Annotated in this window: 63 protein-coding genes (2 of these 63 only partly in view); 33 read left to right on the top strand and 30 right to left on the bottom strand. The window is 68.7% G+C overall.

The window, feature by feature from the left end; genetic code table 11:
* Both BMW51_RS11535 and BMW51_RS11530 read right to left on the bottom strand, forming a co-directional pair.
* On the bottom strand, positions 1-446 hold the 5' portion of the coding sequence (locus tag BMW51_RS11535; protein ID WP_093006521.1) for a hypothetical protein. The gene continues 508 nt to the left of window position 1, outside the view; 446 of the gene's 954 nt are visible here — the first part of the coding sequence; it begins with the start codon at positions 444-446; its stop codon lies off the left edge, out of view.
* 124 nt (positions 447-570) lie between these two features.
* The gene (locus tag BMW51_RS11530; RefSeq protein WP_093006519.1) at positions 571-864 is read right to left on the bottom strand and encodes a 4a-hydroxytetrahydrobiopterin dehydratase; all 294 of its coding nucleotides are present in this window, start codon (positions 862-864) and stop codon (positions 571-573) included.
* Between the two features lie 53 nt (positions 865-917).
* On the opposite strand from BMW51_RS11530, the gene BMW51_RS11525 reads away from it, so the two are divergent.
* From BMW51_RS11525 to BMW51_RS11515, 3 genes are read left to right on the top strand one after another with little or no spacing between them, the layout of a single operon-like run.
* Entirely contained in the window at positions 918-1,328 is a 411-nt protein-coding gene (locus BMW51_RS11525; RefSeq protein ID WP_245708455.1) for a metallopeptidase family protein, read from the top strand.
* Entirely contained in the window at positions 1,325-1,906 is a 582-nt protein-coding gene (gene ccmA / locus BMW51_RS11520; RefSeq protein ID WP_093006515.1) for a heme ABC exporter ATP-binding protein CcmA, read from the top strand. The genes BMW51_RS11525 and ccmA overlap by 4 nt, the downstream gene beginning before the upstream one ends.
* A complete protein-coding gene (locus tag BMW51_RS11515) occupies positions 1,903-2,538 on the top strand; it encodes a heme exporter protein CcmB (protein WP_093006513.1) in 636 nt (211 codons plus the stop codon). Before ccmA ends, BMW51_RS11515 begins: the two co-directional genes overlap by 4 nt.
* Before the next feature lie 9 nt (positions 2,539-2,547).
* Here the strand turns inward: BMW51_RS11515 and BMW51_RS11510 are convergent, their stop codons facing one another.
* The 11 genes from BMW51_RS11510 to coxB all read right to left on the bottom strand — a co-directional run bounded on the left by BMW51_RS11510 (position 2,548) and on the right by coxB (position 12,713).
* Positions 2,548-3,417 carry an RsmD family RNA methyltransferase gene (locus tag BMW51_RS11510; RefSeq protein ID WP_093006511.1) on the bottom strand — a complete coding sequence of 290 codons (870 nt, stop codon included), beginning with the start codon at positions 3,415-3,417 and terminating at the stop codon, positions 2,548-2,550.
* Complete coding sequence (thrC, locus tag BMW51_RS11505; protein ID WP_093006509.1) at positions 3,414-4,805, bottom strand: threonine synthase; 1,392 nt, start codon at positions 4,803-4,805, stop codon at positions 3,414-3,416. Before thrC ends, BMW51_RS11510 begins: the two co-directional genes overlap by 4 nt.
* Positions 4,806-4,822: 17 nt before the next feature.
* On the bottom strand, positions 4,823-5,431 hold the full coding sequence (locus BMW51_RS11500) for an SURF1 family cytochrome oxidase biogenesis protein (protein ID WP_093006507.1): 609 nt from the start codon (positions 5,429-5,431) through the stop codon (positions 4,823-4,825).
* A gap of 100 nt (positions 5,432-5,531) precedes the next feature.
* On the bottom strand, positions 5,532-6,443 hold the full coding sequence (locus BMW51_RS11495; protein ID WP_093006505.1) for a cytochrome c oxidase subunit 3: 912 nt from the start codon (positions 6,441-6,443) through the stop codon (positions 5,532-5,534).
* Positions 6,444-6,477: 34 nt separating this feature from the next.
* Positions 6,478-7,029 carry a cytochrome c oxidase assembly protein gene (locus BMW51_RS11490; protein ID WP_093006503.1) on the bottom strand — a complete coding sequence of 184 codons (552 nt, stop codon included), beginning with the start codon at positions 7,027-7,029 and terminating at the stop codon, positions 6,478-6,480.
* On the bottom strand, positions 7,029-7,163 hold the full coding sequence (locus BMW51_RS16365; protein ID WP_281243248.1) for a hypothetical protein: 135 nt from the start codon (positions 7,161-7,163) through the stop codon (positions 7,029-7,031). The genes BMW51_RS11490 and BMW51_RS16365 overlap by 1 nt, the downstream gene beginning before the upstream one ends.
* Positions 7,163-8,056 (bottom strand): heme o synthase, encoded by an 894-nt coding sequence (locus BMW51_RS11485; RefSeq protein WP_093006501.1) that lies wholly within the window; start codon positions 8,054-8,056, stop codon positions 7,163-7,165. Before BMW51_RS11485 ends, BMW51_RS16365 begins: the two co-directional genes overlap by 1 nt.
* Positions 8,057-8,117: 61 nt before the next feature.
* The gene (locus tag BMW51_RS11480) at positions 8,118-9,089 is read right to left on the bottom strand and encodes an alpha/beta fold hydrolase (protein WP_093006499.1); all 972 of its coding nucleotides are present in this window, start codon (positions 9,087-9,089) and stop codon (positions 8,118-8,120) included.
* 60 nt (positions 9,090-9,149) lie between these two features.
* Positions 9,150-9,695, bottom strand: a complete 546-nt coding sequence (locus BMW51_RS11475) for a L,D-transpeptidase family protein (protein WP_093006497.1) — start codon at positions 9,693-9,695, stop codon at positions 9,150-9,152.
* 145 nt (positions 9,696-9,840) lie between these two features.
* Positions 9,841-11,508: a cytochrome c oxidase subunit I gene (gene ctaD / locus BMW51_RS11470; RefSeq protein WP_093006495.1), complete on the bottom strand. Its 1,668-nt coding sequence runs from the start codon at positions 11,506-11,508 to the stop codon at positions 9,841-9,843.
* A gap of 2 nt (positions 11,509-11,510) precedes the next feature.
* Positions 11,511-12,713: a cytochrome c oxidase subunit II gene (coxB, locus tag BMW51_RS11465; RefSeq protein WP_093006493.1), complete on the bottom strand. Its 1,203-nt coding sequence runs from the start codon at positions 12,711-12,713 to the stop codon at positions 11,511-11,513.
* Positions 12,714-12,928: 215 nt separating this feature from the next.
* Here coxB and pyrE point away from each other — a divergent pair, with 215 nt between their 5' ends.
* The 9 genes from pyrE (at position 12,929) to BMW51_RS11420 (ending at position 20,073) form a co-directional block, all read left to right on the top strand.
* A complete protein-coding gene (gene pyrE, locus BMW51_RS11460; protein WP_093006854.1) occupies positions 12,929-13,513 on the top strand; it encodes an orotate phosphoribosyltransferase in 585 nt (194 codons plus the stop codon).
* A gap of 1 nt (position 13,514) precedes the next feature.
* Positions 13,515-14,258: a pyridoxine 5'-phosphate synthase gene (locus tag BMW51_RS11455; protein WP_093006492.1), complete on the top strand. Its 744-nt coding sequence runs from the start codon at positions 13,515-13,517 to the stop codon at positions 14,256-14,258.
* Positions 14,259-14,268: 10 nt separating this feature from the next.
* The gene (acpS, locus tag BMW51_RS11450) at positions 14,269-14,673 is read left to right on the top strand and encodes a holo-ACP synthase (protein WP_093006490.1); all 405 of its coding nucleotides are present in this window, start codon (positions 14,269-14,271) and stop codon (positions 14,671-14,673) included.
* Positions 14,674-14,680: 7 nt separating this feature from the next.
* Positions 14,681-15,646: a signal peptidase I gene (lepB, locus tag BMW51_RS11445; protein WP_093006488.1), complete on the top strand. Its 966-nt coding sequence runs from the start codon at positions 14,681-14,683 to the stop codon at positions 15,644-15,646.
* Entirely contained in the window at positions 15,643-16,704 is a 1,062-nt protein-coding gene (locus tag BMW51_RS11440; RefSeq protein ID WP_093006486.1) for an AI-2E family transporter, read from the top strand. The genes lepB and BMW51_RS11440 overlap by 4 nt, the downstream gene beginning before the upstream one ends.
* Complete coding sequence (gene maiA / locus BMW51_RS11435) at positions 16,701-17,342, top strand: maleylacetoacetate isomerase (protein ID WP_093006484.1); 642 nt, start codon at positions 16,701-16,703, stop codon at positions 17,340-17,342. Before BMW51_RS11440 ends, maiA begins: the two co-directional genes overlap by 4 nt.
* A gap of 82 nt (positions 17,343-17,424) precedes the next feature.
* Positions 17,425-18,387, top strand: a complete 963-nt coding sequence (locus tag BMW51_RS11430; RefSeq protein ID WP_093006482.1) for a hypothetical protein — start codon at positions 17,425-17,427, stop codon at positions 18,385-18,387.
* Positions 18,360-18,881 (top strand): DUF2141 domain-containing protein, encoded by a 522-nt coding sequence (locus tag BMW51_RS11425; RefSeq protein WP_093006480.1) that lies wholly within the window; start codon positions 18,360-18,362, stop codon positions 18,879-18,881. The genes BMW51_RS11430 and BMW51_RS11425 overlap by 28 nt, the downstream gene beginning before the upstream one ends.
* Before the next feature lie 4 nt (positions 18,882-18,885).
* Complete coding sequence (locus BMW51_RS11420) at positions 18,886-20,073, top strand: glycosyltransferase (RefSeq protein ID WP_093006478.1); 1,188 nt, start codon at positions 18,886-18,888, stop codon at positions 20,071-20,073.
* Here BMW51_RS11420 and BMW51_RS11415 read toward each other — a convergent pair.
* The 5 genes from BMW51_RS11415 to crtY are packed head-to-tail and all read right to left on the bottom strand — an operon-like array spanning position 20,049 to position 25,052.
* On the bottom strand, positions 20,049-20,768 hold the full coding sequence (locus BMW51_RS11415) for a polysaccharide deacetylase family protein (RefSeq protein WP_093006852.1): 720 nt from the start codon (positions 20,766-20,768) through the stop codon (positions 20,049-20,051). The two genes, BMW51_RS11420 and BMW51_RS11415, sit on opposite strands and share 25 nt — an antisense overlap.
* A 52-nt stretch (positions 20,769-20,820) precedes the next feature.
* The gene (locus BMW51_RS11410) at positions 20,821-21,774 is read right to left on the bottom strand and encodes a phytoene/squalene synthase family protein (RefSeq protein WP_177171639.1); all 954 of its coding nucleotides are present in this window, start codon (positions 21,772-21,774) and stop codon (positions 20,821-20,823) included.
* Positions 21,771-22,352, bottom strand: coding sequence for an LOG family protein (locus BMW51_RS11405; RefSeq protein ID WP_093006476.1), 582 nt, complete (start codon positions 22,350-22,352; stop codon positions 21,771-21,773). The genes BMW51_RS11410 and BMW51_RS11405 overlap by 4 nt, the downstream gene beginning before the upstream one ends.
* A gap of 52 nt (positions 22,353-22,404) precedes the next feature.
* A complete protein-coding gene (locus tag BMW51_RS11400; protein WP_093006474.1) occupies positions 22,405-23,898 on the bottom strand; it encodes a phytoene desaturase in 1,494 nt (497 codons plus the stop codon).
* Positions 23,895-25,052, bottom strand: a complete 1,158-nt coding sequence (gene crtY / locus BMW51_RS11395; protein ID WP_093006472.1) for a lycopene beta-cyclase CrtY — start codon at positions 25,050-25,052, stop codon at positions 23,895-23,897. The genes BMW51_RS11400 and crtY overlap by 4 nt, the downstream gene beginning before the upstream one ends.
* A gap of 116 nt (positions 25,053-25,168) precedes the next feature.
* On the opposite strand from crtY, the gene pheS reads away from it, so the two are divergent.
* Together pheS and pheT are read left to right on the top strand one after the other, a co-directional pair.
* Positions 25,169-26,332, top strand: a complete 1,164-nt coding sequence (gene pheS, locus BMW51_RS11390) for a phenylalanine--tRNA ligase subunit alpha (protein WP_093006848.1) — start codon at positions 25,169-25,171, stop codon at positions 26,330-26,332.
* Between the two features lie 54 nt (positions 26,333-26,386).
* A complete protein-coding gene (gene pheT / locus BMW51_RS11385) occupies positions 26,387-28,783 on the top strand; it encodes a phenylalanine--tRNA ligase subunit beta (RefSeq protein ID WP_093006470.1) in 2,397 nt (798 codons plus the stop codon).
* 85 nt (positions 28,784-28,868) lie between these two features.
* Here pheT and dnaN read toward each other — a convergent pair whose 3' ends face one another.
* Both dnaN and BMW51_RS11375 read right to left on the bottom strand, forming a co-directional pair.
* Positions 28,869-29,969, bottom strand: coding sequence for a DNA polymerase III subunit beta (gene dnaN, locus BMW51_RS11380; protein ID WP_093006468.1), 1,101 nt, complete (start codon positions 29,967-29,969; stop codon positions 28,869-28,871).
* Between the two features lie 170 nt (positions 29,970-30,139).
* A complete protein-coding gene (locus BMW51_RS11375) occupies positions 30,140-30,745 on the bottom strand; it encodes an outer membrane protein (RefSeq protein WP_093006466.1) in 606 nt (201 codons plus the stop codon).
* 136 nt (positions 30,746-30,881) lie between these two features.
* On the opposite strand from BMW51_RS11375, the gene BMW51_RS11370 reads away from it, so the two are divergent.
* From BMW51_RS11370 to BMW51_RS11360, 3 genes are all read left to right on the top strand, one after another.
* Positions 30,882-31,529 carry a histidine phosphatase family protein gene (locus tag BMW51_RS11370; protein ID WP_093006464.1) on the top strand — a complete coding sequence of 216 codons (648 nt, stop codon included), beginning with the start codon at positions 30,882-30,884 and terminating at the stop codon, positions 31,527-31,529.
* On the top strand, positions 31,526-31,999 hold the full coding sequence (locus tag BMW51_RS11365) for an invasion associated locus B family protein (RefSeq protein WP_245708454.1): 474 nt from the start codon (positions 31,526-31,528) through the stop codon (positions 31,997-31,999). Before BMW51_RS11370 ends, BMW51_RS11365 begins: the two co-directional genes overlap by 4 nt.
* A 160-nt stretch (positions 32,000-32,159) precedes the next feature.
* On the top strand, positions 32,160-32,414 hold the full coding sequence (locus BMW51_RS11360) for a hypothetical protein (protein WP_093006462.1): 255 nt from the start codon (positions 32,160-32,162) through the stop codon (positions 32,412-32,414).
* Between the two features lie 10 nt (positions 32,415-32,424).
* Here the strand turns inward: BMW51_RS11360 and BMW51_RS11355 are convergent, their stop codons facing one another.
* Positions 32,425-33,411: an NAD(P)H-dependent glycerol-3-phosphate dehydrogenase gene (locus tag BMW51_RS11355; RefSeq protein ID WP_245708452.1), complete on the bottom strand. Its 987-nt coding sequence runs from the start codon at positions 33,409-33,411 to the stop codon at positions 32,425-32,427.
* The gene (gene tsaD, locus BMW51_RS11350) at positions 33,408-34,433 is read right to left on the bottom strand and encodes a tRNA (adenosine(37)-N6)-threonylcarbamoyltransferase complex transferase subunit TsaD (protein WP_093006460.1); all 1,026 of its coding nucleotides are present in this window, start codon (positions 34,431-34,433) and stop codon (positions 33,408-33,410) included. Before tsaD ends, BMW51_RS11355 begins: the two co-directional genes overlap by 4 nt.
* A gap of 83 nt (positions 34,434-34,516) precedes the next feature.
* On the opposite strand from tsaD, the gene hemC reads away from it, so the two are divergent.
* The 4 genes from hemC to BMW51_RS11330 all read left to right on the top strand — a co-directional run bounded on the left by hemC (position 34,517) and on the right by BMW51_RS11330 (position 37,818).
* Entirely contained in the window at positions 34,517-35,416 is a 900-nt protein-coding gene (gene hemC, locus BMW51_RS11345) for a hydroxymethylbilane synthase (RefSeq protein ID WP_093006458.1), read from the top strand.
* Positions 35,413-36,111 (top strand): uroporphyrinogen-III synthase, encoded by a 699-nt coding sequence (locus BMW51_RS11340; RefSeq protein WP_093006456.1) that lies wholly within the window; start codon positions 35,413-35,415, stop codon positions 36,109-36,111. The genes hemC and BMW51_RS11340 overlap by 4 nt, the downstream gene beginning before the upstream one ends.
* A complete protein-coding gene (locus tag BMW51_RS11335) occupies positions 36,104-37,000 on the top strand; it encodes a hypothetical protein (protein ID WP_143051853.1) in 897 nt (298 codons plus the stop codon). The genes BMW51_RS11340 and BMW51_RS11335 overlap by 8 nt, the downstream gene beginning before the upstream one ends.
* 74 nt (positions 37,001-37,074) lie before the next feature.
* Positions 37,075-37,818 (top strand): hypothetical protein, encoded by a 744-nt coding sequence (locus BMW51_RS11330; protein WP_093006452.1) that lies wholly within the window; start codon positions 37,075-37,077, stop codon positions 37,816-37,818.
* A 24-nt stretch (positions 37,819-37,842) separates the two neighbouring features.
* Here BMW51_RS11330 and BMW51_RS11325 read toward each other — a convergent pair whose 3' ends face one another.
* Both BMW51_RS11325 and BMW51_RS11320 read right to left on the bottom strand, forming a co-directional pair.
* On the bottom strand, positions 37,843-38,634 hold the full coding sequence (locus BMW51_RS11325) for a DUF72 domain-containing protein (protein WP_093006450.1): 792 nt from the start codon (positions 38,632-38,634) through the stop codon (positions 37,843-37,845).
* A gap of 81 nt (positions 38,635-38,715) precedes the next feature.
* A complete protein-coding gene (locus BMW51_RS11320) occupies positions 38,716-38,994 on the bottom strand; it encodes a hypothetical protein (protein WP_093006448.1) in 279 nt (92 codons plus the stop codon).
* An 84-nt stretch (positions 38,995-39,078) separates the two neighbouring features.
* On the opposite strand from BMW51_RS11320, the gene BMW51_RS11315 reads away from it, so the two are divergent.
* Positions 39,079-39,978 (top strand): aldose 1-epimerase family protein, encoded by a 900-nt coding sequence (locus tag BMW51_RS11315; protein ID WP_093006446.1) that lies wholly within the window; start codon positions 39,079-39,081, stop codon positions 39,976-39,978.
* Positions 39,979-40,053: 75 nt separating this feature from the next.
* On the opposite strand, the gene rpoZ is transcribed toward BMW51_RS11315, so the two are convergent.
* A complete protein-coding gene (rpoZ, locus tag BMW51_RS11310; RefSeq protein WP_093006444.1) occupies positions 40,054-40,398 on the bottom strand; it encodes a DNA-directed RNA polymerase subunit omega in 345 nt (114 codons plus the stop codon).
* 104 nt (positions 40,399-40,502) lie between these two features.
* Between rpoZ and BMW51_RS11305 the strand changes: the two genes are divergently transcribed.
* Positions 40,503-41,660, top strand: coding sequence for a phospholipase D-like domain-containing protein (locus BMW51_RS11305; RefSeq protein WP_093006842.1), 1,158 nt, complete (start codon positions 40,503-40,505; stop codon positions 41,658-41,660).
* A gap of 37 nt (positions 41,661-41,697) precedes the next feature.
* Here the strand turns inward: BMW51_RS11305 and BMW51_RS11300 are convergent, their stop codons facing one another.
* Positions 41,698-42,306, bottom strand: a complete 609-nt coding sequence (locus BMW51_RS11300; protein ID WP_093006442.1) for a class I SAM-dependent methyltransferase — start codon at positions 42,304-42,306, stop codon at positions 41,698-41,700.
* Between the two features lie 132 nt (positions 42,307-42,438).
* On the opposite strand from BMW51_RS11300, the gene BMW51_RS11295 reads away from it, so the two are divergent.
* Entirely contained in the window at positions 42,439-42,798 is a 360-nt protein-coding gene (locus BMW51_RS11295; protein WP_093006440.1) for an antibiotic biosynthesis monooxygenase family protein, read from the top strand.
* Positions 42,795-44,111: an MFS transporter gene (locus BMW51_RS11290; RefSeq protein WP_093006438.1), complete on the top strand. Its 1,317-nt coding sequence runs from the start codon at positions 42,795-42,797 to the stop codon at positions 44,109-44,111. Before BMW51_RS11295 ends, BMW51_RS11290 begins: the two co-directional genes overlap by 4 nt.
* A gap of 32 nt (positions 44,112-44,143) precedes the next feature.
* Here BMW51_RS11290 and BMW51_RS11285 read toward each other — a convergent pair whose 3' ends face one another.
* Entirely contained in the window at positions 44,144-46,435 is a 2,292-nt protein-coding gene (locus tag BMW51_RS11285) for a CDC48 family AAA ATPase (RefSeq protein ID WP_093006436.1), read from the bottom strand.
* A gap of 275 nt (positions 46,436-46,710) precedes the next feature.
* Here BMW51_RS11285 and BMW51_RS11280 point away from each other — a divergent pair, with 275 nt between their 5' ends.
* Complete coding sequence (locus BMW51_RS11280; RefSeq protein WP_093006434.1) at positions 46,711-47,595, top strand: LysR substrate-binding domain-containing protein; 885 nt, start codon at positions 46,711-46,713, stop codon at positions 47,593-47,595.
* 42 nt (positions 47,596-47,637) lie between these two features.
* Here BMW51_RS11280 and BMW51_RS11275 read toward each other — a convergent pair whose 3' ends face one another.
* Positions 47,638-48,096 (bottom strand): peptidylprolyl isomerase, encoded by a 459-nt coding sequence (locus tag BMW51_RS11275; RefSeq protein WP_093006432.1) that lies wholly within the window; start codon positions 48,094-48,096, stop codon positions 47,638-47,640.
* Between the two features lie 154 nt (positions 48,097-48,250).
* Here BMW51_RS11275 and mgtE point away from each other — a divergent pair, with 154 nt between their 5' ends.
* The 4 genes from mgtE (at position 48,251) to BMW51_RS11255 (ending at position 50,970) form a co-directional block, all read left to right on the top strand.
* Positions 48,251-49,708: a magnesium transporter gene (gene mgtE, locus BMW51_RS11270; RefSeq protein ID WP_093006840.1), complete on the top strand. Its 1,458-nt coding sequence runs from the start codon at positions 48,251-48,253 to the stop codon at positions 49,706-49,708.
* Positions 49,709-49,724: 16 nt separating this feature from the next.
* Positions 49,725-50,141, top strand: coding sequence for a DUF1489 domain-containing protein (locus BMW51_RS11265; RefSeq protein ID WP_093006430.1), 417 nt, complete (start codon positions 49,725-49,727; stop codon positions 50,139-50,141).
* Between the two features lie 100 nt (positions 50,142-50,241).
* Positions 50,242-50,544 carry a hypothetical protein gene (locus BMW51_RS11260; protein WP_093006429.1) on the top strand — a complete coding sequence of 101 codons (303 nt, stop codon included), beginning with the start codon at positions 50,242-50,244 and terminating at the stop codon, positions 50,542-50,544.
* A gap of 195 nt (positions 50,545-50,739) precedes the next feature.
* Positions 50,740-50,970 (top strand): hypothetical protein, encoded by a 231-nt coding sequence (locus BMW51_RS11255; RefSeq protein ID WP_093006427.1) that lies wholly within the window; start codon positions 50,740-50,742, stop codon positions 50,968-50,970.
* A 3-nt stretch (positions 50,971-50,973) separates the two neighbouring features.
* Here BMW51_RS11255 and BMW51_RS11250 read toward each other — a convergent pair whose 3' ends face one another.
* Together BMW51_RS11250 and BMW51_RS11245 are read right to left on the bottom strand one after the other, a co-directional pair.
* Positions 50,974-51,516: a YceD family protein gene (locus BMW51_RS11250; protein WP_093006425.1), complete on the bottom strand. Its 543-nt coding sequence runs from the start codon at positions 51,514-51,516 to the stop codon at positions 50,974-50,976.
* Positions 51,513-52,022 carry a ubiquinol-cytochrome C chaperone family protein gene (locus BMW51_RS11245; RefSeq protein ID WP_177171638.1) on the bottom strand — a complete coding sequence of 170 codons (510 nt, stop codon included), beginning with the start codon at positions 52,020-52,022 and terminating at the stop codon, positions 51,513-51,515. Before BMW51_RS11245 ends, BMW51_RS11250 begins: the two co-directional genes overlap by 4 nt.
* 175 nt (positions 52,023-52,197) lie before the next feature.
* Between BMW51_RS11245 and BMW51_RS11240 the strand changes: the two genes are divergently transcribed.
* The 3 genes from BMW51_RS11240 to BMW51_RS11230 all read left to right on the top strand — a co-directional run.
* Positions 52,198-52,677: an outer membrane protein assembly factor BamE gene (locus BMW51_RS11240; protein WP_093006423.1), complete on the top strand. Its 480-nt coding sequence runs from the start codon at positions 52,198-52,200 to the stop codon at positions 52,675-52,677.
* 160 nt (positions 52,678-52,837) lie between these two features.
* Complete coding sequence (locus tag BMW51_RS11235; RefSeq protein ID WP_093006421.1) at positions 52,838-53,380, top strand: RcnB family protein; 543 nt, start codon at positions 52,838-52,840, stop codon at positions 53,378-53,380.
* 291 nt (positions 53,381-53,671) lie between these two features.
* Positions 53,672-54,078, top strand: partial view of a glycosyl transferase family protein gene (locus BMW51_RS11230; protein WP_093006419.1) — the beginning only. 970 nt of this gene lie beyond the right edge of the window; 407 of the gene's 1,377 nt are visible here — the first part of the coding sequence; its start codon is at positions 53,672-53,674; its stop codon lies off the right edge, out of view.

Raw genomic sequence — 54,078 nt, 5'->3', positions numbered from 1 at the left:
AGCCGCTTCGGTGCGGCGCAGTCGAGCCCGGATGCACCCGGATTGAGTGCGAGCTTGGGGGCGAGCTCGAAAGGCACGCTCAAGCCGTTGCCGCTCGGCGTGATAACGCGCGTTGTTTCATCAAGCCGCAGGTCGCCGGGGGCGACCGGCACGCCCAGCGCCGCCGCGGTCCCGATCCGGGACAGGGTCAGCCGCAGCTCGCCGCGAACCTTGCCGACCGCGAGCCGCTGCTGCCGCGCGTAATCGGAATAAGCGAAGTCGAGGTAATCGCATTTCACCTCGTTCAGCAGCGTCGCGACCGGTACCAGTGCGACCGGGCGCGCCGCGGTGATCGGCATGGTCCGTTCGCGCGCATCGGCGACGAAACCGCCGTAAATCAGCGGAGTGGCGACACCGACGAGTGCCGCGGTGCGCCACGCGGCGCGCATCCAAGAGGAGCCGATCATCCTGTACCCCCCGCCGTCCCGCGCGATGCCCCGTGCGGCGCGCGAGCGTTGACGATTCGTTAATGATCGTCGGTGTGGCGGTGGCTTACGTCAAGCGCGCAGCGGTTGTGCGCGCGCGGGCGGGTCAGCCGCCCAGAATGTCGTCGATCGCACCCGCCAGCTCGACGTCGCGCGACGACAGCCCGCCCGCGTCGTGGGTCGTCAGCAGGATTTCGACCCGGTTGTAGACGTTCTTCCATTCGGGGTGATGATCGGCGCGCTCGGCGAGCAGTGCTACCTGCGTCATGAAGCCGAACGCCTCGGCAAAATCGGTGAACACGATCGTCCGCGTGATCGCGTCGCGCGATTCCTCGAAATCCCATTCGGGCAGCGCGTCCAGCGCGTCGGCCCGCTCCGCCTCGCTCAGTTGCTCGATCATATCCACGCTCCCATTCTTGCCGCACCTTGCCCGTGGGGACTATGGCGGGCGCGATGGAGCGGCAAGAGGTTCTGGGCGCGGCACCGTCCGCCGACGTAATCGAGGCGCATGCACGTGCCACGATCGCGCGATTGCCGGAGGCGTTTCGAACGCACTTGCGCGACGTCGTTCTGCTGGTCGAGGAGGAAGCCGACCCGGAGATGCTGGCAAGCGTCGGGCTCGACCACCCGCTCGACCTGACCGGCGTCTACGTCGGGCGGCCGGTTGGAGAGAAATCGTCGTTCGAGAGCGGCGCGCTGCCCGATCGCATCCACCTGTATCGTCAGGCGATCCTGGCGGAATGGTGCGAGACCGGGGTGCGGCTCGACGACCTCGTCGCGCACGTCACGGTGCACGAGATTGGGCATCATTTCGGCCTGTCGGACGACGACATGCACGCGCTGGAAGACGCGGTGTCGGATTGAGCGACGCGCTGATCGTCGCCGATCTGGCGGTGGCGCGCGGCGGGCGGACGTTGTTCGAGAACGTCCGCTTCATCGCGCGCCCGGGCGACGTGATCGTCGTCACGGGGCCGAACGGCGTCGGCAAGTCGAGCCTGTTGCGCGTGTTCGCCGGTCTGGGACGGATCGAGCGCGGCAGCGTGGAGCGGCCGGGCGGCGGCGTGGCGCTGATGGATGAGGCACACGCGCTCGATCGCGGTGCGACGGTGCAGGCGGCGCTGCGTTTCTGGGCGCGGCTCGACGGCGGGCCCGATCCGACGACGCGCGTTGCCGCGGCACTCGAAGACGTGGCGCTCGGCGACCTCGCCGATGTGCCGGTGCGGCTCCTGTCGGCGGGGCAGCGGCGTCGTGCCGCGCTCGCGCGTGTGGTGGCGAGCGGCGCGAGATTGTGGCTGCTCGACGAGCCGGCGAACGCGCTCGACGCCGCGGCGCTCGACCGGCTGGCGGCGCTGGTCGCGCGGCACCGCGGGCAAGGTGGGATCGTGGTTGCGGCGACGCACCAGCCGCTCGCGTGGGATGACGTGCAGCAGGTGCGACTGTGACCGGGCTGATCTGGCGCGACGTGCGATCGGGCTACGCGGGCGGTGGCGCGACGCTGGTGGTCGCGTTCTTCCTGCTCGTCGCGATCCTGTTCCCGTTCGCGATCGGTCCCGACACGGCGTTGCTGGCACGTGTCGGCGGGGGAGTGATCTGGGCCGCCGCGCTGCTCGCCGCGCTGATGCCGGTCGAGCGGTTGGTCGCGCCCGATCTGGAGGCGGGCGTGCTCGATCAGCTGGCGGTGCGCGGGGGCTCGATGGCGGCGGTCGCGGCGGCGAAGACGCTCGCGCACTGGCTCGCCTTCGCGCCGCCGCTGATGCTCGCAAGCGTGATCGCAGGCGGCCTGCTCCATCTGAGCGGGGCGACGCTGCTGCTGGTTGAGGCGGGGCTGCTGCTCGGCACGCCGGGGCTCGCCGCGCTGGCGGTCGCGACCGCGGCGCTGCTGGCGGGCGCGCGCGGCGCGGGCGCGGTCGCCGGCCTCGTCATGCTGCCGCTCGCGGTGCCGCTCCTGATCTTCGGTGCGGGCGCGATCACGGGCGGGGCCGGGGGGCTAAAGCTGCTCGCCGCGACCAGCCTGCTGCTCGTCGCCGGCGCGCCGTTCGTCGCGGGCGCGGCGATGCGCAGCGCGATGGAGTAAGCTGGCGGCTTATCGGCTCCAGCGCGCCCAGATCGCGGTCGGCAGCGTCAGCCCGCGTGCTTCCTCGCGCACCGCCAGCTCGCCCGCCTCGACGGTGCCGGGCAGATCGGCAAATGCCTGCCGCAGCATTTCGCCGATCGCCAGCGCCGACATGCGCACCGCGTAGACGGTCAGGAACAAATAGCGCGACTCGGCATCAAGCAGCTTCCGACAGTCGGCGATCAGTCGCGGCAGGTCTTCTTCCAGCCGCCATACCTCGCCGGTCGGCCCGCGACCGTACTTGGGCGGGTCGAGCAGGATCCCGTCGTAGCGGCGCCCGCGCCGGACCTCGCGCGCGACGAACTTCGACGCGTCGTCGATGATCCAGCGCGTCGGCGCGTCGGACAGCCCCGATAGCGCGGCATTGTGACGCGCCGCCTCGACCGACTTCTTCGACGCGTCGACGTGAACCATCCGCGCGCCGATCGACGACAGCGCCAGCGTGCCGACCCCGGTGTAACCGAACAGGTTCATGCACTCAGGACTGTCGGCGCCCTCCAGCTGCTGGCGCATCCACACCCACACCGGCGCCATGTCGGGGAAGAAACCCAGGTGCCGGAACGGCGTCGTCTGCGCGGTGAAGCGCGCCTCGTGCCATTCGAGCGTCCAACCATCGGCGGGCACGCGTTTGTCGAAGCGCCATTGCCCACCGCCGTCCTCGTCGCTGCCGGGCACGAACTCGCCGTGCGCATCCCACTCGGCATGCGCGGGCGCCCACAACGCCTGCGGCTCGGGGCGGATGAAGCGGTAGCGGCCGTAGCGCTCCAGCTTTCGGCCGTTACCCGAGTCGATCAGCCCGTAATCGCCCCAGGGTTCGCCGATCAGCGTGTCGAGCTTCATCGCGCGACCGCCCGCTCGGCGATGTATTCGCTGACCGCGGCGTAGCTGGTGTCGAGCACGTCGAAGCGTTCCTCGCGATCGAACAGGTCGCCGACGCGCGACGGCAGGTTGGGACGCGTGCCGGTCGCGCGCTCGACCGCGTCGCCGAACTTCGCCGGGTGCGCGGTGGCGAGCGTCACCATCGGCGTCGCGCCGGCGTGACGCTGCGCCGCGGCGAGCGCGATCGCGGTATGCGGGTCGAGCGTCTGGCACGCGTGCTCGTGCGCCCAGCGCATCGCGAGCGCCATGTCGTCGAGATCGACGCGTTCGGCCGCGAACAGCGCGGCGGCGCCTTCCGATTGCGCGTTGGTCAGCCGCATCGCGCGGCTGCCCTCGAACCCGCGCATCTGCTCGGCGAGTGCATGGCCGTCGCGGTGGCCGAGGTCGAACAGCAATCGCTCGAAATTGCTCGACACCTGGATGTCCATCGACGGGGTCGGCGTTTGCACTACTTGCCGGCTCGAATAATCGCCGGATGTGAGCGCGCGCGCGAGGATGTCGTTGACGTTGGTGGCGACGATCAGCCTCTCGACCGGGAGTCCCATCTTTGCCGCCACATACCCTGCGAACACGTCGCCGAAATTGCCCGTCGGCACGCTGAACGCGACCGCGCGATCGGGCGCGCCCAGGCGCACCGCGGCGTAGAAATAATAAACCACCTGCGCCATCAACCGCGCCCAGTTGATCGAATTGACTGCGGACAGGCGGAAGCGGCCGGCGAAGGCGGGATCGTTGAACATCGCCTTTACCAGCGCCTGCGCCTGGTCGAAGTCGCCGCGGATCGCAATATTGTGGACGTTCGGTGCGCCGACCGTGGTCATCTGCCGCCGCTGAACGTCGCTGACGCGGCCTTCGGGGTGGAGCATGAAGATGTCGACGCCCGCGCGGCCCGCAACCGCGTCGATCGCCGCCGAGCCGGTATCGCCGCTGGTCGCGCCGACGATCGTCAGATGGTCGCTGCTGCCGGTCAGGAAGCGCTCGAACAGCAGGCCGAGCAGCTGGAGCGCCACGTCCTTGAACGCGAGCGTGGGGCCGTGGAACAGCTCCAGCAGCCATTGATCGTGATCGAGCTGCACCAGCGGCGTGACCGCGGCGTGCGAGAAGCGGCCGTAAGCCTGCTCGCACAGCGCACGCAGCTCGTTGCGGGTCATCGTCTCGCCGACGAACGGCGCCATGACGGTGACCGCGGTGTCGACGTAGGACAGCCCGGCCATTGCGGCGATCTCGTCGCGCGTCAGCGTCGGCCACACTTCCGGCACGTAGAGCCCGGCGTCGCTGGCGAGCCCGGCGAGCGTGACCTCGCGAAAGTCGAGTGCGGCTGCCCGGCCGCGCGTGCTGACGTAGCGCATGGCCCCGCGGCCTAGCCCTAAGCCTGTGACCCCGCAACCGGGGCGCGCCGCCGATGCAGCGCAACCGCGTAGATGATCGCGGCCACCGCGGCGAACAGGAACCACTGTACTCCGTAGGCAAGGTGGTTGTTGGGCACGAGGCCGATGTCGGGCTGGGTATTGGCAGCGAGACCAGCTACCGGGCGATCGGCGACGAGCAGCATTGTTTGCGGTGCGTGGCTGAACAGTCCGGCGACCAGCGGGCGCGCGTCGGGTGCGTGGCTGATCCAGCCCGACACGGGGCCGCCCGACCAGTCGACCTGCTTGCCCGGATCGCGCGTGGTGCCGAGTTGTACCTTGACGCCCGAGTTCGCGCAGGTGGCGATCAGCCGGAACCCGGCGTTGCCCGCGCCCGCGCGCGTGACTGAGACGGGCGGCCGGCAGTCGGTACGGGTACGGCGGAACAGCAGCCGATCATCGGGCTGGAGCGGGAAGGCGACAACCGGCTTGTCGGGGTTGCGCGCCAATTGCGCGAGATAGGCTTCCTTCTCGGGCAGGCGGATCGAGATTTGCCAGATGCCGAGCGAGATCATGCCGCAGACCGCGAGTGCCACGATGATGGTGGGGACGACCGGAAAACGCTTCATCGTCGCCGTCTTACCGCGGCGCGTGCCCGGCGTCGCGCGAAAGAAGGGGCGCGGCCCGCATCCGGACCGCGCCCCTGTCAGACACCTCGGGTGGACCCTATCAGCCGCCGTGAACCGGCGCGCCCCAGCCGCCCCAGACGTAGATCGTGACGAACAGGAACAGCCACACCACGTCGACGAAGTGCCAATACCAGGCTGCCGCTTCGAACCCGAAGTGCTGCTTCGGCGTGAAGTCGCCCTTGTAGGCGCGGATCAGGCAGACGAGCAGGAAGATCGTGCCGACCAGCACGTGGAAGCCGTGGAACCCGGTCGCCATGAAGAAGGCGGCGCCGTAGTTGATGCCCTTGAACGGGAACGGCGCGTGCATGTACTCGTACGCCTGGATCGAGCTGAACAGCAGGCCCAGCGCTACCGTCAGCCACAGGCCCTTCAAGACACCGTCACGGTCGCCGACGCCCAGCAGCCCCCAGAACCCGCGCTTCACGCCGCCGCGCTGGTTGTGGATCAGCGCGTGGTGCGCCCAGGTGACGGTCGTGCCCGAGCAGAGCAGGATCAGCGTGTTGAGCAGCGGCAGCTCGAACGCGTTGATGACTTCCAGCCCCTTGGGCGGCCACTGCGCCGCGATTGCGGCGGCGCCTTCGGTGGCGCGCTCGACCTGCCCGTCGACGAAGCTCATCGCGGTCGGGAACAGCGCGAAGTCGAAATAGGCCCAGAACCAACCGACGAAGAACATCACTTCGGAGGCGATGAACAGGATCATGCCGTAGCGAAAGTGAAGCTGCACGACCGGAGTGTGATCGCCCGCGTGCGCTTCGCGGATCACCTGATGCCACCAGCCCCACATCGTGCCGAGCACGCCGGCGAGGCCGATCAGGAACACCCAACCGCCGCCGACCGCGCTGTGCATGTACATGATGCCACCCGCCGCCATGACGAGCGCCATCATCGATCCGATGAGCGGCCACGGGCTGGGTGGAAGGATATGATAGTCGTGGTTCTTCGCGCCGGCCATGCGTGGCATCCCCCAAAAGGCGTTTCCCTACGCCTTAACCCGAGGTTTTGGCCGAATCCACCGGATAAAACGTGTACGACAGCGTGATCGTCTCCACGTCCTTGGTATCGGGATCGGTCAGGATCTTCGGGTCGACGAAGTAGATCACCGGCATCCGCTGCGTCTCGCCGGGTTTCAGCGTCTGCTGCGTGAAGCAGAAGCACTGGATCTTGGTGAAATACTTGCCCGCGATCGCCGGCGTCACGTTGTAGGTCGCGGTGCCCGTGACCGACTGCGCGCCGCGGTTGGTCGCCTGAAAGAACGCCATGTCGCGCGCGCCGATGTCGACCTCCTGCTCCTCCTGCTCGGGCGTGAAGCGCCACGGCAGCTTGGGGCTGGTGTTGGCGTCGAAGGCGATGCGGATCGAGCGGTGAACACCGCCGGGCGCCGCGAGCGCGCGGTTGGTGGTGCCGTTCAAGCCCGTAGCCTGGCAGAACAGGCGGTATAGCGGCACGCTGGCAAAGGCGACGCCGGTCATGCAGCATACGCCCAGCACCGCCAGCAGCGCGGTACGCAGGCGTCGATCGATGCGCGGGCGTGCAGCCATCAGTGCGCCATGCCTTCCTTGATCTTGGCGATGGTGATGAAGAAGATCAGCGCGACGAAGGCGAGCAGCAGCACCGCCATCACGATCGCGCGCGCCTTCTGTCGCCGCTGGATCACATCCTGTTCGTCATTCATCATGCCAGCCACCGATCGACGACCAGCGCGCCGAAAATCACGAAGAGATAGATGATGGAGTAAGCGAACAGCCGCTTCTCCGGCTTCATGCCGGGCGCGTTGCGCCCGAACGTCACCTGCGCCGCCAGCGCGGCGAAGATCGCGGTCAGCACGATCGAGGCCGCGCCGTAGAAGGCGCCGGTCAGCCCCAATGGCCAAGGTGCCACCGCCACCAGCGCCATCGGGATGGTGTAAAGCCCGATCTGCCGCCGCGTCGCGCGCTCACCCGCGACGACGGGCAGCATCGGCACGCCCGCCTTGGCGTAGTCGGACTCGATGAACAGCGCGAGCGCCCAGAAATGCGGCGGCGTCCACAGGAACACGAGCGCGAACAGCAGCACCGGAAGCACCGCGACCTGTCCCGTCGCCGCCGCCCAGCCGATCAGCGGCGGAAACGCGCCCGCCGCGCCGCCGATGACGATGTTCTGCGGCGTGCGCCGTTTCAGCCACACGGTGTAGATCAGTACGTAAAACAGGATCGAGACGGTCAGGATCGCCGCGGCGGCGATGTTGACCGCCAACCCCATCAGAATCACCGAGAAAGCGGCCAGCCCGACGCCGAAATGCAGCGCCGACTGCCGATCCATGCGGCCCGCGGGCAGCGGACGCTTCGCGGTGCGCTTCATCACCGCGTCGAGGTCGGCCTCGTACCATTGATTGAGCGCCCCCGCCGCGCCGGCGCCGAGCGCGATGCACAGGATCGCGGTGAAGGCGAGCACGGGGTGGATGCCACGCGGTGCCGCCAGCATTCCGCACAGGCCGGTGAAGACGACCAGTGTCATCACCCGGGGCTTGGTCAGCGCCAGGAAGTCGCGCCAGTCGGCGGGCGGCAGCAGGGGAGCGGCGGTGGTCATCGCAGGTGACGCGCTATACCCGTCGCGGGGTGCGCGCGAAAGGCCGCGTTTCGTACGTCGATCAGTCGCGTGGCAGCCGCGCGAGCCAGTCGAGCAGCAGACGGTTGACCTCATCGGGTCGCTCCTGCTGTGTCCAGTGGCCTACGCCGTCGAGAATATGACCCTCGACCTGCGGCACGTACGGGCGCATCGCCGCGATCGGATCGGTCAGCGCGCCGAATGCAGTGGTCGCGGGGTCCTTGCTGCCACCGATGAACAAGGCCGGCGCATCGATCGTGCGATCCTTGAATTGCTGCTGCCACGCCCAGTCGCGCTCGTGGTTACGATAGCGGCTGAGCGGTCCGAAGAAGCCCGACGACTCGAACTCTGCGACGTAATAGTCGAGATCGGCGTCGTTCAGCCACGCGGGGAAGGTGCCGGGGTCGACCATGCCGTCGAGCAGCGTCGCACCCGCAGGCTTCTCGGGCCAGGTGCCCGGCGGCGCGTTCCCTGAGATCGCGTAGTAGAATTTGCGCAGGAAATCGCGCACGTCGCGCTCTGCCTCCGCCTCTGCGGGGCCGACTTCCGCAAACCACGCCTGGTAGAAGAAGCGCCCCTTGTCGGTGAAGGCGCGCTTGAATGTCTCGTTGAACGGGCGCTTGGCGACGCCGAGGAACGGGACTGACAGGGCAGCTACCGCGCGGAAACGTTCGGGCCGCGACAGGATCGTGTTCCAGACGATCGGCGCCCCCCAGTCGTGACCGAGCAGGATCGCCGGTGCGCCCGGCTGCAACGCGTCGGCGACGCCTGCGACGTCGGCGGTCAGCGCCTCCATCGCATAGTCTGACACCTCGCCCGGCTTGTCCGACCCGCCGTAACCGCGCACGTCGAGCGCCGCGGCGGTGTAGCCCGCGTCTGCCAGCACGGGCAGCTGGTGCCGCCACGAATACCAGCTCTCGGGAAAGCCGTGGACCAGCACGATCAGCGGTCCGGTGCCCTCGATCGCGACGCGCAGTCGCGCACCGCCGGTGTCGATCATGCGGAAATCCGGCATCGCGCGCGTTCCTGTCATCCTCAGTCCCGTGGATGAGGGTGGCGGTACCGGCCCGCGGCGTCAATCGTAGGCGGCGGGCAACCAGTGCCGTGTCACCAGCACGTCGTCGCCGACGCGCACGTTGCGGAACAGGATGCGCGCGAACGGCAGTGGCACGCCGATGCAGCCGTGCGTGACCCAGTCCCACTCGACCTTGCTGCCGTGGATCGCGACGTAGCTGCGCGTCAGGCGGAGCGAATAAGGCATCGGCGCATCGTAGCTGCGCGAATATTTGTCGGCGTCCTTCTCCAGGATCGGAAAGCGGCCGAGCGGGGTCGGCATCTCGGGCGGGCCGGAGACCGCGAACGACCGGCCGATCTCAACCCCGCCGCGGTAGACGTAGAGCTGCCGCCGCTCGGTGTCGACGACGACGTGGGTCGGGCCGGCGGGTGCGCCGTCGTCGTCCCAGACGTAATCACCTGGCTCCAGCGGGCGGCCAACATCGAGCACGGTGTGCACGTCGGGTCCGCCCGCCGGCGTCGGGATACGCCGCGCCTCGGCGGCGGTGACGGGCATGCCGGCGAGCATGCCGGCGAGCAGGACTTGGGACAGGAGCGCGCGGATCATAGGCCTGAGATCGCGTGATCGCTCGCGTCGTTCCAGTGGCGCTTTTGCCACGTCTCGTGCCGGGACGATCGGTGTGGTCGTTAAGACAAAGAAAAACGCCCCGGTTTGCGGCCGGGGCGTCGTGGAGGTTGGTCGATACTGCCGATCAGTCGATCTTGGGCAGCGTCTCGAACTGGTGGAACGGCGGCGGGCTCGACAGCGTCCACTCGAGCGTGGTGGCACCCTCGCCCCAGGGATTGTCGGGCGCCTTCTTGCCCGCGATCAGCGACCAGATGATGTTGACGAAGAAGATCGCCATGCCCGCCGCCATGATCATGTAGCCGATCGAGGCGACCTGGTTCCAGTGCGCGAAACCGTCCGGATAATCCGGGTAACGGCGCGGCATGCCCTGCAGGCCGAGGAAGTGCATCGGGAAGAACATGACGTTCACGCCGATGAAGAACACCCAGAAGTGCAGCTGGCCGAGCAGCTCGGAGTACATCTTCCCCGACATCTTCGGGAACCAGTAGTAGAAGCCCGCAAACAGCGAGAACACCGCGCCGAGCGACAGCACGTAGTGGAAGTGCGCCACGACGTAGTAGGTGTCCTGCATGTAGTCGTCGACGCCGCCGTTGGCGAGCACGACGCCGGTGACGCCACCGACGGTGAACATGAAGATGAAGCCGATCGCCCAGACCATCGGGGTCGGGAAGCGAAGCGAACCGCCCCACATGGTCGCGATCCACGAGAAGATCTTGATGCCGGTCGGCACCGCGATGACCATCGTTGCGGCGGTGAAGTACATCTTCACGTTCACGGAAAGGCCGGTCGTGAACATGTGGTGCGCCCACACGACGAAGCCGACCACGCCGATCGCCACCATCGCGTAGGCCATGCCGAGATAGCCGAACACGGGCTTGCGGCTGAACGTCGCGACGATGTGGCTGATGATGCCGAAGCCCGGCAGGATCATGATGTACACTTCGGGATGACCGAAGAACCAGAACAGGTGCTGGTAGAGCACCGGATCACCGCCGCCCGCCGGATCGTAGAAGGTGGTGCCGAAATTGCGGTCCGTCAGCAGCATCGTGATCGCGGCCGCGAGCACCGGCAGCGCCAGCAGCAGCAGGAACGCGGTGACGAGCACGGCCCAGGCGAACAGCGGCATCTTGTGCAGCGTCATGCCCGGCGCGCGCATGTTGAAGATCGTGGTGATGAAGTTGATCGCGCCCAGGATCGAGCTCGCGCCCGCCAGGTGGAGCGACAGGATCGCCATGTCGACGCTCGGCCCCGGCTCACCATAGGTCGAGAGCGGCGCGTAGACGGTCCAGCCGGTGCCGGCGCCACCGAAGAACGGCGAGGCGAGCAGCAGCAGGAACGCCGGGACGAGCAGCCAGAAGCTGACGTTGTTCATGCGCGGGAACGCCATGTCGGGCGCGCCGATCATGATCGGCACAAACCAGTTGCCGAACCCGCCGATCATCGCCGGCATGACCATGAAGAACACCATGATCAGGCCGTGCGCGGTTACCAGCACATTCCACAGGTGAAGCGCCTGGTCGAACGTCTGTTCCTGACCGCCGTGCAGCATCGCGACCCACTTGGGCAGATACTGGATGCCCGGGTGCATCAGTTCGGCACGCATCAACCCCGAGATCGCGCCGCCGATGATGCCGGCCACGATCGCGAAGATCAGGTAAAGCGTGCCGATGTCCTTGTGGTTCGTCGACATAAACCACCGCGCGAAGAAGCCCGGCAGGTGATCGGCATGCGCGTCGTGGTGATGCGCGTCGTGCGCCTGAAAGGCGGACGGGTGGAGAGCGGTGTCGGTCATGGTCAGCGTCCAGCTTCGCCGACGCCGCCGGGGTTGCCGGTTGCGCCTTGCGGAATGACGGGAGGAGTGGCGGTGCCGTTCTCGGTCGGACCGGTCAGATTGTCGACGATCGCCGCCTCGCTGGCGACGCTGGCCGAATTGTCAGCACCCGGCTGCGGGATCACCGCGTCAGAGGCTTTGCCCGGCGTCGGCATCGTGCCGCCCTTGGCACGAACCCAGCGTGCGAACGCGGCCGGCGAGACGGCCTCGACCGCGATCGGCATATAGGCGTGACGCGCGCCGCACAGTTCGGAGCACTGGCCGAAGTAGAGGCCTGGCTTCTCGATGGTGAAGCTCGTCTCGTTCAGGCGTCCGGGGATCGCATCGAGCTTGATCCAGAAGGCGGGCATCGCCCAGCTATGAATCACGTCGTTGGCGGTGGTGATCAGGCGGATCGGCACGCCGACCGGCAGCACGACACGGTTGTCGGTCGCGAGCAGGCGGGGACCGTCGGCATCGGTGCGGTACCGCTCACCGGCTGCGACGTCCGACTTTTCCTTGAGCAGGTTGGCGGTGATCTCGATCCCGCCGTTGTCGGGGTATTGATAGCTCCAGAACCACTGGTTGCCGATCGCCTTTAAGGTGACGGCACCCGCGGGCGCGGGCTTGAACTGCGCCTGCAGCAGCCCGATCGAGGGCACCGCGATCGCGACCAGGATCAGCACGGGGGCGAGCGTCCACACCACCTCGATGAAGGTGTTGTGGCTGGTCTTAGATGGCACCGGATTACGCGCCGCGCGGAAGCGGACGATCACCAGCACCAGCAGCAGCAGCACGAACAGCGATGTGACCGTGATCAGCGGGAACAGGATGCGATCGTGAAACCAGTGCGCGCGCAGGCCGTTCTTGGTCACCTGCGGTTGGATGCGCATCAACCCGTCGGTCGGCTGCCCGATCATCGGCTTCGCGCTCATCGTCGGCGCGCCGTCCTGCGCCAGCTCCAGCGCGGCGGGGGCCTTCTCGTTCAGCTTCGGCGGATTGGCCGCACTCATCTTCGGTGCGGCGGGATCGGCGGCGTTGGCGGGTTCAAGCGCGCTCGGAACGCCGGGCTGCGCGGTCTTGATCTCGGGCGCGGCCGGGGGCGTCTGGGCGTGAGCGCCTCCACCCATCGCGAGGCCGGCGAGCGCGAGGCCGCCTGCCAAGATCATCGTCTTCAAGCGGTTCATCGTGCTTCCATCACCCCTGCGTCGTGGCACGGGAGTGCCCCCCCAGACCTGGCGGGCATTGTCGCCCATTGCATTCGCCTATACGCGGCACCCCCTTTTGCCTCAAGAGGGCGCGATTACGCGAATATTTCGCAAGCCCGCTGCGTTGCGCCGGCCCGTGCGCGACCGTATCTGCGCAAGCCTGACAGGGCCGGCAACGATCAGGAGTGCACGCGATGACCGAGGACGAGGTGCTGGCCGAGTTCCGTGCGGCCGATGCGCTGCTGGAGGGGCATTTCATCCTGTCCTCGGGGCTGCGTAGTCCACGCTATCTGCAATGCGCGCGCGTGCTGATGGACCCGCGCCGCGCCGAGCGGCTGTGCCAGGCTCTGGCGCGGTCGATCCCGGCCGAGTTGCGGCAGCGGATCAGCGCAGTGGTCGCACCAGCAATGGGCGGGGTGATCGTCGGTCACGAGATGGCGCGCGCGCTGAGCGTCGAGGCGATGTTCGTCGAGCGGCCGACCGGCACGTTCGAGCTGCGCCGCGGCTTTCGGCTGGAGCCGGGCCAAGAGGTGCTGATGATGGAGGACGTCGTCACCACCGGGCTTTCCTCGCGCGAGGCGATCAAGGCGATCGAGGCGGCGGGCGGGCGCGTGATCGCGGGCGCGGCGCTGGTCGATCGCTCGAACGGCCAAGCCGACATCGGCGTGCCCTTTTTCCCGCTGCTGAAACTCGACGTGCCGAGCTACGCCGCGGACGCGCTGCCGCCCGCGTTGGAGGCGATCCCGGCGATCAAGCCCGGCAGCCGGGCGGCGGCCTGAGATGGCGCAGCCGCTGCGCCTGGGCGTCAACATCGACCATGTCGCGACCGTCCGCAACGCGCGCGGTGGCGCGGTGCCCGATCCGGTTCGCGCGGCGGTGCTCGCCGCCTCCGCCGGAGCCGACGGCATCACCGCGCACCTGCGCGAGGATCGCCGTCACATCACCGACGATGATATCGCGCGGCTGGTGAGCGAATTGGCCGCGCTCGACCGCGCGGTTCCGCTCAACCTCGAAATGGCGGCGACCGGGGAAATGCTCGGCATCGCGCTCAGGCACCGCCCGCACGCTGCCTGTATCGTGCCCGAGAAGCGTGAGGAGCGCACCACCGAGGGCGGGCTGGATGCGGCGGGGCAGCACAACGTGCTGGCGCCGATGGTGCGCGAACTGCGCGCGGCGAACGTGCGCGTCTCGCTGTTCATCGAACCCTCGGCCGAGCAGGTTGCCGCCGCGGTGTCGCTCGGCGCGCCGGTGGTCGAGCTCCACACCGGCCGCTACGCCGAGTGCGAGGGTGAGGCACGCAGCGACGAACTACGCCGCCTGAGCGATGCCGCCGCGCTCGCGGCCAAGAACGGCATCGAGGTCCATGCCGGTCACGGGCTGACCTTCGACAACGTCCAGCCGATCGCCGCCATTCCGCAGGTGGTAGAGCTCAACATCGGGCATTTTCTGATCGGCGAGGCGATCTTCGTCGGGCTGTACGAGAGCGTGCGGCGGATGAAGGCCGAGATGGCGGCAGTACGGTGAGGGCGCGCGCTTGATCATCGGGCTCGGCTCCGACCTGTGCAACATCGAGCGCATCCAGGCGTCGCTCGACCGGTTCGGCGAACGGTTCGAGCGTCGCGTCTTCACCGAGGTCGAGCGTGCCAAGGCGGCGAAGCGCCCGTTCACGCGGGCGGGAACGCTCGCCAAGCGCTTCGCGGCGAAGGAAGCGTTCAGCAAGGCGGTCGGCACCGGGTTCAAGGCGGGCGTGTTCATGCGCGACATCGGTGTCGTGAACGCACGTTCGGGGGCGCCGACGCTGGCGCTGACGGGCGGCGCCAAGGCGCGGCTCGACGCGATGGTGCCAGCGGGGTATGAAGCGCGCATCCATCTGACCTTGACCGACGATCATCCGTGGGCGCAGGCCTTCGTGATCATCGAAGCGTTACCCATCGGATAAGCTGCACGTGGCCGACGACCTCACGCTCACTCCCGACGGTCACTCTGGCAGCGGTCACCCCGGCGACGCGCCCCCGTCCGACAAGCCGGGCGAGCGTGCCGGCTTCGACTGGTGGAGCGAGGCCAAGGGGCTGTTCTGGCTCGTGCTCGCGGTCCTCGGCTTCCACTCGTTCATCGCCAAGCCGTTCTATATTCCGAGCGAATCGATGCTGCCTGGGCTGATGGTCGGCGACCGGCTGGTGGTGTCGAAGTTCGCCTACGGCTGGTCGTTCGTGTCGCCGACGATCCCCGATCCGGTCGCGATCGTCGACGACCTGGTGCTCCACAAGCCGGTCGAGAGCTGGTCGGTGCAGCTGCCCTTCATTCCCGGCCGTATCTGGGGTAGCCTGCCCGAGCGCGGCGACGTGGTGATCGTGACCCCGCCGGGATCGTCGAGCGATTACATCAAGCGCGTGATCGGCCTGCCGGGTGATACGCTGGAGGTGCGGGGGGGCGTCGTGTTCCTGAACGGGGTGGCGGTGCCGCGCGGGCCGCTTCACTTCCGCGACGTGGCCGTAGATGCCAATGCAACGTGCGACCCGCTGCAATATCCCGGCGCGCGCCGCGTGCTCGCCGATGGGCGCAGCGTCTGCCACCTGCCGATCGTGACCGAGACGCTGCCGAACGGGCGCCGCTACGATACGGTCGACCTGCAGCCCGATTCACCCGGCGACGATTACGGCCCCGTTCGCATCCCGGCCGGTCGCGTGTTCCTGATGGGCGACAACCGCGACCGGTCGGCGGACAGCCGCTTTGCGCTGGGCGGGTTCGAGCGCGGACTGGGGGGCCCGGTGCCGATCGAGAATCTGGGCGGGCGCGCGGAGTTCATCACCTTCTCGGTCGACGGCGACGCGACGCTCAACCCGCTGACCTGGTGGTCGTCGCTGCGGGCCGGCCGCGCGGGTACGTCACTGCATCCGGAGCGCACGCAATGAGCAAGGGCGACGACCGCGTGACTGTAGTCGAGGGCGCGAGCCCGCACGAGGTGCGCGATCCCGCGGTGCGCGCGGAGATCAAGCGCGCGGCGGTGTGGCTGGGTCTTGCCGGTGCGATCGCGCTGGTGGTGTTGCTGGTGCAGCCGCTGCTCGTGATCTTCGCGGGCCTCGTCTTCGCCGCGCTGCTCGACGGCGGGGTGCGGCTGCTCGGGCGCGTGCTGCCGATCTCGCGCGGGTGGCGGCTGCTGATCGTCTGCCTGCTGACGCTCGCCTTCCTCGTCAGCACCTTCTATCTCGCTGGCGTGCAGATCACCGCGCAGGTAATGCAGCTGCGCTCAACGGTCGAGACGCAGGTGTCGCGACTGTCGGGGTGGTTGTCGTCGCAGGGGCTGATGCCGGGTGCGTCCGACCTGAACGGTATTGCGCGCCAGGCGCTCGGCTCGGTCGGTAAGGTCACCGCGTTCGTCGGCACCGCGTTCGGTGCGCTCACCACCATGTTCATGATTTTGGTGATCGGCCTCTTCGTCGCGATCGACCCGCGCGTCTACGATCGCGGGTTCCAGTGGATGATTCCGCAAGAAAGCCGCGCCGAAGTGGCGGTGACGACGCAGCGGATGGCGCGCACGCTGCGCCGCCTGCTTGCCGGGCGCCTCCTCGGCATGGCGTTCGAGGGCGCGTTCGTCGGTGTCGCGCTATGGATCGCGGGCGTGCCGATGGCGCTGATCCTGGGCATCGTTACCGGAATGCTCGCCTTCATTCCCAACGTCGGCGCGTTCGTATCCGGCGCGATGACGATCGCGGTCGGTTTCTCGGCCGGCATGCACACCGGTGTGCTCGCGATCCTGATCTACATCGCGGTGCAGGTGATCGACGGCTATGTCGTCATCCCGATGGTGGCGAAGCGGACGGTCGACCTGCCGCCCGCGCTGACGCTCGGCGCGCAGATCCTCGCGAGTGCGCTGTTCGGGATCATCGGGCTGGCGCTCGCCGATCCGATGACCGCGATGATCAAGGCGGCGATGGAGCGGCGGTCGGAGAGGGCTGAGGAAGCCCGATGAGCGACATCGTCCTGCACGATTACTGGCGCTCCTCGGCGGCGTACCGCGTGCGCATCTGCCTGAACCTGAAGCGTGTCCGCTACACCTCGGTCGCGGTGAACCTGCTGGAGGGGGCGCAGAGGGGCGACGCCAATCGCGCGATCAATCCGCAGGGGCTGGTGCCGACGCTGGTGGTCGACGACCACGCGCTGACGCAGAGCCTGGCGATCATCGACTGGCTCGACGCGACCTTTCCCGAACCCGCGATGGTGTCGGGCGACCCGCTCACTCGATCGGGCCAGCTGGCGCGCGCACTGGTGGTCGCCGCCGACATCCACCCGATCGACAATCTGCGGGTGCTGAAACGGCTGGAGCAGCAGTTCGGCGCCGATCAGGCCGCGCGGGACGATTGGTACCGCCATTGGGTGATCGAGGGGCTGACCGCGCTGGAGGCGATGGCGGCGGATACGCCCGAGGGACCGTTCCTGGGCGGACAGGCGCCCGACATCGCCGATTTGTGCCTGGTGCCGCAGCTCTACAACGCGCGCCGGTTCGAGGTGCCGCTCAGCGACATGCCGCGGCTATGCGCCGCCGACGCAGCGATGGCGGCGCTGCCCGAGGTCGCAGCCGCGCACCCGGATCGCGTGCGGCCGCGCTGAGCGGCTTGCATCGCGCAACATCGCGTGCGTTCAATGGTCGGGTAATGACGGTGCCACCGGAAATGGACAAGGGCGCGGCGCAATGACCGCGGGCACGATCGGGAACGATGCCGGCCGTCCATCGACGGACGAGGCGCATCTGAGCACACTCGAGCCGATCCGGCGGCGGCGGTCGCGCTGGCCGCGCGTTTTGGCAACGGTGCTGACGGGCGTGATGCTGATCGGGCTGGCGCAGGAACTGCTCGACCACGGTCTACGCGGCCTAACCAACAGGCTGCCGCGCAGCGGCTGGTTCTACCTGCTGTTTCTCTTGTCCTATTTTACCACGCCGGTGGTCGACTTCATCATCTTTCGACGATTGTGGCGGGTGCCGGCGAGCGCGTTCGGCGCGCTGAACCTGAAACGTGTCGCCAACGACCTGCTGATCGGTGTGACCGGCGACGCTTATTTCTACGCCTGGGCGCGTGCGCGGTTGAAGATGGTGACGGCGCCGTTCGGCGCGGTGAAGGATGTCAGCCTGTTGTCGGGCTTGGCGGGTAACACCGCCGCGATCCTGCTGGGCGCGGTCGCGCTGCCGCTCGGCTACAAGCTGATCGATCCGCCGGTGCTGCGCGCGATGCTGTGGTCGCTCGGGCTGACCGGCGTCGTGGTCGGCGCATTGCTGTTCCTGTCGCCGATCGTCTTCTCGCTGGCGCGCAGGCAATTGTGGTGGATCTATCGCTGGACGATGTACCGCATCGCGATCAGCAGCGTGGCGCTGGCGGTGGCGTGGCATTTCGCGATGCCGAGCGCGTCGGTGTGGATGTGGGTATTCCTGATGGCGGGGCGGCAGCTCGTCTCGCGCCTGCCGTTCCTGCCCAACAAGGACCTGCTGTTCGCCAACTTCGCGATCCTGGTCATCGGGCACGACCGCGCGCTGTCGGAGTTGATGGCGTTCACCGCGGCGTCAACCTTGCTGATGCATATCGTCGTGATCGGTGTCTTCGGTGCCGGGTACGTGTGGGAAAGGGTCAAGGGATGGCGAAGGTCTGGCGAGGCGCGCTGATCGCAGTGGCGGGAATGACGAGCGTCACGGCATTGTCGGCGAGCGCGCAGGTGCTGGGGCCCGACGCGCCGGCGTGCAGCGGTGGGCAGGGTCCGGCGATCCTGGCGACGATCACGGGGCTGAAGGACGCGCGCGGCACGATCAAGCTCGAGCTCTATCCTGCCAACGAGACCGATTTCCTGGAGGACGACAAGAAGCTGCTCGCCGCGGGCAAGGTGTTCCGGCGCATCACCGTGGCCGCCCCGGCGAGCAATGTCGCGCGCATGTGCATCCGCGTGCCGCGTCCGGGCCGCTACGCCCTGTTCTTCGGCCACGACCGCGACGGCAAGCGCAAGTTCGATTTCTGGAGCGACGGCGCGGGCTTTCCGGGCAACCGCAAGATCGGCCGCTCGCGCCCCAAACTCTCCGACGCGCTGATCCAGGTCGGGCCGGGCGTCACGCAGACCGTGATCCGCGCGCAATATCTGCGCGGGCTGGGCGGGTTCGGGTTCTAGTCCCGTGCGCATCGTCGAGGTGAACGAGCTCTACTCGCCGACCGGCGGGGGCGTGAAGAGCTACGTCGACGCCAAGCTGGCGATCATGGCGCGCCAGGGTCACGAGCTGATCGTGATCGCGCCAGGCCGCACGACGCGGGTGGAGGAGCGGCCGACCGGCGGGCGTGTCATCTACGTCAAATCGCCGACAATTCCGATCGATCGCAACTATGGGCTGTTCTGGGACGCCGCACCGATCCACGCCTTGCTCGACGAGCTGCAACCCGATGTGGTGGAGAATTGCTCGCCGTGGCGCTCGGCCGGGATCGTGGCTGACTGGCCTGGGCCGGCGCTCAAGAGCTGGTTTCTCCACAACGACAATCTCGACGCTTACCCCAAGCGCTGGTTCGGCCGGATCGCGTCGCCCGAGCGGGTCGAGCGCGCGTTCGACTGGTACAATCGCTATCTCGACCGCTGTTTCGCGCGCTACGACACGGTCGTCACCAACGGGTCGGTGCTATTCAAGCGTTACCGCGCGCGCGGCGTGCGCGTCGATGCGGCGTTTCCGCTCGGGATCGACCGCCACCGCTTCTCGCCCACGCTGCGCGACGAGAGCCTGCGAGCCTCGATGCTGGCGGAATGCGGCCTGCCGCCCGACGCCCACCTGCTGCTGGCGGTCGGGCGCCACCACCCTGAGAAGCGCTGGCCGATGGTGATCGACGCGGTCCAGCGCGCCGGCGCGCGCGCGTCGGTCGGTATGATGATGCTGGGGCAGGGGCCAAATACCGCGGCGCTCGAACGCCATATCGGCAGCAGCCCGCATATCCGCCTCTACCATCCGGTCTACGATCGCCCGCAGCTGGCGACCTTCATGGCGAGCGCCGACGCGTTCATCCACGGCGCGTCGAACGAGACGTTCGGGCTGGTCGCGTCCGAGGCGCTGGCGAGCGGCATGCCGCTGATCGTGCCCGACGAGGGCGGCGCGTTCGAGGTCGCCGCCCCCGCTTATGCCGAGACGTACCGCGCAGGCGACGCTTATGCCTGTTCCGCCGCGATCCTGCGGCTGCTGGCGCGCGATCAGGCGGAGCTACGCGCCGCGGCGAGAAAAGCCGCCGCGCAGGTCGGCTCGGACGAGCAGCACGTCGCCGATCTGGTCAGTTTCTACGCGCGGCGCATCGCCGAGCGCGATCAACAGGCGCGCAGATCGGCGTAGGCGGCGGGTGCGTGGTTGCGGAAGGCGTCGAGCGTCCGCGTGATGCTGCGCATCAGCGCGGGCACGCGCGTGTCGCCGGGATGAACCGCGACGCGGACGGTGCGCGCGGGCTGCAGCACCCGGCGCAGCAGCGCGGCGGCGGCGAGCGAGCTGAGCTGGCGCGGACGCGATCGGCTGGCCCAGGTAATGACCGGCCCGCGCGCGAGCACCTGCCCGCTCGGCTGCCACACGCGCGCGTGATCCTCCGCCAGCGCGAAGCCCGCGTCGCCGAGCGCGCGTCGCGCATCGTCGGAATAAAGCCATGCCGGCGCGATGAACCCGGCTGCCGCGCGCCCGATCGTGTCCTCGACCAGCGCCTTGCCGCGTTGCATCCGCGCCAAGGCATCGGCGTGGTCGAGCCCCAGGAATTCGCCCTCGCCCGCGGTCATGTGACGTGCCTTGAACGCGGCGGCGCCGGCGTGGTCGCTGGTGTCGCGGTGGAACCAGCCGTGGACGAACATCTCGATGCCGCGATCCGACCAGTCGCGCAGCTGCGCCTTGAATGCGGGCGTGAGCGGCGCGCTGCCCCAGTGATCGGGCACGACCAGCATCGCCAGCCGCTCGCCGACGTGCGGCGCCAGGTGCGCGAGCAGCAGATCGACCTCGCGCTCGAAGCGGGGCGACACGTCGTGGATCGAGGCGAGCAGGCGTTTCATCGCGAGCAGCTGTAGCCGATTGCAGTGCACGGCGCAGCAGCGCGCGTGGGGATCAGCGACGCGGGCGCGTCCACAATTCGGGCGGGCGCGGTGTGTCGGGGATCGCCATGCGCCCGCGCGCCGCGACCCAGCTGCGCGCGATCCACGCCAGTTTCTCCCACTTGCTCGTGGTGACGCGGTGGTCCCACGCCGCGGGGCCGCGCGTCGCCACCTTGCGCGCGATGTCGCCGTAGATGCCCGCCGCCGCCAGTACCGCCCAGGCCGACCGGCGTGACAGCGCCTTGGTGCCGACACGCGCGCTCGCCTCGTGCAACTCGGCGCGGGTAGCTAGCCGGCGCGCGAGCACGACCAGACGGTCGCGAAACGGAGGCTTCATGTGCTGGCCCGGCGGTATGTCCATTTCCGCCAGCCACTCGTCGGGCAAATAGCAGCGCCCGGCGCGGTCATCTTCCTCGATGTCGCGCGCGATATTGGCGAGCTGGAACGCGAGTCCCAGGTCGCAGGCGCGATCGAGCGTCGCCTCGTCGTCGGGCGATACGCCCATGACCAGCGCCATCATGCACCCGACCGCCCCGGCGACGTGGTAGCAGTAACGGTAGAGATCGGCCTCGCTGCGCGGGCGCCATTCCTCTGCGTCGAGCTGAAACCCGTCGATCAGGTCGTGCGCGAGCCCGCGCGGCAGACCGACCTCGGCGGCGACGATGCGGAGCGCGTCGAATGCGGGATCGCCGATCACCTCGCCGCCCAGCGCGCGGTCGGTCAGCCGGCGCACCTCGGCGACGCGCGCCTCCGCGTCGGCGACGCGACGCATGCCGTGGCCGTGGTCCTGCCCATCGACGATGTCGTCGCACCGGCGGCACCAGGCGTAGAGCAGCCACGCGCGCTCGCGCGTCTCGCGGTCGAACAGACGCGACGCGGCGCCGAAGCTTTTCGATCCGCGCGCGATCGACTCCTCGGCCGCGGCGACGATCGCGTCGCAAGAAGGGAGCGCGGGCTTTTGGCTCAAAGGTCCTCCGCCGCCATCCGCACGATCGGCTGCGTCGGGCGATGGTCCGCCATCCGGTCCAGCAACGCGTCGAACGTGTCGGCGACGATCAACAGGTCGCGGTGCTGCGCGCGCAGGAAGCCGACCTCGCCCATCTTTTCCCAGAAGGCGATCAGGTGATCATAATAGCCATTGGCGTTGAGCAGCCCCACCGGATCGGCGTGGTAGCCGAGCTGCGCCCAGCTGAGCGCTTCCCACAATTCGTCCATCGTGCCGGTGCCACCGGGCAGCGTGACGAACCCGTCGGACAGGTCGGTGAACGCGCGCTTGCGCTCGTGCATGCCGGTGACGACGTGCAGTTCGGAGAGGCCACGGTGCGCGACCTCGGCGTCAACCAACGCCTGCGGGATGATGCCGATCACTTCGCCGCCCGCCGACAGCGCGCCGTCCGCTACCGCGCCCATCAACCCCAGCCGTCCGCCGCCGTACACTAGGCCGATGCGGCGCTTTGCAAGTCCCTCGCCGACTTGACGCGCGAGCTGGACGTAAGAGGGGTCGGCGGGAGTGGCTGAGCCACAGTAAACGGCGAGACGCTTCATCCCCGCCCCGCTAGGCCAAGCGGGGCGGGTCGACAACCGTCAGGCGCGGCGTTCACGCCGCGACCGGCGTGCGGAATCCTTCCAGCATCAGCGCCGCGGTCGCCTTGGCGCTGCCGACCACGCCGGGTATTCCTGCACCCGGGTGCGTGCCGGCGCCGGTGAAGAACAGGTTCGAGATGGCGTCATCGCGGTTGTGGACGCGGAAATACGCGCTCTGCGTCAGCACGGGCTCAAGGCTGAAGGCGCTGCCCAGATGCGCGTTCAAATCGTGCTGGAAGTCGGTCGGCGCGTAGCTGAACTTGGTGACGATACGAGAGTGGATGTCGGGGATCAGCCGGCGCCCGACCTCGTCGAGGATGCGCTTCTCCAGGATCGGCGCGACCGTCTCCCAGTCGCCGGTGAACTTGCCCATGTGCGGCACCGGCGCCAGCGCGTAGAACGTCGAATGGCCCTCGGGCGCCAGACTGGGATCGGTAACGGTCGGGTGGTGGAGGTAGAGCGAGAAATCCTCGCTCAGCACGCCGTGATCGTAGATGTCGTCGAGCAGCCCCTTATAGCGCGGGCCGAACAGGATCATGTGGTGCGGGATGCCCGGCCACGTGCCCGTTACGCCGAAATGGACGACGAACAGAGACGGCGAGTAGCGCTTGCGCTCCAGCTTCTCCGCGGTGCGCCGCGCGGCGCCCGAATCGGGGAGCAGGTCGCGGTAGACGTGCATGATGTCGGCATTGGCGGCGATCTGATCGACCTCCTGCCGGTACCCGCCCGCGGTCTCGACAGCGGTGACGCGGTCGCCCAGCGTCTCGATCTTCGATACTGGGTCGTTCAGACGGATCGTACCGCCCAGCCGCTCGAACAGCGCGACCATGCCGGCGACCAGCCGGTTGGTGCCCCCTTGCGCGAACCAGACGCCGCCGTCGCGCTCCAGCTTGTGGATCAGCGCGTAGATCGCACTGGTGGTCATCGGATTGCCGCCGACCAGCAACGTGTGGAAGCTGAGCGCCTGCCGCAGCTTCTCGCTCTCGACGAACTTCGACACGATCGAGTAGACCGAGCGCCACGCCTGATATTTGGCGAGCGCGGGCGCCGCCTTCACCATCGATGCGAAATCGAGAAAGGCGACGTGGCCGAGCTTCTCGTAACCCTCGCGGTACACGCCGGCGGAATAATCGAGGAAGCGGCCATAGCCCACCACATCGGCCGGGTTGAGCTTGGCGATCTCGGCGCGCAGCACCTCGTCGTTGTTGGTGTAATCAAAACTGGTGCTGTCGGGCCAGTGGAGCCGGTAGAAGGGCTGCACTGGCTCCAGCACGACATCGTCGGCCATGCGGTTGCCTGACAGATTCCAGAGTTCCTCGAGGCAGGCCGGATCGGTGATGACGGTCGGCCCGGCGTCGAAGGTGAACCCGTCGCGCTCCCAGTAATAGGCTCGGCCGCCCGGCTTGTCGCGAGACTCTAGGATCGTTGTCTCGACCCCGGCGGACTGGAGCCGGATGGCGAGCGCGAGCCCGCCGAAGCCTGCGCCGATCACCACTGCACGCGTCATGATGCATCCTTCAAAGCAGCCATCGCGCGCCCGATCGGCACCGGCGGTTTGCCGGCAAGCACGCGCATCTTGTCGAGCGTCGTCGAACGGGCGGCGTAGAAACGCGACACCAGTCCGGGACGTAAGGTATAGAAACGTTCCAGCACGCGGTAACGCTCCGCCGGCTCGGCCGCCTTGAACAGCATCAGGTCGAGCATGCGGTAGAACTTGCGCTCCGCCCAGGCGCGCGCGGCGTACGCGTGCGTCAGATCGTGCAGCGCGGCACCAGACAGGTCGTTCGCATCCGCGATCAGGTGCGCGAAACGGACCGCATCGGGAAAGGAATAGCCCGTCGTCGGATGGAACAGCCCGGCGCGCACGCCCGCCTTCGCGACTTTGCCGGTCGAACGCCAGTAAGCCTCGAAGTCACCGCCGAGCACGACCGCGAGCACGCCGTGCTCCTCGCGCTCGACCGCGTGATCGCCCCAGCCGGCCGCGCGCGCATAGTCGCCGATCCGGTCGCGCAAGGTGGCGCGATCGAGGTCGGGCGTGTCGCTGTAATAGGTGTCCTCGACCAGCAGCGTCTCGGCGGAAAAGGGCAGCAGGTAGACGAAGCGGTAGCCGTCGTGCTGGTCGACCGTCGCGTCCATCACGACCGGGCGCGTGACGCTGTGGCCGCCGGCGACGCGCAGTTCCTGCCCGACGAACTTCTGCCAGCCGCATTCGAGCGTGGAGAGGTCGCCCGCGCCGCGCGCGTCGATCACGCCGCGCGCCTCGACGCGGTCGCCATCCGCCATCACCACCGCAGTGGCGCTGCAGGCCAGCACTTTCCGCCCTGTCATGAGCGCGAGCTCGGGCAGTGTTGCGCGGACGTGCGCGTCGAGCCGCTCGGAGCGGACGGTGTAATAGGGTTGCGCCAGCGTGCGCGCGTGCGCGGGAAAGCGGACGTCGTAATCGGGCCAGGCATGCGCGACGATCGGCGCGATCAGCGGGCGGTGCGGTTTCACCACATCGGCACCGAAGAACGACCATAGATGATGCCCGCCGAACACGGTGCCGCCCTCGATCACGCGCACGTCGAGGTCGGGCCGGCGCGCGTGAAGCGCGAGCGCGGTCAGCGAACCCGCGAGCCCGCCGCCGACGATCGCGACATCGCATAGGATGGTGGAGGGCATTGTCGTCCGGCCTAGCCGATCGCCGGGCAAGCGGGAAGGTCCAGCGTGGCACCGTCGGGGCGGGCGGAGGCGCGCAGGGCTTGATTTCCGCCGCCACCTCAGGGACGGCGGAGGGCATGAGCGATATTGAAGACATGAAGGCGCATTATCTCGTCGCGATCGACGCCTGCGCCGGGCTGGAAGCGCTGGAAGCCGTCCGCGTCGAGGCACTGGGCAAACAGGGCCGCGTCACCGCGCTGTTGAAGACGATGGGCAAATTGTCGCCCGACGAGCGGCTGGTGCAGGGCCCGGCGATCCACGGGCTGCGCGAGGCGGTGACCCAGGCGCTCGCGACGCGCAAGGATGTGCTGGAGAATGTGGCGCTGGAGGCGAAGCTCGCCGCCGAGCGCATCGACGTGACGCTGCCGGTCGATACGCTGCCGATGGGCAGCGTCCACCCGGTCAGCCAGGTCATGGACGAACTCGCCGAGATCTTCGCCGACCTGGGCTTCGCGGTCGCGACCGGGCCGGAGATCGAAGACGATTGGCACAATTTCGGCGCGCTCAACATCCCTGACACGCATCCCGCGCGCGCGATGCAGGATACGTTTTACCTCGAGCGTCCCGCGAGAGCGGCCGGCGAGGCGGGCACCGCCTCGTCCGACGACACCGGCTCTGCCGGTGGCGCAGCCCCCTTCGTCCTGCGCACCCACACCTCGCCCGTCCAAATCCGCACTATGATGCAGCAGAAGCCGCCGCTTCGCATCATCGCGCCGGGACGCGTCTACCGCTCCGACTGGGATGCGACCCATACGCCCATGTTTCACCAGATCGAGGGGCTGGTGATCGACAAGGGCATCACGCTCGGCCACCTGAAATGGACGCTGGAGACGTTTCTGCGCGCCTTCTTCGAGCGCGACGACGTCGTGCTGCGCCTGCGCCCGAGCTATTTCCCGTTCACCGAACCCTCGGCCGAGGTCGACGTCGGCTTCACGATGGAGAAGGGCAAGCGCGTGATCGGGGGCGACCCGAACGGCCCGGGCGGTGGCTGGATGGAGGTGCTCGGCTCGGGCATGGTCCACCCCAAGGTGATTGCAGCGTGCGGGCTCGATCCTGACGAGTGGCAAGGCTTCGCGTTTGGTTGCGGGATCGACCGGCTCGCGATGCTCAAATACGGCATCGACGACCTGCGTCCGGTGTTCGAGGGCGATATCCGCTGGTTGAAGCATTACGGCTTTGCCGCGCTCGACGTGCCGACGCTTTCCGCGGGCGTTGGGTCGGGCGGCGTCGGCACCGCCTGAGGCTCACACTCCTTTTCTCGGCCCGCGCGAAGCGGGATCACGGAAGTTTTCGATATGAAGTTCACGCTTTCCTGGCTCAAGGATCACCTCGACACCGACGCGTCGCTCGGCGACATCCTGAGCGCGCTGACGCGGGTCGGGCTGGAGGTCGAGGGCGTCGAGAACCCGGCCGAGCGCCTGTCGGGGTTCCGCATCGCGCGCGTGTTGACCGCCGAGCGTCACCCGCAGGCGGACAAGTTGCAGGTGCTGTCGGTTGATGCCGGAAACGGCCCGTTGCAGGTCGTGTGCGGCGCGCCCAACGCGCGCGCCGGGCTGGTCGGTGTCTTCGGCCTGCCCGGCGCGACCGTGCCCGCGAACGGCATGGTGCTGCGCGTCGCCGCGATCCGCGGGGTCGAGTCGAACGGCATGATGTGCTCGACCCGCGAGCTCGAGCTCGGCGAGGATCACGACGGGATCATCGAGCTGCCAGGCGACGCAACCGTCGGCACCGACTTCGCCAGTTACGCGCAGCTCGACGATCCGGTGATCGACGTGTCGGTAACGCCCAACCGCCCCGACTGCATGGGCGTGCGCGGGATCGCGCGCGATCTAGCCGCCGCGGGGCTCGGCAGCTTGAAGCCGCTCGACGCGTGCGCGGTCGCGGGCGAGGGTGCGGGTCCCGACGTGCGGATCGACGACGCCGAGGGCTGCCGCGCCTTTTACGCGCAGGGCGTGTCGGGGGTGAAGAACGGCGAGTCGCCCGAGTGGCTGCGCCGCCGCCTGACCGCCATCGGGCAGAAGCCGATCAGCGCGCTGGTCGACGTGACCAACTACGTGATGATCGACCTTGGCCGTCCGCTACACGTCTACGATCGCGCGAAGCTAAGCGGCGCGCTGGTCGCGCGCGCGGCGAAGGACGGCGAGGAGGTGCTGGCACTCAACGGCCGCACCTACCACCTTCGCGCCGGCATGACCGTCATCGCCGACGACGCCGCGGTCCACGACATCGGCGGCGTGATGGGCGGCGAGTACTCGGGCGTCACCGCGGACACGACCGACGTGCTGATCGAGTGCGCCTACTTCGACCCCGACGCCATCGCGCGCACCGGACAGGCGTTGCAACTCAGCAGCGACGCGCGCACCCGGTTCGAGCGCGGGGTCGACCCTGCCTTTCTCGACGACGGGCTCGCGATCGCGACGCGGATGGTGGTCGAGCTGTGCGGCGGTTGCCCAAGCGAGGTCACCCGCGTCGGTGAGCCGCCGCTGGAGCCGCGCCGCTACGCCTATGATCCCGCACGCGCGGAGACGCTCGGCGGACTCGCGGTCGCGCCCGAGCGGCAGCGTGCGATCCTGACCTCGCTCGGCTTCACCGTTGATGACGACTGGCAGGTGACGGTGCCGACCTGGCGTCCCGACATCGACGGCAGCGCCGATCTGGTCGAGGAAGTCATTCGCATCGAGGGCATCGACAACGTCCCTTCCGTCCCGCTCGCGCGCCCGGCGGGCGTCGCGACACCGACCGCCACGCCGACGCAGAAGCTGGAGCGCCGCGTCCGCCGCGCCGCCGCCGCGCGCGGGCTGGACGAGGCGGTGACGTGGAGCTTCGTGTCGGAGGATGCCGCGGCGGCGTTCGGCGGCGGCGCCTGGACGCTCGCCAACCCGATCAGCGAGGAATTGAAGGTGATGCGCCCATCGCTGCTGCCCGGGTTGCTCTCGGCCGCCGAGCGCAACCTCAAGCGCGGCGCGGAGGGCGTGCGGCTGTTCGAGCTCGGTCGTCGTTACCTCGCGGGCGGGAAGGACGGCGCGGCGGACGAGCGCGCGACGCTGGGGCTGGTGTTGGCGGGCAATGCGCACACGCGCGGCTGGCGGACCGGCAAGGCGGCGGCGTTCGACGCGTTCGATGCCAAGGCGGAGGCGCTGGCGCTGCTCGCCGCCGCGGGCGCGCCGGTCGACAATCTGCAGGTGATGGGCGCGGACGGCGTCTGGTCGGGCGAGGCGTGGCATCCGGGGCAGTCGGGCACGCTCAGGCTCGGCCCGAAGACGGTGCTCGCCGCCTTCGGGATGCTCCACCCGCGCACCTTGAAGGCTTTCGACCTTGCGGGTTCGGTCGCCGCGGTCGAGCTGTACCTCGATGCGATCCCGGCGAAGCGTGGCGCTTCTGGTTTCATGCGCACTCCTTACGCGCCGCCCGCGCTCCAGCAGGTACGTCGCGATTTCGCGTTCGTGGTGCCGGAAGGTGTCAGCGCCGACGCGCTGACCCGCGCGGTGAAGGGTGCGGACAAGGCGTCGATCGTGTCCGCGCGCGTGTTCGACGTGTTCACCGGCGCGGGCGTCGAGCCGGGCACCAAATCGGTCGCGCTGGAGATCGTGCTCCAGCCGGGTGAGAAGAGCTTCACCGACGCCGAGTTGAAGGCGATCAGCGACAAGGTCGTCGCGGCGGCGGCGAAGCAGGGCGCGACGTTGCGCGGATAAAAGAGCGGGCGGGTGCCGATGCGCCCGCCCGTCCTGAACTACGGCAATCGCGATCGGACGCGGGTGCGCCCGGTTAGACTGAAGATCACACCCGCATCGGCATGAGCACGTACAGTGCGGGCGACTTGTCGTTCTCGCGGATCAGCGTCGGCGCGGCGGCGTCGGCGAGGTGAACCTCGACCAAGTCGCTGTCGATCTGCCCCAGAATGTCGAGCAGGTAGCGGCTGTTAAAACCGATCTCGAACGGCGCCGAGGTATAGTCGCCGGGGACTTCCTCCGCCGCAGTGCCGTTCTCCGGGCTCGTCACCGACAGCGTTATACGATCGCGGTCGAGCCCCATCTTCACCGCGCGCGTCTTCTCCGTCGCGATGGTGGATACGCGGTCGACGCCCTCCATGAAGCTCTTGGGATCAAGTTTCAGGATCTTGTCGTTCGCGGTCGGGATGACGCGGCTGTAATCGGGGAAGGTGCCGTCGATCAGCTTCGAGGTCAGGATCGCGCTGCCCAGATCGAAGCGAATCTTGGTCGAGGACAAGGACACCCCGACCGAGCCATCGACCTCGTCGAGCAGCTTACGCAGCTCGGCGATACATTTGCGCGGCACGATCACGTCGGGCATCCCGTCCGACCCCTCGGGCTTCGCGACCGTCACGCGCGCGAGGCGGTGGCCATCGGTCGCCGCGGCTTTCAGCACGTCGTCCGACAGGTGCAGGAAGATGCCGTTCAGATAATAGCGCGTTTCTTCGGTCGAGATCGCGAAGCGCGTTTTGTCGATGATCTGCTTGAGCGTTTCGGCCGGCAGTTCGAAGCTGGTCGGCAGTTCCCCTTCCGCGATCACCGGAAAATCGTCGCGCGGCAACGTGCCGAGGCTGAACCGCGCGCGACCCGCGACGATCGCCATGCGGCCGTCGGCAGCCGACAGCGACACCTGCGCGCCCTCGGGCAGCTTGCGCGCAATGTCGAACAAGGTGTGCGCCGATACGGTGATCGATCCCTGCTGGTCGACCGCGGCGGGAACGCTGTCGTTGATCTGGAGATCGAGGTCGGTCGCCATCAGCCGCAGCGAGCCTTCTACCGCCTCGATCAGCACGTTGGACAGGATCGGGATGGTGTTGCGCCGCTCCACCACGGACTGCACGTGGCTGAGCCCCTTGAGGAGCGTTGCGCGTTCGATCGTCGCCTTCATTCGTGATTCCCCCGGCCCGCGAGCCTCGACCAGCGCAGGTCTCGACCGGGGGCGATATGGCCATCGTTTCCTAGCCAAAAGAAAACGGCCGGAGCAAGCGCCCCGGCCGTCTTTCTTGTGCGCCGACCCTGTGAAAAAGGTTAATCAGCGCGCCAAAAGGGTCTCGTCCGTCAGAAACGGATGCCGACGCCCCCCATCAGCTGGTGACGGTCGGCGTCGATGTCGTACCCGTCGACATCGCCGTAGTGCGAGTAGCGATACTCGCCCTTCACGTACGCGGTCGGCGTGATGTTGTACTCCAGCCCCGCACCGACGCGGAACCCGTCGAGATTGGTGTGGTCGCGGAACGTCGTCGTGCCCGCGTCGTAACGCGATTCGACGCGCGCGTTGGTGTAGCCGCCCTTGGCGTAGATCATCGCGCGCGGCGAGATGACGTAGCCGACGCGGCCGCCGAGGTAGAGGTCGCGACCCGCGTTGATCGAGAAGCGGTCGCCCGCGGTGATCGCATTGTAGCTGCGCGCACGCGTGGTCGAATCGGTGATCTCACCCTCCGCGCCGAGTACGACGCCGCCCGCCTGCACGTCGTAGCCGAGGCCGACGCCGTAGACGAAGCCGTCGCGCCCTTCCGAGCTGCCGTCGCCGCCGTCCTGCAGATTGTCGTAACCGCCCAGCGCCTCGATCCGCGCGCCGGTGAAGGGGGCGTTGGTCTGCGCGGCGGCGGGCAACGCGGCGACGGCGGTGCCGATGGCGACTGAGGCGAGAACGAGCTTACGCATGGGGAACTCCGTTATCCTGTCCGCCCAACACCGGGCGGGGATGGGGCAAATAGTCAGCACCGCTGCCGGTTGCATGAACCTCAGCTAAACAGCTTTTCGCGTTGCTTTTGCGCCACACCGGGTTGACATCGCGGGCATGGAAACGGGGTTCGATCATCGCGCGCGGCAGGGCCGCGACTTCGTCGCGCGGCACGGCGAAACGGTGTTCAATGCCGCACGCCGGTTGCAGGGTGATCACCCGCACACGCCGCTGACCCGCGCAGGCTTCGCGCAGGCCGACGAGATGGGGCGGGCACTTCGCGACCTGCTCGGGGCCAAGCCGACGCTGGCGATGTGGGCATCGCCGACGGGTCGCGCGCTGCAGACGCTGGCAGTGATCGCGGAACATCTCGAGCTGGATTGGCACCAGGCACGCACCGACGCGCGGCTGGTCGAGATCGACATGGGCAGTTGGGGTGGGCGCTATTACGCCGACGTGGTGGCGGAGGTCGGTCCGGTGATCGACGAAGAAGGATTGCTGCGCTGTGCGCCCGATGGTGAGACCTACCCGGCGATCGCCGAGCGGGTCGGCGGCTGGTTGCGCCACACCAACGAAGACGCGGGCGACCGGCTGGTCATTATGCACGGCATCTCCAGCCGCGTGCTGCGCGGCGTCGCGACGGGAGCGCCGATCGGCGCGTGCGGCGCGCCGGTGCTGCCAGGCTACCCGCAGGGCAGCGTCTCGCTGATCGAGCGTGGGCAGGAGACGCTGGTCCATCGCGGCATCGGATACGCGCCGGCGTGAGCGCACTGCTGCTGGTGATAGCGCTGCTCGCGGGCGAGCGCGACGCAATCGGCGTGTGGCAGCGCTGGGGCGCGATCCGCGACGCCGGTCCGCCCCGGCGCTGCTTCGCGCTGGCGCGACCGGTGACGGCGAGCGGCGGTACCGACACGCGCGGCGGGTTCGCGAGCGTCGCGGCGCGCGCCGACCCCGCTGGGAGACAGGCGGTGTTCGTGCGCTTCTCCGCCGCGCGAGCGCTCGGGACGCCAATCACGCTGGCAATGGGCGAGCGGCGCTTCGCGCTCCGCGGCGACGCACGCGGCGCGCGCGCGCCCGATGCCGCAACCGACCGCGCGATCGTCTCAGCGATGCGCGGCGGACGCAGCATGAGCGTGTCGGTCGTGGCGGTCGGAGGACGGCCGTTCGCCGATACCTACCTGCTGGACGGCGCCGCGACCGCGATCGATGCGGCGAGCCTCGCCTGCGCTCGGTGACCGCGCGTGCTGCGGCCAGAGACGAGTCGTCTGCGACGAACCGCGTGAGCGCATGAGCTTTGTAGCAACCAGCCGCTTGTTCGCGCGTTGATGCGCTATGACCGAACGGGGACGGCACGGCCGTCGCCGCGATTGTTGTTCCTTTTGTAGTGCGTGACCCATGAACGAGCCGATCCGGGGCAGCCGCCCCGTTCACCATGACTTCCTGTTGCAGGAGCGCGACGCATCCTCAGTGCTACCGGGGGCCGCGCGCGCACCGTTCACGGCGGCGCGCGACGCGCTGCGCCAGGCCTGGGCACCGCCGCTCGACACTTTCGTGACCGAAGATCTGCCGATGCTGCTGACGCGATTGAACCTCGTCCAGGCGGTGCGAACCGCGCGCGCCGAGGACGAGTTCGCGGGCGACGTGCGCTAACCGCCCGCGGTCACGCTTCCGAGCGGAGCGGCCGCGACAGCAGCGCGTCGATCGTGGCGGCAACCGGCGCGCCCTCCAGCAGGCGGCACACCGCTTGGGTAATCGGCATGTCGACGCCCGCCTGCGCCGCCGCCTCGCGCAGCACGGGAGCGGTGTGCGCGCCCTCGGCGACGGTCAGCCGGTTCTCGAGCAGCGAGGCGGCGGGCGTGCCCTGACCGATCCCGCGTCCGAGCGAGAAGTTGCGCGAGCTGGTCGAGGAGCAGGTGAGCACGAGGTCGCCCAGCCCCGACAATCCGGCGAGCGTTTCCGCCCGCGCGCCGCGCGCGAGGCCGAAGCGCGTCATCTCGGCGAAGCCGCGCGCGATCAGCGCGGCGCGCGCGTTCTGCCCCAAACCCGCCCCATCGACGACGCCGCACGCGATCGCGAGCACGTTCTTCACTGCGCCGCCGATCTCCGCCCCGATCACGTCGGTCGAGGCATAAGGGCGGAACGTCGGCTGCGCGATCAGCGCGGCGAGTTCGGCGGCGAGCGCGGCGTCCTCGGCCGCCAGCGTTACCGCGGTCGGCAATCCGGCGGCGACCTCGTGCGCGAAGGTCGGTCCCGAAAGCACCGCGATCGGCGCGCCCGGCACGGCCTGACGCGCGACCTCGTGCAGCGGCAGCAACGTGCCCGCCTCGATCCCCTTCGAGCACAGGATCAGCGGGGCTTGATGCGCGCTGAGGTTGGCGAGCGCCCCGCGCATGTGCTGCGCTGGCGTTACGACCAAAATCGCGCGCGCGTCGGCGAGATCGCTCCACTCCTGGGTCGCGCGGATCGCGGGTGAGAGTGCGACCCCGGGCAGGAAGACGGCATTCTCGTGCGCATCGTTGATGCCGGCGACGACCTCCGCCTCGCGCGCCCATAATGTGACCGCGTGGCCCGCGCTCGCCGCGACCTGCGCCAGCGCGGTGCCCCAGGCGCCACCGCCGACGACGCCGATCGTCTCGGGGCCGCTCACGCCTTCACCCCTGCGCCGCGCACCGCCTCGGCATGCGGGTCGAGCGGCCAGCGCGCGCGCGCGGGCGCGTCGAGCGGATCGGTCAGCCCGGCGGCGAAGCGCTCCGCGCCGGCCCATGCGATCATCGCGGCATTGTCGGTGCACAGCCATAACGGCGGCGCGACGAAGCGCAGATCGTGCGCGGCGGCGAGCGCCTGCAACGCCGACCGGATCGCGCTGTTGGCAGCCACCCCGCCGGCGACCACCAGCGCGCTGACCGGCCCCGCTCGATCGAGCGCGCGGCGGGTGCGGTCGATCAGGCAGTCGACGACCGCAGCCTGAAACGACGCGGCGAGATCGGCCGGCGCATGATCGTTCGCCGCGCGCGCCACCGCCGCCTTCAGCCCCGCGAACGAGAAATGCGGCTCGGGCGAGCGCAGCAGCGGGCGGGGCAGCGGCACGGCGCTTGGGTCGCCTTCCGCTGCGGCGCGCTCGACCGCCGGGCCACCGGGAAAGCCGAGGCCGAGGATCTTGGCAGTCTTGTCGAACGCCTCGCCCGCAGCATCGTCGATCGTGGTGGCGAGCCGGCGATAGCGCGCCACGCCCTCGACGAGCAGCAACTGGCAATGCCCGCCAGAGACGAGCAGCAGCAGGTAGGGGAAGTCGAGATCGGGATCGGACAGCCGCGGGCTGAGCGCGTGACCCTCCAGGTGGTTGACCGCGACCAGCGGCTTGTTCGCGGCATGCGCCAGCGCCTTGCCGGTGACGAGCCCGACCATCACGCCGCCGATCAGCCCCGGACCCGCGGTTGCGGCGACCGCGTCGACGTCGGCGAGCGTGACGCCCGCGTCCTTGAGCGCCGCGGCGACGAGCGGCTCCAGCGCCTCGACGTGCGCGCGCGCCGCGATCTCGGGCACGACCCCGCCATAGGGCGCGTGCGCCGCCTCCTGCCCGAGCAGGCGATGCGCCAGCACCTGCCGGTCGCCGGTGACCAGCGCGGCGGCGGTTTCGTCGCAGGAGGATTCGAGACCGAGGATGAGCATGGCGGTGATGTAGGGGATCGGGCTGAAAAGGTGAAATGGGTCGCCGCCTTGCCCCTTCGGCGATGCTCGGCGATAGGCGGGCGATGGCTGGAAGCTTTCGACTGGGTACGCGCGGATCGCCGCTCGCGCTGGTGCAGGCGGGAATGGTGCGCGACGCGCTGATCGCGGCGCACGGCTGGGAAGACGTCGAGATCGTCGTGATCCGCACCACCGGCGACCGCGTGCAGGACCGCGCATTGGCCGAGATCGGCGGCAAGGCGCTGTGGACCAAGGAGCTCGACCGCGCGCTGCTGGCGGGTGAGGTCGACGCCTGCGTCCATTCAATGAAGGACGTGGAGACGATCCGCCCGCCGGAGATCGCCATCGCGGCCATGCTGGAGCGCGCCGACGTGCGCGACCGCTTGATCGGTGCCGACTCGATCGCCGACCTGCGCCACAATGCGGTGGTGGGAACGAGCAGCCCCCGGCGCGCGGCGCAGCTCGGGCGGTTGCGGCCCGATGTGAAAACGGTGCTGTTCCGCGGCAACGTCGACACGCGGCTGGGCAAGCTGGCGGTGGGGGACGTCGACGCGACGCTGCTGGCGGCGGCGGGGCTCGGCCGGCTCGGGCGGCACGACACCGGCGTCGCGGTGCCGTTCGACCAGATGCTGCCCGCGCCTGCTCAAGGGGCAGTGGGGATCGAGACGCTGGTGGATGGCCCGGCACGCGCGCTGGTCGCGGCGATCGATCACGCGCCCACACACCGCGCGGTCGCGGCCGAACGCGCCCTGCTCGCCGCGCTCGCCGCCGATTGCCACTCGCCCGTCGCGGCGCTGGCGATAAACGAGGGCGAGCAGGTCTATCTGCGCGCGCAACTGCTGACCGAGCGCGGCGACGAAGTGGTGGAGGGCGCGCTGCGCGGCGGCGACGAGGTGGGCGCCGCGCTGGCGCACGACCTGCTCGCGCGCGCGCCCGCCGCGGTCAGGCGATTGTTCGCCGGGTGAGCGACCGCCGCCGCGCGCTGGTGCTCAGGCCCGAGCCGGGCAATGCGCGCACCGTCGCGCGCTTACGTGCTGCCGGTGTGGAGGCGATCGCGCTGCCGTTGTTCAAGGTTCGCCCGCGTGCCTGGGAGGTGCCCTCGGTAGACGCGTTCGATGCGTTGCTGCTGACCAGTGCCAATGCGGTCCGGTTCGCGGGCGCCGGGCTCAACCGGCTGTCGCATTTGCCCGTGGTCGCGGTGGGCGAGGCCACCGCGGTGGTGGCGCGCGAGGCGGGGATGCGGGTGGCGGTGACCGGGCAGGGCGACGCCGCGGCGGCCGTTGCAGCGGCGCGAGATTTCCCGCGACTGCTTCATCTCGCCGGGCGCGAGCACGTCGCCGTGCCCGGGACGACGCGCGTGATCGTCTACGCCAGCGAGCCGGTCGCGCTCGCATCCGGCGCGCTGGCACAGGCGGTTGGCCAAGTGGTGCTGCTCCATTCGGCGCGGGCGGCAGCGCGGTTCGCAGCGCTCGCCGCCGATCTGCCGCGCGGGTCGATCACGCTCGCGGCGATCAGTGCCAAGGTCGCAGCGGCGGCGGGCGAGGGGTGGGAGCGGATCGTCGTCGCCGACGCGCCGCATGACGCTGCGCTGGTCGCCGCAGTAACGATGCTCGCGATTGACCGAACGCGCGGGCGCGGGGATAACGCGCACCATGAGTGACGATCATCCGTTTGGCGGCGCGCGGCGATCCCGCATGGGGCCGGCGGTGCTGATCGCGGCGCTGGTGCTGGCGATCGGGCTGGGGTTGATGATCTTCGCGATCCGCGACGAGCCGGGCTGGCTCAGGCGCGGCAGCGACGCGGGCACGGCCGCTCGGACCACTACCCAGCCGACGGCTCAGGCACCCCCAGCCGCGGCGGTCGACACCGACACGCTGTCGCAGCGCGAAACCGCACTCGCCGCGCAGATCGCGAGTCTCGAGGCACGCGCCGCGACGCTCGGCAGCAGCACCGCCAACGCCGAGGGCCGCGCCGGTCGGGCCGAGGCGATCCTGATCGCCTTTGCCGCGCGCCGCGCGATCGATCGCGGGCTTGGCCTCGGGTATCTGGAGGAGCAGATACGCGCGCGCTTCGCGGGGGCACCGCGCGAAGCATCGGCCGTGATCCGCGCGTCGCGTAACCCGGTGACGCTGGAAAGCCTGCGCCAGGATCTCGATACCGCGACGCCGGTGCTGCTCGCACGGGAAAGTAGCTGGTGGGGTGGGCTGGGTGCCGAGTTGCGCAACCTGGTCGTGATCCACGAGGCGGGCACGCCGTCGCCGCTGCCGGCCGACCGGCTCGCGCGAGTGCGCCGGCTGATCGATGCCGGACGGGTCGAAGAAGCGCTGGTCGAGGTCAGGCGACTGCCCGGCGCCGCGAACGCTGCAAGCTGGACCAGTGCCGCGCAGCGTTACGTCGACGCGCACCGCGCGCTCGATCAGCTGGAGACGATCGCGATCGTCGGGCCGGTGGCACCGCCTGCTGCCGCGCCCGGGCAGGTCATCCAGAGCTCCGCACTGCCGATCCAGCCGCAACCCGCACCGACCGCCGATCTGGGCAATTACCTGTAAGGTCACCCCGCGTTCATGTCGGTAGCGTCACGTTCTCAGCCAACGAGACCAGTGATGACCAAGAGGGGGGACGGATGCGCGCGTTGATCGTCATTGCAGCGGGGCTGCTCAGCGGATGCGCGACCGCGCGCGTGGCCGGGTTCGATCAGGCGCCGATCGGCCTGGACAGCGAACGGATCGACGTGACGGGTCTGTCGGGATGGTCGAGCGGCCGCTTCCGCTTGGGCGACACGCAAGGCCATGTACGGCGCGACGACCGGCGCGACGCGATCGGCTGGGGAAGCGCGGCGGTAGGCGATGCGTTCGATGCCGTCCGCGTCGGCCAGGCGGTGCGTTACGGTACGATGGTGTTCGAGCTGATGCGCGCCGACCTGGGCGGCACGCTGGCCGCGCGCTGCCGCTACGCGCGCGAGGAGAGCCGCGAGACGCTGGGCGTCGTCGATGTCGCCAGCGAGTCGAGCCCGCTAAGGCTCGCCTGCGCGTTCCGCCTGAACGGCCGCGACGCCGGCGCGCTGATGTTGAACGCGGTGCCGACCGATGCGCGCGATCTTGCCGAGCGACGCAGCGGTTCGGTCACGCTGGGCGACGAGCATCTGTCAATCCGGTCGCTGCACGAGATCGCGGGCGTGAGAGGGCTTTGCGCCACGCCGGCCGGGTACCGGATCGATGCCGGTGATGGCACGCCGGTGTCGCTGATCGAGCTGACTGCGGGCAGCAACCGCCGCGTGCTCGTCGCGCGCGATCCGGCCCGCCGCGCCGCGGCGCTCGCCGCGGTGCTGACGCTCGCGCTGTTCCGCGATCCGGGCGACGTGGGATAGCCCGCGCTCAGTTCGCTTCGCCGATCAGGTCAGTCGCTCGATCAGCGCCATCGCGGCGTGCGGTGCGCGCACCTTTGCGCCGTTGATCATGAATACGAACGTGTCGCGCGGGCGCACGGGCGCCGGATCGGCGGCGCACGGCAGCGTTGCGGGCGTCGTCCCGCTCGCCAGCAGGCGCGCCGCCTCCGCCCAGCGATCGAGTGCTTCGGGCGCGTAGCCGGTGGGCTTGTCCTCGCGTGCGTCTTCCAGGCGGAGGTAGGCGAAGTCGCCCGACACATCGCCGATCGCGGGATAGTCGGCCGAGTCGGCATAGACGATCGCGACGCCGGCGGCGCGGCACAGCGCGACGAAATCAGGCGTGAAGAAGCTGTCGTGCCGCACGTGCACCGCGTGGCGAAGTGCCAGCCCCTCGTGCGCGGACGGCAGCAGCGCCAGAAAGGCGGCAAAATCATCGGCGGCGAAGCGGCGCGTGGCGGCGAACTGCCACAGGATCGGGCCCAGCTTGTCGCCAAGCTCGACGATGCCCTGTCCGATAAAGCGCGCGATCGAGTCGTCCGCTTCCGCCAGCACCTTGCGCGTCACGCAGTAGCGCGAGGCCTTTAGCGCGAAGACGAACCCGTCGGGCGCGGTATCGCGCCAGTTGGCGAAGGTCGCGGGCTTGAACGAGGAATAGAAGGTCCCGTTGACCTCGATCGCGGAGACGTGCCGGCTGGCATATTCCAGCTCGCGCTTGATCGGCCATTTGGGCGGGTAGAAGCTGCCGCGCCACGGCTCATAGGTCCAGCCGCCGATGCCGACTCGGATGGGATTGGTCATGCGAACGGATGTAGCGGATCGACGCGCGTGCGTCGCCGAAGGTCGAGCGGCGGAACACCAAGTCCCGCCGCTCCGTTCAGATTACAGCTGGTTCTTTACCTGCTGCTCGACGCGCGCGTCGTCGTTGTCGTCGGCCTTGTCCGCGGCATCGTCGCCCATCTCGCGCACGTTGTCGGCCTTGTCCTCGAGCATGTCGGACACCTGCTCGTTCGAGGTCGCGCCGGCCTGTGCGTCGAGCGCGTCGGCGCGGTTCTCGGTCATCGCCTCGATGTTGTCGGCGGCCTTGTCGTCGGCATTGCCGCCGCACGCACCCAGCATCAGCAGGCCGGCCACACCGGCGGCCTTCAGAACGGTCTTCATGATTGCACCCCTTTTTCGTTGCGGGTGTTCAATGATCCGTCAGCCGTGAGGGTTCCAAATCGTCGCTCGCGCGTTGCGCTTGCCATGTCCGAACCCAATCCCGCGGCCGACGACGGCTGGCTCCGCATCGCCTCCGACCGGCTGTCCGCCGCGATCAACCCGCACGGCGCCGAACTCTCCTCGATCAAGGATGGGGACGGGTGCGAGTTGATGACCGACGCCGACCCGCGCTGGTGGACCGGACGTGCGCCACTGCTCTTTCCCGTCGTCGGCAAGCTCGCGGGTGAAGTGATCCGCGTCGACGGGCAGGTCTATTCGATGAAGCAGCACGGCTTCGCGCGCCGACGCGACTTCGGCGTCGTCTCGCACGAGTCGTCGTGCGTCGTGTTCGCGCTCAGTGACGACGCGGAGACGCGCGCGTCCTACCCGTTCGCGTTCGAGCTGGAGGCGGCTTTCACGATTGCCGGTGCCACGCTCGAACTCGCGATCACGCTTCGCAATCCCGGTGACGCGCCGCTGCCCGCCAGCTTCGGGTTCCACCCGGCGTTCGCCTGGCCGCTGCCCTACGGTGAGCCGCGCGCCGATCACCGCATCACCTTCGCGACGGAAGAACCCGACACGCTGCGGGTGCTGAACGCCGACGGGCAGATCACGGCCGAACACCGCGCCTCGCCGCTCGACGGTCGCACGCTGCACCTGACCGACGCGCTGTTCGAGCGCGACGCACTGATCTGGGATCACGTGCACAGCCAGTCGGTGCGCTACGGTGGCGAGCGTGGCCCCGCGCTGGAGATCGCCTTTCCCGACACGCCGATGCTAGGCGTGTGGACCAAGCCGGGCGCACCGTTCGTCTGTGTCGAGCCGTGGCACGGCATCGCCGATCCGGTCGATTACACGGGCGAGTTCCGCGACAAGCCCGGCGTGTTCGAGGTAGCCCCCGGCGGCGAGAAGCGCATCACCATGTCGGTGACGCTGTGTCCATGACTGCTGTAGCCGGATACGACAACGGCCGGCCGCTCGTGCGAGCGACCGGCCGCGTTGGCGATCGATCAGCGGCGATCAGCCGTCGTAATCGGCGCCCAGATTCTGGTTGCGCGGTGGGGCGGCGGCGGTGAGGCGCAGCGCCTCCGCCGACGCGGCCAGGCTGCCGACCTCGTCCGCCTCGTCCTCGTCGTCGATGCGGACGCGCTGCAGCCCCTGCACCGCCGATTCGTTCAGGTCGCGCGGTTTCACGGTCTGCTCGGCGATCTCGCGCAGCGCGACGACCGGGTTCTTGTCACGGTCGCGATCGAGCGTGAGTTCCGCGCCGCCCGAGATCTGGCGCGCACGCTGCGCGGCCATCAACACCAGGTCGAAACGGTTCGGGATCTTGTCGACGCAATCCTCGACGGTCACGCGCGCCATCAGCGGCTTCCTTGCGAATAAACGGATACGGGAAGATGCCTGTGTATGACGAGCGTGTCGTGAAGTCAACGAAAGCAGCCGAAACGCACGCGCCTGCGCAGCGGATGGAGACCACGACGGTCGACGGGCATCGGCTTACACTGCTGACCGAGGGACCCGAGCGCCGCCGCGCGCTGCTCGACCTGATCGAGGGCGCGCAAACCTCGTTGCGGTTGATCTTCTACATTTACGCCGACGACGCGTCCGGCCGGCGGATCAACGACGCGCTGATCGCCGCCGCCGCGCGCGGGGTGACGGTCGCGCTGATCGTCGACGGGTTCGGCAGCGACGACGCCGACGCCGCCTTCTTCGACACGCTTCGCAATGCCGGCGTGTCGGTGTGCCGCTTCTCGCCGCGGTTTGGGCGCCGATATCTACTGCGCAACCACCAGAAGCTCGCGCTCGCCGACGCGGGAACGAGCCGCGCGCGCATTCTGACCGGCGGGTTCAACGTCGAGGACGATTATTTCGGCACTGAACGCGAGCAGGCGTGGCGCGACCTCGGGTTGCTGGTCGAGGGTGAGGCCGCGTCGCGGATGGCGGGCTATTTCGACGCGCTGCATGACTGGGTGCGCCAGCCCAGCGGCAAGTTGCGCCACCTCAACCGCGCGCTGTCGCAGTGGAGCGAGACCCAAGGGCGGCTGCGCTGGCTGATCGGTGGGCCGACCAGACGCCTGTCGCCGTGGGCGCGCACGATCCGGCACGACATGCGGCGGGCGGAGCGGATCGACCTGATCGCGGCCTATTTCACGCCCAGCCCGACGATCCTGCGGCGGCTGGATAAAGCGGGGAAGATCGGCCAGGCGGTGCGTGTCGTGACCGCGGCGAAGTCCGACAACGATGCCACGATCGCGGCGGCACGCTTCACCTATCGCGGCTTGCTGAAAAAGGGCGTGCGCGTGTGGGAATACCAGCCGACCAAGCTGCACACCAAGCTCTACGTCGTCGACGACCTGGTCTATATCGGCAGCGCGAACTTCGACATGCGCAGCCTGTTTATCAACCTCGAGCTGATGCTCAGGATCGAGGACGCGGATTTCGCCGCGGCGGTGCGCGGCTATATCGACGGCGAGATCGCTCACTCGCGCGAGATCACGCGCGACCTCTACGCCGAGGCGACCGGATGGTGGCAGCGCACCAAGCAGTTCGCCGCCTATCTGATCGTCGGCGTGCTCGACCCCACCGTCTCGCGCGGGCTGAATTTCCGCAGCGAGGAATTGTAGTCGCGCAGACTTAGAGCGGCGGCGCGCTGCGCCGGCGTCAGTCCTTGTGCGCCCAGTAGAGCTGCGCCGGCGGTACGTTCCACCATTCCATGTCATGGTCGATGCGCGTGAAGTGCGCGGCGATGAAGTCGCGCACCTTGGGGCTGAACTGATAGACCAGGAAGGCGCCGTCCTTGCGCAGCGCGCGGTGCGTCGCCGCCGCGATTGCGGGTCCGACGCCGTCGGGCAGCGTCGAGAATGGGAGGCCGGAGAGGATGTAATCGGCCGATTCGTGGCCGTGCTCGGCGATGATCCGCTCCACATCCGCCGCGGAGCCCTCAACCGCGACGAAGCGCGAATCGGTGATCGTGTGGTCGAGGTAGCGGATGAAATCCGGATTGGTATCGATCGCGATCAACGTCGCATCGGGCGCCATCCGGTCGAGGATCGGGCGGCAGAAGGTGCCGACGCCGGGGCCATATTCGACGAACAGCTTGCAATTGGCCCAGTCGACGGGCGCCAGCATCTTGCGGATCAGCCGGTCGGACGACGGAATGATCGAGCCGACCATGACCGGGTGCTTGAGAAAGCCCTGGAAGAACATCTGCAGCGGTCCGGGAACACCGGCGGGCCGGGCGCGACGCATCGCGTTGGTCGAACTGGGCATGAGGAAAAGCACTGCTCCCGTTGATCGGTACTGCTCGGCTCCGCTGCAGCCCGGTTTGACGAACGCTCGGTGGAGCGCGTCGGTTGCCATAGCGGGGTTGCGCCGCGCCCCCAAGCGCCTAATCGCTCGGGCATGCTCGACGACCAAACAGCGGCGCAGCACGGGAGGACGGGGCAGGTGGCGGTGATCTTCGTCGCCTGGCGCAGCGGTGCCGATCAGCCGGGCTACGCCGCCGCGGCCGCGGCGATGGACACGCTCGCCGCGCAGCAGCCCGGCTTTTGCGGCATGGATGCCGCGCGTGGCAACGACGGGTTCGGCATCACGGTAAGCTACTGGGCGGACGAGGCGAGCGCGGTCGCGTGGCGCGCGCATCCCGATCACGCCAAGGTGCGCGAGGCCGGGGGCGGGCGCTGGTACGTCGGGTACGACCTGCATGTCGCGCAGGTCACGCGCAGCTACGGCTGGAGCCGGGAAGAGGGGGAGCGGATATGAAGCGCGGTTTCGATCGGAGCTTCGCGCTCATGTTCCTTGTCATGCTGACGATCGCGGCGGGGAACACCGCGCTGCAATCGGTGCTGCCCGCGCTCGGCCGATCACTGGGGGTGAACGACAGCGCGGTTGCGGCGGCCTTTTCCGTGTCGGCGCTGCTCTGGGTGGTGGCGGCACCGTTCTGGGCGAAGCGATCCGATCGCCACGGACGGCGGCTGATGATCCTGTTCGGCATGGGCGGGTTCTGCATCAGCCTGACCTTGTGCGGCGTGTTCCTGGCCGCGGGTATCAACGGCTGGATCGGCGGCACGACCGCGTTCGTGCTCTTCATCCTCGGGCGACTGATCTACGGCACGTTCGGATCGGCCGCGCCGCCGGCGGTACAGGCGCTGGTCGCGGGCAACACGACGCGCGAGGAGCGGACGCGCGCGCTGACGCTGCTCGCCTCCGCCTTCGGGCTGGGCACGATCCTGGGGCCCGCGCTCGCACCCTATCTGATCCTGGGGCACGCCGGCACGGTGGAGGTCGGGCTGGCGGGTCCCGCGTTCGTCTTCGCGGTGTTCGGGCTGATCGTGTTCGTGACCGTGCGCCGTGTGCTGCCCGACGACCGCGGCATCGAGGCCGGCGTCCACGGTGCCGCCAACGCCTATCCGTCGATCGGCGGGCAGGCGTCGGGCGCGAGCGTCACCGCGGCGACCGCGGAAGGACGCAGCGAGGTGCGCTACACCGATCCGCGGATCAGGGCGTGGATGATCGCCGGGCTAGTGATGGGACACGCGCAGGCGATGACGGGGCAGGCGATCGGCTTTCTCGTCATCGACCGGCTGAACGTCGCGCCCGCCGCCGCGCTGGAGCCGACCGGCATCGTGCTGATGATGGGCGCGGGCGCGGCGTTGCTGGCGCAATGGGGGCTGATCCCGCTGCTTAACCTGAAGCCGCGCGCGCTGGTGCTGAGCGGACTGGTGCTGGCGGCCGCGGGAACTGCGCTGACCGGACTCGCGACTTCGCTCTACGGTATCGCGACCGCCTATGCGCTGGCGAGCCTGGGGTTCGGCTTCACGCGGCCGGGCTTCACCGCGGGGTCTAGCTTGGCGGTCGGGCCGGCGGCGCAAGGGTCGGTCGCGGGCAAGGTGACGAGCGTCAACGGCGCCAGCTTCGTGCTCGGCCCCTCGATCGGGGTTGGACTGTACGAGATACAGCATTCGCTGCCGTATCTGACCGCGGGTGCGGCGTGCCTGCTGCTGCTGTTCTACGCCGCGCGTGCGCTTCGCACGCCCGAGCAGGAAGCGGCGGCGTGGAGCGATCCCGAGGTATAAGGGTGCCGCCGCTTCAACGGCACCCTTTATCCTCAGTCGCTGCCTTTCGGTCCCCGCGGCGTTAGCTGCCCGGGCGAGATGAAGCCGATCGGCTGGATCGCATTCGCCTCCTGCTTCAGCTTCGCCGCCATCTGCTCGTACTCGCGCTCGACCTCGGGGGTCACGCTGGCGCGCGAATCTTCCAGCGCACGCTCGAAGTTCGCCTGGCTCACCTGCGTGTTGTCGATATGCTCGCGCAGCGCGATCAGGCCGGCGCGGCGGACCACGTCCTCCAGATCGGCGCCGGTGAAGCGCTCGGTCCGCGCGGCGATATCGTCCAGGTCGACATCGGGCCCGAGCGGCATCTTCTGCGTCTGAATGCCCAGGATGCGACGGCGCCCCTCGCGGCTGGGCAGCCCGACGTAGATCAGCTCGTCGAAGCGCCCCGGCCTGAGCAGTGCGGGGTCGACCAGGTTCGGGCGGTTGGTCGCGCCGATGACGACGACCGATTGCAGCTCCTCCAGTCCGTCCATCTCGGCGAGGATCGTGTTGACGACGCGCTCGGTCACCTGCGGCTCGCCCATCCCGCCGCCGCGCGCGGGCACGAGGCTGTCGAGCTCGTCGATGAAGATCACCGTCGGCGCGACCTGACGCGCGCGCTGGAACAGCCGGGTGATCTGCTGCTCGCTCTCGCCGTACCATTTCGACAGCAGATCGCTCGATTTCGTGGCGATGAAGTTCGCCTCTGCCTCGCGCGCGACCGCCTTGGCGAGCAACGTCTTGCCGGTGCCGGGCGGGCCGTAGAGCAGGAAGCCTTTCGCCGGGCGGATGCCCAAGCGCCGGAACGCGTCGGGGTTCTTGAGCGGCAGCTCGACGCCTTCCTTCAACCGCATCTGCGCGTCGTCCAATCCGCCGACATCGCTCCACTTGGTCGTCGGCGCCTGCACCATCACCTCGCGCATCGCGCTCGGCTGCACGCGCTTCAATGCGCCGAGGAAATCCTCGCGCGTCACCGCCAGCATGTCGAGCACCTCGGGCGGAATCGTGCGCTCTTCTAAATTCAGCTGCGGCATGATGCGACGGACCGCCTCGATCGCTGCCTCGCGCGTGAGAGCGGCCAGATCGGCGCCGACGAAGCCGAACGTGGTGCGCGCCAGCTCGCCGAGGTCGACCTTGTCGCCGAGCGGCATGCCGCGCGTGTGAATGCCCAGGATCTCGCGACGCCCGCGCTCGTCGGGAACGCCGACGACGATCTCCCGGTCAAAGCGGCCAGGACGGCGCAATGCCTCGTCGATCGCCTCGGGTCGGTTCGTCGCGGCGATGACGACGAGGTTGGCGCGCGCCTCCAGCCCGTCCATCAGCGTCAGCAACTGCGCGACGACGCGCTTCTCCGCTTCGCCGGAGACCTGACCGCGTTTGGGCGCGATCGAGTCGATCTCGTCGATGAAGACGATCGAGGGCGCGTTCTTCGCCGCTTCCTCGAACACCTGCCGCAGCCGCCCTTCGGACTCGCCGTACGCCGAGCCCATGATCTCGGGACCGTTGATCAGGTAGAATTGCGCGTCCGACTCGTTCGCCACCGCGCGCGCCAGCCGCGTCTTGCCCGTGCCCGGCGGGCCGTAGAGCAGCAACCCCTTGGGCGGATCGACGCCCAGCCGCTGGAACAGTTCAGGGTAGCGCAGCGGCAGTTCGACCATCTCGCGCAGCTGGTCGATCGTCCCCGCCATGCCGCCGATATCGTCGTAGGTCACGTCGGCGCGCCGCGCGGCATCGGGCTCCTCATACTCGGGGCGCAGCTCAATTTCGGTATTCTCGTCGACGTGGACGATGCCCTTCGGCGTCGCCGATACGACGAGCAGGCGGATTTCCTGCAACGCATAGGCAGGCGCGTTGACGAACTGCTGCATGCCCGGCGGCATGTTCTGCACGCGCTGATGCCCCGCGGTAGCGACCACGTCGCCTTGCGCGAACGGACGCCCGATAAAGGTGCGCTTCAGCGCATTGGTCGAGCCTTGCAGCCGCAAATTCTGCTGCGCGGGGGCGAAGACGACGCGCGTCGCGGGCTTCGACTCGGCGCGGCGCACCTCGACGAAATCGCCCGAGCCGACGCCCGCGTTGGCGCGCTGCAACCCGTCGATGCGGATCAGCGCCAGACCCTCGTCCTCGTCGTACGGGCCGACCGCGCGCGCAGGCGTGACCTTCTTGCCCGAAATCTCGATCACGTCGCCATCGGTCAGGCCGAGCGACGCCATGATCGCGCGCGGCAGATGCGCGATGCCGCGCCCCGAGTCTTCGGGCCGCGCGTTCGCGACCTGCAATTTGGTAGGTTGTTCGGCGTCGGCCATTCGTCCCTCACTCGCTCGAAAGCGTCGAGCGCAGGAGATAGGCGGCAGGTTCCCGATTGCGAGCAGGTGCCGACGACGCGACTGGTCTCGCGCAGGCAAAAAAAAGGGCCGATCAGATGACCGGCCCGTGAAAGTTTTTAGGAGAGGATGCCTGAAAGGCCCGTCCTTTTTGCGTCGCAGCAGATCATGTTGCAAGTGCGAAAAGGGTCGTATACGATTGCAGAAACAACAATCGCCTGACATGCTCCGGCGTCTCGCGACAAGACGGACTGCCCATGCGTCGCCTGCCCCCGCTCACTGCCATCGAAGCCTTTGTCGCGGTCGCGCGGTTGGGCTCGATCAAGGCAGCGGCGGCGGAACTCGCGCTGTCAGCACCCGCACTCAGCCGGCGGATCCAGACGCTGGAACGCTTCCTCGGCCGCCCGCTGTTCGATCGCCGGCATCAGGCGATGGCGCCGAACGCCGACGGCGACCGGTTGCTCGCCGCGATCGCGCCCGCGCTCGACAGCCTGTCGGACGCGGTCGAATCGATGACCAGCGGGGGTGAGGTGCTGCGGCTCCGGCTCGGCGTGCTGCCGCTGTTCGCCTCGCAGCGATTGTTTCCGAAACTGGCGCAATTGCGTGCGGCGCGGCCCGAGCTGCACCTCGACGTCGACACCGGCAGCAACGCGATCTCGCGGCTGGGCGAGGGGCTCGACGCGGTGATCGTGCTGGCGCGCGAGGTTGACCCGACGCTTTATGCCGAGCGGCTCGACCGCAACAAGGTCTACGCGATCGGCGCAAAATCGCTGGTCGAGGGACCGGACCCGCTGCTGCGCCCGGAACAGCTCGCCGATCACACCGTGCTGCTCCACCGCGACATGGCGGACAATTTCACCGCCTGGCGCCACAGTGCGTCCATCGCGGAGATCGAACCGAAGGCGGTCGACCACTTCGATTCGGGCGCACTGATGTTGGAGGCGGCGGCGCAGGGGCTGGGCGTCGCGTTCATGCTCGAAAGCCACTTCAACGACGCCAACGATCCCAGACTCGTGCGCCTGTTCGAACTGGAGGTCGAGAGCCCCTATTCCTACTGGTTCGTCTGCCGCCCGCGCGCCTTGCAGACGAAGCCGGTGCGCATCTTCCGCGACTGGTTGATCGCGACGCTGCGCACCGACTGAGCGGCCCGCCGCCCCGGATGAGGCGAAGCGAGCCTGGGTGGATTACTCCGCCTTCGCCTTGACGATCTTGCCCGGCTCGCGCGGCGGCTCGCCCTTGGGCAGCGCGTCGATCAGCTCCATGCCGTCGGTAACCTCGCCCCAGACGGTGTACTGGTTGTCGAGGAAGCGCGCGTCGTCGAAGCAGATGAAGAACTGCGAATTGGCCGAGTTCGGGTCCATCGTCCGCGCCATCGAGCAGGTGCCGCGCACGTGCGGCTCCTTGCTGAACTCCTGCTTCAAATTCGGCTTCTTCGAGCCGCCGGTGCCGTTGTGGTTACCGCCGTCGCCGCCCTGCGCCATGAAGCCGGGGATGACGCGGTGGAACGGCACGCCGTCGTAGAAGCCCTCGTTGGCGAGCTCGCCGATGCGCTGGACGTGCTCCGGGGCGAGGTCGGGGCGCATGCGAATCGTCACGTCGCCGCCGTCGAGCGTCAGCGTCAGGGTGTTGAAGGTATCGGCCACACAGGTTCCTTTCGTGTTCTTGTGCGCACAGGTAGTGCCGCATCGATCGGGAGGCAAACGCGCGGGCAAACGCGTGGGGGCAAATGACGCATGGCCAATCGCGCGGGGCGGCGATAAGGCGCGCGGGTCGACGAACAGCAGGGAGGCACGCGACATGAGCGAGACCGAGCTTCCCGATCTCGAACGCGAACAGCTTGCGGGCGACGATGAGTCCGGCGCGAAACAGGCTGCGACCAATCAGCCCGCCCCCAATCAGCTCGACGAGGACGACCGGCTCAAACCCGATTTCGTCGACGCGGTGCTGGAGGCGGTAGAGGAGGGCGACGTCGACGCCGCGCGCGCGCTCGTCGCGCCGCTCCACCCCGCCGACATCGCCGACCTGTTCGAGCTGACACCCGAGGACCGCCGCCGCGACCTCGCCGCCGCGATCGCCGACCAGCTCGACGCCGACGTGTTCGCGGAGATGAACGACTATGTCCGCGAGGCGCTGATAGACGCGCTCGACGCGCGGCAGGTCGCCGACATCGCGAGCGAGCTCGACACCGACGACGCGGTCGCGATCATCGAGGACATGGACGTCGAGGACCAGCGCGAGGTCCTGCGCGCGATGGAGCCCGACGACCGCGCCGCGATCGAGGAGGCGCTGTCCTATCCCGAGGAATCGGCCGGCCGCCTGATGCAGCGCGACCTGGTCGCGGTGCCCGAGCATTGGACCGTCGGCGATACGCTCGACTATCTGCGCGGCCACGACGAGCTGTTGACCGATTTCTGGGAAATCTTCGTCGTCGACCCCGCGCACAAGCCGGTCGGCACCTGCGCCTTGTCGTGGATCCTGCGCACGCCGCGCGGGATCGCGATGGCCGACGTGATGCAGCGCGAGCAGACGCTGATCCCGGTCGACATGGACCAGGAGGAGGTCGCACTCCGATTTCAGAAATACGCGCTTATCTCGGCGGCCGTGGTCGACCAGTCGGGGCGGCTGGTCGGCATGATCACCGTCGACGACGTGGTCCACATCATCCAGCAGGAGGCGGGCGAGGACGTGCTTCGCCTGTCGGGCGCGGGCGAGGGCGACATCAACGAGCCGATCCGGCTGACCGTGCGCACGCGTGTCGCGTGGCTGGTGGTGAACCTCGGCGCGACGATCCTGTCGGCGTCGGTCGTCGGGCTGTTCCAGGGCGAGATCGCGCGCTTCGCATTGCTCGCCGCGCTGATGCCGATCGTGTCGGCGCTAGGCGGCAATGCCGGGACGCAGACGCTGGCGGTCATGGTGCGCGCGCTCGCGACCAATCAGCTGACCAGTTCCAACACGCTCAGGATGCTGTTCCGCGAATTCCGCATCGCGCTCGCCAACGGTGTCGCGCTCGGCACGGTTGGGGCGGTCGGCAGCTACCTCGTGCTCGGACACCTGCAGCTCTCGATCGTGTTCGCGATCGCGATGATGATCAACAGCGTGGTCGCGGGGCTGGTCGGCGTGATCGTGCCGGTCGCGCTCGATAAGGCGAACGTCGACCCCGCGGTGTCTTCGGCGGTGTTCGTGACCACCGCGACCGACGTGATGGGGTTCCTGTCGTTCCTGGGTCTCGCAGCCTTGTGGGGGCTGTCGGGCTGACCCACATCGGCGGGGCATGTCCCTGCCACCGCTACATCTAACCAAGGTCGCGTTCGGTGCGGCGAGCCTCGACGTTCTGACCGACCGGTTGAAGGCGCGCGCGGCGGCGGGCGAGCTGTTCCTGACGACGCGCTACCTGCCCAAGCGGCACGAGGAGGTCGCCGGGCGCGGCTCGCTCTACTGGATCATCAAGCACCAGCTCGTCGCGCGCTCGCCGATCACCGGCTTCGGCGAGGCGGAAGGCGGTCGCGTCGCGATCCATCTCTCGCCCGACTTCCAGCTGATCCACGCCCGCCCCCGCCGCGCACACCAGGGCTGGCGCTACCTGGAGGCACACGACGCACCCGAGGACCTGAGCGGCGACACGGGCGACGGCGTTGCCGCCATGCCGCCGGTGCTGGTCGGGCGGTTGGTCGAGCTGGCGCTGCTGTAGGGTGCTGCCCGTGATCGGACATGGTGATCCAGCGGGGCATCGTCTGCGTCTGATCTAAACGTTACGAGCCCTGTCGACATCGCTGCGGGAGCATGGGACAGTGAAGCTTCCCGATCCGCTGGAGCTGCCGATGCGTGACCTCTTGATCGCCACTGTAGTCGCTATCACGACCTTGACCCCGGCAGCGGCTCAGACCGTCTTCGCGCGCTCGAACGGTACGACACGAAACGGCCAGGTTCTGGTGAACAGAAGTCAGGGCATGATGAACCAGCCGAACGTCGGCGAAGGGCCGGTAAGCTGCCTCAAGCGCAAAACGACCGGAAATCTTGAATGCCATTCATTCAAGGAATGGCAGCGCATCGCCTATCGATTGGAGAAGAAGCAGCGAAAGCAGGGCCGATAAGTCCCGTCGCATCGGACGAGCGCGTCGGCCCTCGCAACTCGCCAGCCGAGAGCGGCAGGACAAGCATTCTCACGCACGCTGCCTCATGCCCCCCATTTTAGTTCGGAAGGGTTCGTGCGCGAAGCCGATATGCTTTCCCTGCGCCGATCCTCGCGCCCGCGCGTTGTGCCGCCTCATACGCCAAGAGAGCACATCATGACCGACGACACCGCCGTTCAAGCCCGCCGCCGCGAGATCGCGAGCGAGCACCTGCTGTTCAAGCTGATCGAATATGTCGAGGCGAAGCACCCCGGGCTGCTCGACTATCTGGAAGGTAGCCTAGACCACCTCGGCGACCCGGCGCACGACGAGACCAAGGACGACGAGGCGGTGCGGACGATCGCGCGCAAGATGATCATCGGCGCGCGTGCCGAGGGGGCGAAATAGCGGCTAGGCGTCGCCGCCCAGCTTCGCTTTCAGCGCCGCGAACGGGTTGGCGGGGCGCGCCTCTTCCTCGCTGATCACGCCCGCCTCGCGCAGCACCTCGGCGGCGCGGGGCGCGCGCGGGAACGGGTCGAGCGCCAGCGCCATCGTCTCGGCGGCGGTTTCACCCAGGTCGATGCCGCCACCCTCGATCTCGACCGTGTCGATCTCCTCGCCGGCGAGTTCGTGCTCGTCCTCGTCGCCCGCAGGCGCGCGCGCCCCGGCCGGGTGGACGAAGCGCAAGATCACCTCCTCGTCGACCTGCGCCGGGACCGGGTCGCCCGTGACCGAGCACGCCTGCGTCACGGTCGCGGTCACGCGTCCGCGCACGCCGATGCCAGCCGCCTCCTGCCACACGGTGAAGCGACCTTCCAGCCGGTCGATCGCGAGCAGGCCGAAGCGGCTGGCGAGCGCGGCGCGCTCCGCTTCCTTAGCGCTGACGGTCACCTCGCGCGGTTCCGATCCGATCGCATCGAGGCGTTCGACCCGGCTGAACTCGGGCGCGCTCACGGCAGGCGTCCTTCCATCAGCTCGGGGATCGACGTCTGATCCAGTGCGGCGTGGAGCGACAGCAATTCGCGCCGGACGTGCGCGACGGCCTCCGGCGAGGGCGCCTCGCCGCGGTACAGGTTGCGCACCAGCGCGGCGTCGAGCGTGCCTTCAGCGATCCCCTCGCGATAGGCGCCGAGCCGCCCGCCCAGCATCCCCATCATCCGACCGACATGCTTGCCGACCACCATGTCGCCGAATCCGATCTGGCGCACCTGCGCGTCCATGTCGTCGACGAACCGCTCGGTCAGCATCGCGGAAGGAGCCGCGCCATCCTCGTCGCGCTCGAGCCGCAGTTGCACCATCGCCAGCACCGCCGCCACCATGTCGAAGCGCCCGTCGAGCGTGTCGGGCACCGCGCCCGCCAGATACCAATGCTCCGCCCGCGCGCGCGCGATCACCGCGTCGTACAGCGGCAGCGCGGCGGTGCGGTCGCGTCCGCCAAACAGGGATTTCAGCCAGCCCAAGGTTTCTCGTCGCTTTATCAGATAGGGGTGTCGTTGCCGGCGCGCTTGTGTCGCGCCCGCGCGGGGCATATTGGGGGCAAAGGCCGCACCTGTCCACGTTCGGGCACGCGTCCGTCCTCGTTGATGCGCGTTCGCGATCGGGTGCGGATCGCGAATCGTGCCCGCCGGAGAGTCCATGCGTTTCCTTCTTCCTCTCGCCGTCACCGCCGGACTGCTCGCCGCGGGCTGCACGCCGCTGCGCTCGCATCAGGGCTATATCGTCGACGCCGATCTGGTGAATTCGGTCCAGCCGGGTGTCGACAATCGCCAGTCGGTGCTGGCGACGCTGGGCCACCCGACTTTTGCCAGCCAGTTCAATCAGGGCGACTGGTATTATGTCGCGCGCGACAGCCGCAACCTGGCGTACAACCCACCAAAGGCGATCGACCAGCTGACGATGCGGATCAGCTTCGATGCGGCCGGGAACGTCACCGCGATCCGCAAGTCGGGCGTCGATCAGGTGGCGTCGATCTCTCCGTCGAAGAAGGTCACGCCGACGCTGGGCCGCAGCCGCAGCTTCTTCTCCGAACTGTTCGGCAACATCGGCGCGGTCGGTGCGCCGGGTGCGGGCGGCGGTTCCGGTGGCGGTCGTCCGGGCGGTCGCGACCAGCCGTAAGGCTTGCCCACGGGCGTCTTGGTCCCGGTGGGGTGATGCGCACGAAGCTGTCGTTTCGCTGACGAACCCATTCCCGCGCCGTTCAGTCGCGCGAGCCTAATTCCCTCTTCATGCCCGCACCGGTTCGTTCCGGTCGGGTTCGTGAAGAGGAGCAAATTCGATGCGTCGTCTGATCACCACCGCCCTGCTCGCCGCCGTCGCGCTCCCCGCGATGCCGGCCGTCGCGACCGCGCAGTCGCGCGAGGAATTGCGCCGCGACCGGCAGGACATCCGCCGCGAGCAGCGCGACCTGAACCGGGCTTATCGCTACGGCGACCGCGATGACGTCCGCGATCAGCGCGGCGACCTGCGCGAGGCGCGGCGCGAGTACCGCGAGGATTTGCGCGGGCGTTACGGCAACGACTGGCGCGCCGACCGCGACCGCAACTGGGGCCGCGGCGACTGGTCGTCGTGGCGGCAGCAGAACCGCGCGCTCTACGCCCGCGGCAACTGGCGCGCGCCGTTCGGGTACCAGAGCTTTCGTCCGGGCGTACGGATTGCGCCGAGCTATTTCGGCACGCGCTACATCATCAACGATCCTTGGCGCTATCACCTGCCTCCCGCGCGCGGGTACACGCGCTGGGTGCGTCACTATAACGACGTGATCCTGGTCGATCAGCGCCGCGGTGTTGTGGTCGACGTGATCCGCAACTTCTACTGGTAGCGATGAAGGGCGCGGGCAGCATCGTCCGCGCCTTTCCGTTCCCCGTGATTGGCCGCGCCGTAGGATACGCCACGACGCGGCCGGTACCGGCTTGGGTCGGCACTGGTCCCGAAAGGGGGATAAAGGGACCGAAGCGCGAACGTAGCTGCGCCACTTTTGTTCTACGCCGAACCGCCACGAAACGTCCGAACAGCGAAATTTAGCGGCGAAAAGTCGTAAATCTTCGCAGCTTGCGCGGCACTTGCGTATTTTGCAGATTCAGCGGCGGGGACACCATCGTCGGGGGGCGACATGGCCTATGGCATCGCCGCCGCGGCGCTGCACCTGTGCGACGCGTTGCTGCACGAAGCGTTGCTGTTCGCCGCGGTCATGTTCCTGCTGGGCGGTGTCGACGACCTGCTCGTCGATCTGGCCTATGTCATCCACCGCCGTCCGGCGGCGCGGCTCGATCAATTGCCCAAATCCGGTGGCGAGCGGCTGGCGATCTTCGTTGCCGCGTGGGACGAACGCGCTGTGATCGGCGCGATGCTGCGAGCCGCGCTCGCGCGTATCGAGCATCCGAACTATCGCATTTTCGTCGGCTGCTACCCGAACGATCCCGGCAGCATCTCGGCCGTCCGCGCCGTCGCGCGCGTCGATCGCCGCGTTATCTTGGTGGTAGGACCGCGCGCAGGTCCGACCACCAAGGCGGACTGCCT

Origin of the sequence: Sphingomonas palmae (assembly GCF_900109565.1) — a bacterium.
GTDB lineage: Bacteria > Pseudomonadota > Alphaproteobacteria > Sphingomonadales > Sphingomonadaceae > Sphingomonas > Sphingomonas palmae.
The sequence above is the reverse complement of the archived record's forward strand: the minus strand, read 5'-3'. Positions and strand labels throughout refer to the sequence as shown.

Bases quoted from the DNA above. Each gene is read 5' to 3' on its own strand.
- BMW51_RS11430 (WP_093006482.1), top strand. From the start codon at position 17,425: ATGACCGCGGGCACGATCGGGAACGATGCCGGCCGTCCATCGACGGAC.
- BMW51_RS11405 (WP_093006476.1), bottom strand. From the start codon at position 22,352: ATGAAGCGTCTCGCCGTTTACTGTGGCTCAGCCACTCCCGCCGACCCC.
- BMW51_RS11495 (WP_093006505.1), bottom strand. From the start codon at position 6,443: ATGGCCGGCGCGAAGAACCACGACTATCATATCCTTCCACCCAGCCCG.
- BMW51_RS11330 (WP_093006452.1), top strand. From the start codon at position 37,075: ATGCGCGCGTTGATCGTCATTGCAGCGGGGCTGCTCAGCGGATGCGCG.
- pheS (WP_093006848.1), top strand. From the start codon at position 25,169: ATGAGCGATATTGAAGACATGAAGGCGCATTATCTCGTCGCGATCGAC.
- BMW51_RS11295 (WP_093006440.1), top strand. From the start codon at position 42,439: ATGCTCGACGACCAAACAGCGGCGCAGCACGGGAGGACGGGGCAGGTG.
- tsaD (WP_093006460.1), bottom strand. From the start codon at position 34,433: ATGCTCATCCTCGGTCTCGAATCCTCCTGCGACGAAACCGCCGCCGCG.
- BMW51_RS11320 (WP_093006448.1), bottom strand. From the start codon at position 38,994: ATGAAGACCGTTCTGAAGGCCGCCGGTGTGGCCGGCCTGCTGATGCTG.
- rpoZ (WP_093006444.1), bottom strand. From the start codon at position 40,398: ATGGCGCGCGTGACCGTCGAGGATTGCGTCGACAAGATCCCGAACCGT.
- BMW51_RS11475 (WP_093006497.1), bottom strand. From the start codon at position 9,695: ATGATCCGCGCGCTCCTGTCCCAAGTCCTGCTCGCCGGCATGCTCGCC.
- BMW51_RS11335 (WP_143051853.1), top strand. From the start codon at position 36,104: ATGAGTGACGATCATCCGTTTGGCGGCGCGCGGCGATCCCGCATGGGG.
- BMW51_RS11510 (WP_093006511.1), bottom strand. From the start codon at position 3,417: ATGAAGCTCGACACGCTGATCGGCGAACCCTGGGGCGATTACGGGCTG.
- mgtE (WP_093006840.1), top strand. From the start codon at position 48,251: ATGAGCGAGACCGAGCTTCCCGATCTCGAACGCGAACAGCTTGCGGGC.
- BMW51_RS11370 (WP_093006464.1), top strand. From the start codon at position 30,882: ATGGAAACGGGGTTCGATCATCGCGCGCGGCAGGGCCGCGACTTCGTC.
- ctaD (WP_093006495.1), bottom strand. From the start codon at position 11,508: ATGACCGACACCGCTCTCCACCCGTCCGCCTTTCAGGCGCACGACGCG.
- BMW51_RS11485 (WP_093006501.1), bottom strand. From the start codon at position 8,056: ATGACCACCGCCGCTCCCCTGCTGCCGCCCGCCGACTGGCGCGACTTC.
- BMW51_RS11530 (WP_093006519.1), bottom strand. From the start codon at position 864: ATGATCGAGCAACTGAGCGAGGCGGAGCGGGCCGACGCGCTGGACGCG.
- maiA (WP_093006484.1), top strand. From the start codon at position 16,701: ATGAGCGACATCGTCCTGCACGATTACTGGCGCTCCTCGGCGGCGTAC.
- BMW51_RS16365 (WP_281243248.1), bottom strand. From the start codon at position 7,163: ATGAATGACGAACAGGATGTGATCCAGCGGCGACAGAAGGCGCGCGCG.
- BMW51_RS11480 (WP_093006499.1), bottom strand. From the start codon at position 9,089: ATGCCGGATTTCCGCATGATCGACACCGGCGGTGCGCGACTGCGCGTC.
- BMW51_RS11285 (WP_093006436.1), bottom strand. From the start codon at position 46,435: ATGGCCGACGCCGAACAACCTACCAAATTGCAGGTCGCGAACGCGCGG.
- BMW51_RS11525 (WP_245708455.1), top strand. From the start codon at position 918: ATGGAGCGGCAAGAGGTTCTGGGCGCGGCACCGTCCGCCGACGTAATC.
- pyrE (WP_093006854.1), top strand. From the start codon at position 12,929: ATGACCGAGGACGAGGTGCTGGCCGAGTTCCGTGCGGCCGATGCGCTG.
- BMW51_RS11290 (WP_093006438.1), top strand. From the start codon at position 42,795: ATGAAGCGCGGTTTCGATCGGAGCTTCGCGCTCATGTTCCTTGTCATG.
- BMW51_RS11425 (WP_093006480.1), top strand. From the start codon at position 18,360: ATGGCGAAGGTCTGGCGAGGCGCGCTGATCGCAGTGGCGGGAATGACG.
- BMW51_RS11440 (WP_093006486.1), top strand. From the start codon at position 15,643: ATGAGCAAGGGCGACGACCGCGTGACTGTAGTCGAGGGCGCGAGCCCG.
- BMW51_RS11240 (WP_093006423.1), top strand. From the start codon at position 52,198: ATGCGTTTCCTTCTTCCTCTCGCCGTCACCGCCGGACTGCTCGCCGCG.
- BMW51_RS11265 (WP_093006430.1), top strand. From the start codon at position 49,725: ATGTCCCTGCCACCGCTACATCTAACCAAGGTCGCGTTCGGTGCGGCG.
- crtY (WP_093006472.1), bottom strand. From the start codon at position 25,052: ATGCCCTCCACCATCCTATGCGATGTCGCGATCGTCGGCGGCGGGCTC.
- BMW51_RS11325 (WP_093006450.1), bottom strand. From the start codon at position 38,634: ATGACCAATCCCATCCGAGTCGGCATCGGCGGCTGGACCTATGAGCCG.
- BMW51_RS11490 (WP_093006503.1), bottom strand. From the start codon at position 7,029: ATGGCTGCACGCCCGCGCATCGATCGACGCCTGCGTACCGCGCTGCTG.
- dnaN (WP_093006468.1), bottom strand. From the start codon at position 29,969: ATGAAGGCGACGATCGAACGCGCAACGCTCCTCAAGGGGCTCAGCCAC.
- BMW51_RS11300 (WP_093006442.1), bottom strand. From the start codon at position 42,306: ATGCCCAGTTCGACCAACGCGATGCGTCGCGCCCGGCCCGCCGGTGTT.
- hemC (WP_093006458.1), top strand. From the start codon at position 34,517: ATGGCTGGAAGCTTTCGACTGGGTACGCGCGGATCGCCGCTCGCGCTG.
- BMW51_RS11400 (WP_093006474.1), bottom strand. From the start codon at position 23,898: ATGACGCGTGCAGTGGTGATCGGCGCAGGCTTCGGCGGGCTCGCGCTC.
- pheT (WP_093006470.1), top strand. From the start codon at position 26,387: ATGAAGTTCACGCTTTCCTGGCTCAAGGATCACCTCGACACCGACGCG.
- BMW51_RS11280 (WP_093006434.1), top strand. From the start codon at position 46,711: ATGCGTCGCCTGCCCCCGCTCACTGCCATCGAAGCCTTTGTCGCGGTC.
- coxB (WP_093006493.1), bottom strand. From the start codon at position 12,713: ATGAACCGCTTGAAGACGATGATCTTGGCAGGCGGCCTCGCGCTCGCC.
- BMW51_RS11415 (WP_093006852.1), bottom strand. From the start codon at position 20,768: ATGAAACGCCTGCTCGCCTCGATCCACGACGTGTCGCCCCGCTTCGAG.
- BMW51_RS11360 (WP_093006462.1), top strand. From the start codon at position 32,160: ATGAACGAGCCGATCCGGGGCAGCCGCCCCGTTCACCATGACTTCCTG.
- BMW51_RS11455 (WP_093006492.1), top strand. From the start codon at position 13,515: ATGGCGCAGCCGCTGCGCCTGGGCGTCAACATCGACCATGTCGCGACC.
- BMW51_RS11500 (WP_093006507.1), bottom strand. From the start codon at position 5,431: ATGAAGCGTTTTCCGGTCGTCCCCACCATCATCGTGGCACTCGCGGTC.
- BMW51_RS11235 (WP_093006421.1), top strand. From the start codon at position 52,838: ATGCGTCGTCTGATCACCACCGCCCTGCTCGCCGCCGTCGCGCTCCCC.
- BMW51_RS11305 (WP_093006842.1), top strand. From the start codon at position 40,503: ATGGAGACCACGACGGTCGACGGGCATCGGCTTACACTGCTGACCGAG.
- BMW51_RS11315 (WP_093006446.1), top strand. From the start codon at position 39,079: ATGTCCGAACCCAATCCCGCGGCCGACGACGGCTGGCTCCGCATCGCC.
- BMW51_RS11255 (WP_093006427.1), top strand. From the start codon at position 50,740: ATGACCGACGACACCGCCGTTCAAGCCCGCCGCCGCGAGATCGCGAGC.
- thrC (WP_093006509.1), bottom strand. From the start codon at position 4,805: ATGCGCTACGTCAGCACGCGCGGCCGGGCAGCCGCACTCGACTTTCGC.
- BMW51_RS11375 (WP_093006466.1), bottom strand. From the start codon at position 30,745: ATGCGTAAGCTCGTTCTCGCCTCAGTCGCCATCGGCACCGCCGTCGCC.